Here is a 57,236-nt window from a genome sequence, read left to right as displayed (position 1 = left end):
AATAAAGTAAAAAGACCAATACACTTTATTTAATCTGTGTATTTGAAGGTTACATCTAGTATAAACTTATCATTGTCAACAAACAAAATTAAAAAAAACAGAAGGAGAATTATATATAAATATGCACATTCAACAAGTTCGAAATGCAACAATCATTGTTCACTATGCAGGTAAAAAGTTCCTAGTCGATCCATTACTTGCGTACAAAGGTCTGTATGGTCCATTCCCGGCGGGGATCAGAGAGGATTTGAGAAATCCTATAATTGATTTGCCAATGTCCGTTAACGACATCATTAAGGATGTCGATGCTGTTATTCTGACTCATTTGCATCTAGATCACTACGATGATATAGCAAAAGCAGTGCTTCCAAAAGGCACTAAAGTTTTTGTACAAAACGAAGAAGATGCTAAACAAGTTGAAAGTGACGGTTTTCAACAAGTAGAAGTACTTGCTGAAGATACGCTTTTTGAAGGTATTCAGTTAATTAAAACAAAAGGCGAGCACGGCAGAGGGAAAGATTTATTAAAAATGATGGGTCAGGTATGTGGTGTTGTCTTCAAACATGCCAACGAGAAGACGTTATACCTAGCCGGAGATACAGTATGGTATGAAGGTGTCGAAAAAGAAATCATTTCCCACACTCCTGAGATTATCGTGTTGAACGCTGGAAATAATAGTTGGCATGATTTGGGCTCACTTATAATGGGCAAAGAAGATGTTTACGAGGTGCATAAGGCGGCTCCTAACGCCAAAATTATCTCAGTCCATATGGAAGCAGTTAATCATTGGACATTATCTAGAAAAGAACTAAAAAGCTTTGGAGAAGAAAAGGGATTTACCTCTAATTTATTAGTTCCCGAAGACGGCGAATCGTACACTTTTTAATGTGCACTGCAAAAGGTTGGAATATGAGTCGCATTGGAGATTGTGTTGTTCAAATAATATGAGACCTTCATATGGGTCTCATTTTATTATGAATTTTTATAACAAATTATTTATTCCTTTAATGCAAAATATTAGCTCACTTGCATATCAAGTATTTACCAAAATCTACAGACAGGAGAATATGCTGTGAACCAAACGAATCCTAAATTGTGGACGAAAAACTTTATTATTCTTTCGTCTGTCAATTTCATTATGACATTAATTTTCTTTTTATTAAACGCGACAATCACTCTTTATGCAATTAATGAATTTGATGCATCAACCGGCCAAGCTGGTATCGTCGCAGGTATTTTTATTATCGGTTCATTATTAGGGCGTTTGTTTACAGGACGTCTTATACATTCCAAGAAAATCTTGATGACCAGCTTGTTTTTATTAATTTTAACAACATTACTTTATTTCGTTCATCTTAATGTTAACTTTCTCATATTAAATCGGCTTTTAAACGGTATCACAGTGGGTATTATATCTACAATTGTGAGTACGGTTGTTGTATTTAGCCTTCCTGCACCACGAAAAGGTGAAGGGATAAGTTATTTTGCAATTAGTACGGCCTTGGCCACAGGAATCGGTCCATTTATTGGTTTAGTTTTGAGTCAAAACTCAAACTTTGAAATGATTTTTTCTTTAAGTCTATTGCTTGGAATTTTTAGCTTAGTAATCGCATTTTTTCTGAAGTTTCCCGCAACGTACAAGACTGAGAAGAACAATAAAAAGGGAATAAAAATCTCTGACTTTGTTGAGCCAAAAGTAATGCCGATAGCAATTATTATTTTTTTCATGACTTTTTGTTTTTCCGGCATAGTTTCATATTTAAATATTTATGCTTTGGAGTTAGGGTTAATAGACACAGCAAGTTTCTTCTTTATGGTATATACTGTTTTTGTCTTAATATCACGACCTTTTACAGGACGAATAATGGACAAAAAAGGTGCTAACATTATCATATATCCGGCTCTTATTATATATGGAGTAGGGATGCTTCTTTTAAGCTCAGTTAACAGTAGCTTTACATTGTTATTGGTAGGAGCATTAGTTGCTCTGGGATTTGGTAATATTTCTTCCATAACTCAAGCCATAGCCATCAATTTAGCCGAACCTCACCGAGTTGGCTTAGCAACTGCGACGTTCTTTATATTCTATGATCTAGGGAACGGATTTGGCCCATCGATTATCGGTTTGATAATTCCAGCTACAGGATATAGTGGTTTGTATGTAATACTCGGATTAATTGTATTAGCTACACTTTTTCTATATTACATGTTGTATGGAAAGAAAGAAGGTAAAATTCAAAATCAAGTGGTAAACTAAAGAGCACTTAAAGAGAGGATCCTGAGAATTTGAACTGTGACCTGTAAGATATATATATAATTTTTTTCATATAAAAGCGATTGGCATAAGTACGAAATCTTCTTAAAAAATAGAGCGAGGAGAAATTTATGACTGTAGTATTAAAAAGAGTTAATAACGAGAATATTGATGAGATAAAAAAAATCTATGATGATTCGTTTCCTAAAGAAGAGATGGTCCCATATAATAAATTGGTAGAGATAAGCAATGATACCGACCATTTGTTTTATGGAATATATGATGATTACACGCTGGTAGGAATGAATTATCTAATCGTAAAAAACGATATGCTTTACATATTGTATTTGGCAATTAGTAAAGCATATCAAAATAAAGGGTACGGGAAAGCAGTTGTTAATGAGATAATAAATAAATACTCTAACTATCGGATTTGCCTGAATATTGAAGAAGTTAACCCTAAATTTCTTAATAATAATCAAAGAATTAAAAGGAAAAGTTTTTATCAACTCTTAGGTTTTGAGTCTCAGGATTACTTGTTTTCAAATTATGAAGGCGTAACTTTCGAAACGATGTCAATAAATGGGGATGTATCCTATAAAGAAATTCATGCGTTATTCGATTATTTTAAAAAGCTAAGATAGACTGAGAATAACACGGACGGGTAGCAAGAAAATAATCAAAAGAACGGTATCTAACTGTAATATGTTGATGGCGTGTGCATATTGGGGTAAAAGCTAATATGCACACTTTACATTTTCTTGATGTCATGATGAAGAAATAAGTCAGATCATTAAACTAACGGGAAACGATAGTTCAATCTCCAACTAAGACTAGGCTGCCGATCAATTGTCGGCAGCCTAGCTCTGTCTTTGCCCATAGTGACAGCGACGCTGGTACTACCCCGTTTGACATGTGAAGCATTACATAAATTACAGTGTTATATCAATGAGGGCTTCAATATGAAATAAGGTCTGAAAGCGGTAACTATTGGTGGGAGTTCAATTACAAATACATGAATAATATTTATAATTTTTCACTTTGTACGTTAGTTGTATACTTGACGTTAGTAAAATTATATAATAAAATTCAATTGATCGATTGATTAATTGATATATTAAACGAGCGATACATAATTTAATTGGAGGTTTGATTTCTATGGCAAAGGCATAGCTTCAAATTACATTGAAAATTAATGCACCAGAACGCGAGGCGGCTGTAAAGGTTTTATACAACTTATAAAAGAGCTGTTCCTTAGTGAGAAATTTGTCAAATCTCATAGAGTAATAAATCTTAACCTTAACGAAGTTTTGGACTTACAATACCTAAAAGGGGATGTTAATATGGCAGAAAAAACAATTAACATGAATACGGTTTGGTACAAAGATGCAAAGGGTGATGGACGCATTAAAAGTGACAATCTACAAACTCAAATTGCAATTCCAGTCCCCAAAGGGGGAAGTGGTAAAGGGGCTAACCCACAACAACTTCTTATCTCTTCTGCAGTAGCTTGTTACACGATGACCTTAGCATATATGTTAGATAAAAATAAACTTCCTGTGACAGGATTCTTTATGGATACAGAAGGTAATATAACTCATGGTGATCAATTAAGTATTACCCATCGCCCGCATGTTGTTCTGAATCCAGGAGCGACCAATGAAGACATAAGCATGACAGAAGCTTTGATGCAAAAAGCAGAAGAAAATTGCCATATTGGTCAATTACTGATAAAGGCCGGCATTCCCGTAGGAACTCAAGGAAAAGTAACTATCGATTCTGGAGAGGATCTTACAAGTAGCTATATTGCAGCACACGGATTGGAATAGTAAAGCTAAATGTCAATGAGTATTATTCGCTCTAATCAAGTCGTATAATGTCCAGGTTTGCATTATTCACAAAAAGACTTCAAAGTCACAAATATGTGGGCTTCGAAGTCTTTTTTAGATGAGGCTTAGATTGGTTAATGTATATGAAAATGTTCCTGCCACTCATTCACTCCGTCTTCCATACGATACGCCTTGAATCCCTCAACTTGCAATTTTTGCGTAGCAAGTGCCGAATAAACGCATAATGGCCCTCTACAATAAGCGACCACTTCAGCTTCCTCTGGTAACTCTCCCATTAATACGTCTAGATCTTCCATCGGCATTGAAATTGCTCCTTGAATATGTCCTGTTTCAAACTCTTCTTTGGGGCGTAAGTCAACTAAGATAATGGAGTTTTCATCTAGTTTTTTCTTTACTTCATCCATGGATAGGGTATGGATGTCATTCAAGTTGTTTAAAAAGTCATCTTTCATTCTCTTGATATCAGGAATTTGCTTCTCACTAATCTTCCATAGTGAAGAGAGAAAGTCAGTGATCTCAGGATCTGCTAGTGAGTATATGGCGTAAGTTCCTTTCTTTGTGAACTTAACAAGCTTAGCGTCCAGTAAGACCTGTAGATGACGAGAAACATTAGCTATATTCATTTCTGTACATGCGGCTAATTTCTCCACTGTTCTGGGACTTTGTGATAGTACATTCAAGATTTCAAGACGTTTATCACTTGATAGACATTTACCTATTCTAGCCAGTTGCTTATATAGATCTTCCTTGAAAAGCTTTGCACACTTTAGCATCTCTTCCATTCATTTATAACCTCACTTCAACTTGGTGATATATGTTAAGGATCCTACCCTATATGTTTTGACCAATATGGCAAATCAAAAATGCTTCTCCATACACTGAAAAAAACTATGAAACCAACAATCTCTTCATAATAAGTACTATATCAATTGATGAATAGAATTTTAACATGTGTAGAGACGAAGTCAAGTTTAGTCCATTATTCTGATAAAAATAATAAGATAAAATTGCAATACTGTTTGCGAGCGATACTCTGATTTAATGAGGAGGGGAGAAGTTGGAGGAGATAACGTTATTAGTAGTATTTGCAGCAGGCGTACTCTCGTTTTTGTCGCCTTACGTATTCCCTCTCCGGCCGGCGTATGTTTCACATATATCCGATACGATGATTGCAGGGGTCGCTTTGTCGTGAATCGTAAAATTCTGGTCGTACGTTCATTGGGCTTCATCCTTGTGATTTAGTGTTATCTTTGTGATCGTGGGGCTACTGCCTCCGCTATAGGTAATTTTGTCTCCTTACGCAGGGATCTGATTGAGAAGGTTGACGGACTATTGATTGTGGTGTTGGGCCTACAAATGATGGGGATACTCAAACTCAAGTTTTTAATGAGTTCTAAGCAGTTGGGAAACGGAAAAAAATACGGTGGCTGGCTTGGTTCATTTATCCTTGGATTGGCAATTGGGGCGGGCAGGACGCCATGTGTGGGGCTCGCCCTTTCCTCGATACTTGTTTTGGCAGGGTCGTCCGAATCATTGTACCAAGGGATAGGGCAGTTAGCGGTATATTCGTTGGGTCTTGGAATTCCATTCTTGCTCATTTCGCTGCTTGTTACTTTCTCTCTATCGATGGTTAAACAAGTCAATAGATTTTTTCCCGTCCTGAGCATGGCGAATGGAGTTATTATGGTCATCTAAATTGAATGTATTACGTCTCGGAATAATAGGAACTCGAATAATTACAATAAATGAGCTTGCGCATATATCTTAATATCTGCTGAGCTTAGGATGGAGGAAGTATAGTATGATGACAGTGATTCGTCATTTCAATTGGACTGTTTAGTTTATGGTTAATAATACAATCGTGGCCTCTACGATCCCTTACTAATGTGAGTTTTGAAGATTGGGACCTATCTCATCACCGCTTGCAAATGTGAAGATTCTAGATGTCAGGGATGTCAGTAAATATTCGACTGGACATATTCCGAGTTCATTAAATATTTCCTTTGGCAGACTCCCGTTAGTATGGAGCAAGAATCTTGCACCGAATGATAAAGTGATCATATTTTCCAGCAGCTTGGTTCAAAGGAAAAGCTGCTCGAATTTTGGCGTGTGGCGGGTTTCGTCACCGTATGCCGTTAAAGGGTATTATCTTTCAATGACTAGTAGGGTGAGCTGGAATTATCACCATAAAGAAGGTTATTGTAAATAAAGGGTGATGGGAGTCAAGTTAACGAAAGAACGAAACTGGTAGTTGGAGAAACTTATATAGGGTGAGGATTGTCAAGGCGGCTGACCGAAGCACGCACGCTCCATGCCGATCCGACTTACGGACGGCAATGAGGCGTCCATTATGTGAGGTGGCGAAAATGCCAGGTGCCTGTCAGTTTGCAGACTTCGGCGATCAACGTGCCGATCCCATACGTTCTGCAAATCGTAGGCAAAGGGAAAGGACAAACGATACTCGAGAATAGCGGTCTTTTATGCGTTGTTAACCTTTCTAGTCGGTTTCATTACTCACGAATTCGTAGCTGAGGCTAAAAGCATATAAAAAAATTTAATACCTGCTCTTGCATCCCATAAACAACTACTGGGAGAAATTGGTCGTCTACTGGTTTAGGTTATGATCTTAAATTGCGGTTTATATAGTAACCATCTTAATAGAGTATGTAGCCTTTCTTGTAATAGTTTACTTGTGGTATTATATAATATATTTGCTCTTATCATAAACAATTGGAATTTTGAAAGATATTCTTTAAAATGCTATTTTATTTGAACATCCAAATAGAAAGGTATTTGATTATGATATTCATTAACAAAAAAACTATTAATAAGCTAACTGAATCGCATAGAGAACCTAACATGCTTATCTGCTATTCAACTCCTCAAAGCCTTTCGGCTTGGACAAGTCGAGCTATATTACTCCTAAATAATGATAAAATTATTATCCTTTTCCTGAATCTATTTTCCACTAAAGTAGTACAAAAAGTTGAATTTGAAGTAGCTGATATACAAGAACAAAAATATCATTCCATATATCTGTCTTCTGCAATATGGTCATTTAACAGTAAAGGACAGCATTGGAGGTTCAAGATAATCAAAAAAATTATACCTCTTGGCTCTATGCAAAGGGATTTTCTAAATTTCTTGCAACAAAATATTTTAATTAGCGACTGAGTAGATCACCGATCTCCGAAAACATGTGCCCTTCCAGACGAAGGCGAACAGCCAGGTATCTTTTGCAAAGTCGTTTATCTGAGGTCTCTTTCATGGTTCTTTTCATTACCCAATAGGCGATTGAAGTAATGTTGTTGGTTTGTTAATTGCGTGTTATTTATCAAAATGAATTTGACAGGTTCCCAAATCTTTGTTAGAGTTTCAATCAAATACGTATAACCTTTTCATGGGATGTTACCGATAGGGCATAACCTGAATTGGCTTGTTTACACAGTAAGTGTATACAGGCTGGTTTGGGTTTTTTTATTGTCTATCACCCTTCGCTACCCCTTTTATCACACATTTGGAAGGAGAATGTTTATGTCCAGTTATATTTTTCCTAAAGACTTTTTATGGGGAGGTGCTCTTGCTGCCAATCAGGCCGAGGGCGCTTATTTGGAAGACGGTAAAGGATTGAGTCTGGTGGATCTGCTGCCTACCGGAGAGAAGAGAAGAAGCATAATGAAAGGAAATGTTCCCTCGCTGACTCCACTTGAAAGCGAATTCTATCCTTCCCACGAAGCCATTGATTTCTATCATCACTATCGCGAGGATATTGCGCTATTTGCAGAAATGGGCTTCAAGGCGCTGCGTGTTTCCATTGCCTGGGCTCGTATTTTTCCAACGGGAGAAGACGCTACTCCCAATGAAGCAGGTTTGCAATTCTACGATGATTTGTTCGACGAGTTGCATAAACATGGCATTCAGCCAGTCGTTACCCTCGCTCATTTTGACGTGCCGGTAGATCTGGTCGAGAAATATGGAAGCTGGCGGAGCCGGAAGCTGGTAGGCCTGTTTGAAACCTATGCCAAAACAGTATTCACCCGCTATAAGGATAAAGTGAAATACTGGATGACATTCAACGAGATTAACATGCTTCTCCATTTGCCGTTTCTCGGTGCCGGGCTTGTTTTTAAAGAAGGTGAAAACGTTAAACAAATTCAGTACCAGGCTGCACATCATCAGCTTGTCGCAAGTGCGCTGGCTGTTAAAGCGTGTCACGAGATTATCCCGGATGCCCAGATTGGCTGTATGCTTGCTGCCGGCAGCTTCTATCCGTATACATGTAATCCCGAAGATGTATATCAGGGCATGGAAAAAGACCGCGAGTCCTACTTCTTTATTGATGTACAGTCACGCGGCGAATATCCTGGTTATGCGAAGCGCTTCTTCAAGGACCATGGATTAAACATTGAGATGGAATCAGGCGACGCAGCCATTCTGAAAGATCATACCGTTGACTATATCGGATTCAGCTATTATTCGAGCCGGACGACCAGCACAGACCCGGAAATCGTCAAGAACATGACCAGTGGTAATGTATTTGGTTCCGTAGCCAATCCATATCTGGACAAGTCCGAATGGGGCTGGACGATCGATCCCAAAGGTTTCCGCATCACAGCCAACCAATTGCATGACCGTTACCAAAAGCCACTGTTCGTAGTGGAAAACGGTTTTGGTGCCAATGATGTGGTTTCGCCTGAAGGAGAAGTTAACGACGATTACCGGATCGACTATCTCAAGCGGCATATTGCCGAAATGGGTGAGGCTCTTCAAGACGGAGTCGAAATTATCGGTTACACAAGTTGGGGACCTATTGACATTGTCAGCGCTTCCTCAGGAGAGATGAAAAAGCGCTATGGTTATATTTATGTGGACCGTGACAACGAAGGCAACGGTTCGTTGAAACGTATTAAAAAGAAAAGCTTCCACTGGTACAAAAATGTAATTCATTCCGACGGCGAAAATCTGGGCGAATAATCGTACCACAAGTAAATAGGATCGGACGTCCCGGGCCCACGGGGATTTCCGATCTCCGTTTCTTCATTGAAAGCGTTGACAATCGTTCCTCTTCGGGCTATACTTGACGCAATTCCATCATTTTTAGGATTGTTACTGCGTAGCAGGCAAAACCTAAGCCACGAATAAGCGGATGTTACAGTCTTGTTTATTTGGCGTGCTTCGGTTTTTTTCTGTTTACAATAAAGAGGATGGAGCATGTGTGGCTCTTGCTGGCATATGGAACGGGGGATCGAGATGAACATAGCAAAGGTCATTAACAACAATGTAATCAGCGTCTACCAGACGGACGGCACCGAACTCGTGGTGATGGGTCGGGGGATTGCTTTTAAGAAAAAGCCTGGAGACAAAGTAGACGAAACCAGAATTCAGAAGGTATTTGCTCTGAAAAACAAGCAGACGTCCGATAACTTTAAAATGCTGTTGCGTGAGGTACCGCTTGATTTGATTGTGATTGTGGAGGAAGTCATTAATGACGCCAAGCATAATCTGAATAGAAAGCTGAACGAAAATATTTATGTTTCGCTGACTGATCATATCAATTTCGCTGTTGAAAGATACCGGGAAGGATTGGAAATCAAAAACGCGTTATTGTGGGAAGTCAAGCAGTTGTACAAAGAAGAATTCGCGATGGGTCTGAAAACGTTGGAACAAATCAAACAAAGGCTCGGTATTGAACTGCCTGTGGACGAAGCGGCTTATATTGCGATTCACATCGTGAATGCTGAAATGAACGAGGAAGTCATTACGACCATGAGTATCACGAAGTTTATCCAGCAAATTATCAATATCGCAAAATATCATTTTAAGGTGGAGTTCGACGAGGACTCTCTGAGCTATTTCCGTTTTATTACGCATCTGAAATTTTTCGCCCAGCGCGTATTTAAGGGAAATCACTACGAAAATAACTATGATCATTTGTATGACATGATTAAGGAAAAGCATAAGGAAGCGGCTGCTTGTACAGAGAAAATCGGAGCTTTTGTGCAAAAAGAATACAACCACGAATTGACGAACGAAGAAAAATTGTATCTGACCGTGCATATTGAACGGGTGGTGAACAGATAAGTCGAACGTTTTCAACGAAAAAGGACCAAGAACAGACGATTAAAAGTTTTTGTTGACAAATATGGTAGAATGATTATATTATGAGAGTAACAGGAATTTAATAAGTTTTAACTGGGATTGTTACTGGTTATGCAGGCAAAACCTAAGTCATGAAAAATCGCGGGACTAAAGTGCCCACCATTTTTCAAGGCTTAGGTTTTTTGTGTGCCTAAATATGTAAAAAGCCCCTTAGAACATGGAGGTGTCCATCATGAGTTATGAAAAACTGGCTAAGGAAATTGTACACCTGGTAGGTGGCGAAAAAAATGTAGTATCGCTCGTTCACTGCGCCACACGCCTACGTTTTGTGCTAAAAGATGAGGCAAAAGCAGACAAGGGAAAGTTGGAAAAAACCGACGGAATTATTACTGTCAAGCAGAGCGGTGGTCAGTTCCAGGTTGTAGTCGGCAACAAAGTACCAGAGGTATATAATGCAATCGGCAATGTATCCAATATCTTGAATGAAACTGGAAAAGAAGATCATTCAGCTAAAGGCAACAAAGGATTTGGTGCCGTAATTGACGTAATTTCCAGCATTTTTGCACCTTTGCTCGGAGTTATGGCGGGGTCCGGTATTTTGAAAGGTCTGCTGCTGATTGCGAGTAACCTTGGCTGGTTGCTACCGAAAGACACTACCTATATGATTTTGTATGCTGCGGCCGACAGCTTGTTTTATTTCCTCCCTCTCTTGTTAGCGGTTACAACGGCACGGAAATTCGGTGGTAATATCTTCGTTGCCCTGACCATTGCCGGAGGGTTGCTTTACCCGACCATTGTCACGCTAAAAACGGAAGGCACACCAACGGACTTTTTCGGTATTCCTATTGTTATGATGAGTTATTCATCTACCGTTATTCCGATCATTTTAGCCGTCATCGTCATGAGTAAGCTGGAAAAATGGTGCAATCGAGTGATCCATGAAAGCGTCAAAAACTTTATTACACCTTTGATTCTACTTGTAATTATGCTTCCTCTAACCCTGATCGTGTTTGGTCCAGTCGGGGTGTATGTGGGCAACGCGATCGCTACTGCACTCGTTGCTGCATTTAGCTTTAGTCCATTGCTGGCTGGAGCAATCCTTGGTGCTTGCTGGCAGTTGCTCGTTATTTTCGGTGTTCACTGGGGTCTTGTACCTGTATTCATTAATAATATTGCTGTTAATGGCAGAGACGGAATCAAGCCTTCCGCTGCGGCTTCCATCTTTGCTCAAACCGGTGCTGCGTTCGGTGTTATGCTGAAAACCAAAAATAAGAAGCTGAAAACGCTGGCGGGTTCCGCTACACTTACCGCTTTATTCGGCATCACGGAGCCAGCCGTCTATGGGGTTACGCTGCCGCTGAAACGTCCGTTTATTGCAGGTATTATCGGCGGCGCCGTTGGTGGTGCTATTATCGGTCAAGCGGGAACGCAAGCATTTGCCTCCGGCGCACCTGGATTACTGACCTTGCCAATCTTTTACGGCCCTGGTGGACAAGGATTCCCGGGATTGATTTTAGGGATTACCGTTTCATTCCTGGTGTCGGCTATCTTGACTTATATTTTAGGTTTTGAAGATCCAGTTGAAGAAGAGGAAACTACTAATAATTCGGCTAAAGAATCGACCTCTACAGTTGTTGTTTCTAATGAAGAGATACTCAGCCCAATTGAAGGAACTGTGGTCGCTTTGTCGGAGGTTCCCGATCCTGCATTTGCTTCGGAAGCTATGGGCAAAGGGATCGCCATCCAACCGACAACGGGCAGAGTCGTGGCCCCGTTCGATGGAACCATCACCGTGGCGTTCAAGAAAAAACATGCGCTTGCAGTTGTTTCGCATCATGGTGCAGAAGTTCTAATTCACGTCGGAGTAGATACGGTCAAGCTGGACGGTAAACATTTTACGTCCCATATCAAAGAAGGCGATCAGGTGAAAGCTGGGGACCTACTGCTTGAGTTTGATGTTGAGCAAATCAGGGCAGAGGGTTATCCTACGATTACGCCAGTTATCATTACGAATTCTTCCGAATATACTGAAGTCCTTCCAATCGCTCAAGGAGAGGTAACGGAGCAGGCCCCACTGTTGAAACTGTCTAGTGCTTTGAATGAGAAAGAAAGCATTGCCTAAATGTCTTAAGGACAAGGCTCTGATGATCCATATTCTCGGATCATCAGAGCTTTTTTGTCGTTATTTTATGTAGCTGGTAAGCCCACTTGTAATTGACAATATGTCAATTAAATTAACTTGTATGGGGGTAAAAACTAATCTATAATTTTTTGTAATTATGCAAATTTTCTGAAAACATAGACTAGAAAATCAATGGATTGATCAGGGGGAAATACAAGGAATGTTAGAGCAGTGGGCAGAGGCAGTAAACGGCGTCATTTGGAGCAATCCTGTGGTATATGTCTGTTTGGGTGTGGGACTATTATTTTCGATCATGACTCGATTCCTGCAAATCAGGCATTTCAAAGAGATGATCCGCCTAGTATTTAAAGGGAAAAGTTCCGAGGCAGGTGTATCCTCCTTTCAGGCCTTTACGATGGCACTATCGGGGCGTGTAGGGACGGGGAATATTGCTGGGATTGCTTTGGCGGTTGGTATGGGTGGACCTGGGGCGATATTTTGGATGTGGGTCATGGCCTTTATCGGGTCGGCTACAGCTTTTGTAGAATCCACACTGGCTCAGGTGTATAAGGTAAAGCGCGATGGTCAGTACCGGGGCGGTCCAGCCTTTTATATTGAAAAAGGGACAGGCTTAAAATGGTTTGCCGTCATTTTTGCGGTTGCTGCGTTGGTCGCGATGTGTTTACTGATGCCGGGAACTCAATCGAACTCCATTGCTGTAGCTTTTCACAGTTCGTTTGGCATGGATATGAAGGTTTCGGGGATTTTAGTAGTCGTGTTGCTGGCGCTTATCATTTTTGGTGGTGTAAAAAGGATTGCCAATGTGGCTCAGGTTGTCATTCCGTTCATGGCACTCGGTTACATCCTCGTCTCTTTCTACATTATGATGACGAACATTACTGCACTTCCCGATGTATTTTCGCTGATCTTTCGTAGTGCCTTTGGCGTGGATTCTGTGTTCGGCGGTATAGCAGGGACGGCGATTGCTTGGGGTGTAAAGCGGGGGATTTATTCCAACGAAGCCGGACAAGGCTCTGGTGCGCACCCGGCAGCCGCTGCGGAAGTATCTCATCCGGCGAAGCAAGGGCTGGTCCAGGCATTTTCCGTGTATGTAGATACCTTTTTGGTCTGTACGTCCACGGCTTTTATGGTTCTGTTCACAGGTATGTATAACGTGAAGGGACCCGGTGGCGATTTTATTGTGCACAATCTTCCCGGTGTTGAAGAGGGGACCCAGTATACACAGGCTGCTATTGAGTCGGTATTTCCGGGCTTCGGCTCCAGTCTGCTGGCAATTATCTTGTTCTTTTTCGCGTTTACAACCATTATCTCTTATTATTACATCGCAGAAACAAATATGGCCTACCTGGTTGCCGACCGTAAAGCCAAATGGCCTATGTTCGTCCTAAAGCTGGTTATTCTGGGTTCGACGTTTTATGGAACGGTCGTCAAGGAATCAGCTCTGGCGTGGACACTGGGGGATATGGGTGTCGGCATTATGCTTTGGGTGAATCTGATTGCTATGATTCTGCTGGCCAAACCTGCTTTCCGCGTGCTCAAGGATTACGAACAGCAGCTGAGGCAAGGGCTAGACCCGGTGTTTGACCCGAAGAAGGCAGGTATTTCAAATGCCGAGTACTGGTCAAAGGAATATCAGCCTCCTTCAGATGAGTTGACGATCACCGCCAAACCGAGCAAGCTTCAAGCCTAAATAATAAGATAGATAAGTAAGATCAAAGGTGGCTCCGCGGGGAGTCATCTTTTTTTCGTTATCTTGCCTTTACATCCCAAGAAGGGTACATATGTTCACTATTTAGTCTATAATTTAGACAGAAGGATTTTGAATAATCCTGCCATGGATATGTGGGGAGGCCACATTTGCATTAGAGAGGTGATTTGAATGAGTACATCCGATTTATCCATAACTGACGACGAGTGGAGCGCTATTGTAGAAAACGACAAGTCATATGATGGGGTATTTTTGTACGCTGTGAAGACAACGGGAATATTTTGTCGTCCCTCCTGCAAATCCCGACCTCCCAAAAGAGAGAACATCCGTATATTTAAAACAGTAGAGCAGGCATTGGTCGAGCATTTCCGTCCATGCAAAAGATGTAAACCGACAGGACAACGATTGCCTGATCATGAATGGATCGCACTGGTTACAGAATACGTGAATTCTAACTATATGAAGGGCTTAACATTGCACATCCTAGCTGAAATAAGCCATGGAAGTCCGTATCATTTACATCGTACCTTCAAGCGGATCATGCATATAACTCCAATGGAATATATACAGCAGACCAGGTTGAAACAAGCGAAGAAGCTACTCATTTGCTCAGATATATCTGTTGCGGAAGTAGGGGAGAACGTAGGTCTGTGCAATGCACCTTACTTTATTACGTTATTTAAAAAGAATACAGGCTACACCCCATTGCAATATCGCCAACTCAAATTGAAAGCAACACAAAATGGAGGTACACAGCATGGCACAGCAAATAAATAAAACGATCTATTGGTCATTGTTGACACATGAGGATTGGAATTTATATATTGCAGCTACATCGGAAGGACTATGTTATGTAGGTTCGCCCAATCAACCTGTAGAGGAATTGTTTTCATGGGCGGGAAGACGATTTCCCGGCAGTCCTTTAGTTGAAGAGGATGCTGCTTTACAGCCCTATGCCAAGGAGTTGATTGAATATCTCCAAGGGAAGCGCACCCAATTTACATTGCCCTTTGATTTTCATGGGACTGCGTTCCAGATGGCGGTTTGGAATGCGTTGTGTGATATTCCATATGGGGAAACACTATCTTATTCAGACATTGCCAACGCTATTCAAAAGCCAGCCTCTGTTCGTGCGGTGGGGGCTGCCATCGGTGCTAATCCGATTTTGGTCACAGTCCCTTGTCATCGGGTCATCGGTAAAAATGGAGCTATGACCGGATATCGTGGTGGTTTGGACATGAAGGTGAAGCTTTTGCAGCTCGAAAAGGAAAGTGTGGCATCGGTTCAGTATGAAAAATGAGTATTACAAATCCCCCAAGACTCTTTTGAATAAAGGGACCGGCTTCTTGTCAGGATATACACATTCGTTGAACCCGTATACAGGTTGTACCTTTGGTTGCTCGTATTGCTATGTACGCCAATTGCCAGTCTCCACATTTCGGAAGGAGGCGTGGGGGACATGGGTTGATATTAAAAATCAGGCTGCAGATATTCTTCGCAAGGAGCTTCGTAGAGCCAAATCCAAAGGTAAAGTCACGATTTTCATGTCGTCAAGCACAGATCCTTATCAGCCTGCCGAGTACAAGGAAGAGGTGACCCGGTCTCTGCTGGAGGTGATGGTGGAGGATCCCCCGGATTTTCTCTTTTTACAGACGCGCAGTCCACTGGTACGGCGGGATACTGATTTACTGCTCCGATTGGGGGATCGTGTTCGTGTGAGTATGACTGTAGAAACAGACCGAGAAGATATACGCAAACATTTTACCCCGGAGGCTCCTCCCATCCAGGCTCGTCTCCAAACGCTACATCTCTTAAAGGAGGCAGGTGTACCTACGCAAGCTACGATTGCTCCGATGCTTCCAAGCAGTGAACATTTTGCAGACAAGCTTTTGCCTCTGGTCAACCGTGTCTGTATTGATGATTATTTTATGGGAGATGGCAGTGGGGGGAGACGAACGCGTAGCTTGAAAATGGGTGTGCTGTACGAGTCATTGGGGCTGGAAGAATGGTATCATCCTGCTGCCTATAAGGCGGTTTATGAGCGTTTTCTTCATGTTTTTCCGAAGGAACAGCTCTACGTGAGCAAAGAAGGTTTCGAACCTTGATGTAAAAGCAGTCCATGCCATTGAATCAAGAGTGAACCATATAAGGGGGCAGCGGGAGAACGAATGCAAACCGTAATGACCAAAAACTTTGACTATGGGGAAAAGGAAATCAATTATCTAAAAAACGTAGACACCGTACTTGGTGCAGCGATGATGCAAATGGGCAAGGTAGAACGTGTGATCATTCCCGACCTGTTTGCGGCGCTCGTTCATGCGATTGTGGGACAGCTTATATCGGCCAAGGCGGTTCAGACCATATGGGCAAGGATGCAGGAGAAGTTAGGCGTGATCACTCCACAAAATATAGCTGTTCAGTCGGCTTTAGATATTCAAAGCTGTGGCATCACCATGAAAAAGGCCACATGTATTCTTAATATAGCCCAAACGATCGAGCAGGGCCTGTTGGATTTACAGGAATTATATGAGCTTTCCGATGCACAGGTGATTCAGAAATTGTCCTCGCTGCAAGGAATAGGACCTTGGACAGCTGAAATGATGCTGATTAATTGTATGGAGCGTCCAGATGTGGTCAGTTGGGGCGATATGGCTATTCGACGGGGAATGATGAAGTTGTACCATCTAGATACCTTGACCAAGCAGCAATTCGAGGAGTACCGCCGAGTCTATTCGCCTTATGGTTCGGTGGCCTCCATTTATTTGTGGAGTATTTCATTTCGTTAAGAATCAGGGAGTGGAAATGATGGAGAAAACAATTAGAGAACAGATACTGTCATATGTGGATGCAGATTTTCAGAAATTTACGGCTGCATTGCTTCCGACGATTAATAATGTGCTGGGTGTACGTCTGCCAGTGCTGCGTAAGCTTGCTCAAGATATTGCCAAAGGGGATTGGCGCCTCTACCTGGAGACCGCTGAAAGTGAACACTTCGAAGAAGTAATGCTGCAAGGTATGGTGATTGGTTCTGTAAAAACGGATATAGAGGAAGTTTTGAGTTATACCGCCAAGTTTGTTCCTAAAATTGATAATTGGTCCGTATGTGATAGTTTCTGTGCCGGATTGAAAATCACGAAACATCATAAAGAACGGGTGTGGGAGTTTATTCAGCCCTATCTATTCTCCAAGAAAGAATATGAAATTCGGTTTGGTGTGGTTATGCTTCTTAATTTTTATATTGAGGAACAGTATATGAAGCGGGTGTTTACTTTACTGGATCAGACCCATCGCGAGGATTATTATGTACAAATGGCGGTAGCATGGGCGATATCGATCTGTTATATCAAGCTACCTGAGGTAACCATGGCGTATTTAAGTCATAATACATTAGATGATTTTACCTTCAACAAAGCACTGCAAAAAATCACGGAATCATATCGGGTGGATCAGGCCACAAAAACGACCATCCGCAGTATGAAGCGAAAAAGAAAATAGGATCGGGCTCAGCAGCCAGGTACGCACTTTGCTTTTTTTGGAATCTAATAATAAAATGGAAGTAACTTTCGAAAAGGAGATGACGTGAATTGGCAGAGCAAGTGCGTCTTGGTAAAACAGATTTATATGTAAAACCAATCGGTTTGGGTGCAAATAAAGTGGGAGGACATAATCTCTTTTCCGATTTGAATGATGAAACGGGCAAAGAAGTCGTTCGCACAGCTTTGGATAACGGCATCAATTTTCTGGATACGGCTTTTATTTATGGACCTGAGCACTCGGAACGGTTGATTGGTGAGGTATTGAAAGAGCGTGGTCAGCGTGATAAAGCTGTTATTGCCACGAAGGGTGCACACAAATTCGTAAACGGAGAGGTCGTTTTTGATAACTCGCCTGCTTTTTTGCGTGAATCCGTCGAATCCAGTCTGAAAAGATTGCAGACCGATTATATTGATCTGTTTTATATCCATTTCCCGGACGAAACTACACCGAAGGCAGAAGCAGTCGGAGAACTGAAGAAGCTCAAGGACGAAGGCAAAATCAAGGCCATTGGTGTATCTAACTTCTCCATTGAACAACTTAAGGATGCGAATAGTGACGGTTATGTAGATGTGCTTCAATCCCAATATAATTTGTTTCAACGGGAAGCTGAGAAGGATCTGCTGCCTTATACCAAGGAAAATGGTATTTCGTTTGTGCCTTATTTCCCGCTAGCTTCGGGATTGCTGGGGGGTAAGTATACGAAAGACATGACCTTCTCGGACATCAGAGCGAAAAATCCATTGTTTCAGGGCGATGCATTTGCTCGTAATTTGGACAAAGTGGAGCAGGTACGGGAGATTGCCAATGCGTTGAATGCTGAGGTTGCTCATGTTGTACTCGCATGGTATTTGACCCGTGATTCGATTGATGCCCTCATTCCAGGGGCGAAGGGGCCGGAGCAGGTGCTGGCGAATCTGAAGACGCTAAATGTCCAATTGAGTCAGGCTGATATCGAAAAGATTGACCATATTTTCAAATAATGAGTGCATCTTATATTTGCAATTATATATTTGTTCCATCTAGAGAAGCTGCCGGACGGGCGGCTTCTTTTTCGTGTACAACTCGCATATCCTTGTAGGGTAAGTTCAACGCTGCGGGGGGTTCGGATGATGAGAAGACCGCAATGGCACAGCGCACCCAACAGAAGGCGACGCGGCAGACGTAGGTTTTTTTTTATTGTGGCACTGGCGCTGCTGGTAGGGATCATACAGATGGCTGCTTATGTGGAGCAGCATTTGAAGCCGCCCATGATGCACCTGGCAAAAGTGCGGGTTAAACAAATGGCGACGGAGGCTATTAATTCAGCAATTACAGCACAGGTAGAGCAGGGGAAGACGGCTGATAATCTGATCGAATGGAGAACGGATGCACAAGGGAGAACCTCCGGTTTTGTTCTGAATTATGCGGAGCATATGAGAATTACGTCAGACACGCTCAAAGCAGTCAAAGCAACGATGGACAGCATGAGCCATTTTGATGAGAGTGTTCCGATTGGTCAGGCATTGGGCAGTCCACTGTTGGCAGCTTATGGACCAACGGTCCCCCTAAAGGTGGAGCCGCATGGAGCAATCAAGGTGGATTTAAATACCCGTCAACAGGATGCGGGCATAAACATGATCTTGGTGGAAGTGTACATTCGGATTACGACGGAAGTGTCCGTGGTTATACCGTTTGAGATGCAACCTCAGATTGTGGAGACGGAAATTCCGGTTTCTTATTTATTAGTGGTAGGCAACGTTCCGATGTACTACTATGACAATCAGGGTAAACCAGTGGGTAAAAATGGTGCAGCCGCTCCGCAGTTGGCGTTGCCTCCCCATTCCATAGAGAGTAGCGGCGCTATAGATCCCAGCACAGTAAGTGTTCCAGAGGCACAGGAAAACCAAAACACCTCTAGCCATTCCCCAACGCCATAGAGCAGTGGGGAATGACGTGAACTGCCTAGGAAAAACAAAAGGGCCCCTATGAGGAGGTCCCTTTTGTTTTTCCTGTTTTGAGCGCTTTGCGTTCGGACTGCTCCCACTGTCTTAATAACGGATACGGGTCAAAGGACCAATCTGCCCAACCATTGTCCCGATATATACCATAGTGCAGATGCGGTGGAAACTTGCCTTGGGTACCGGGTTTTCCATAGCCCGAGCTTCCGACCCAGCCAACCGTCTGGCCGGGTGTAACGATGTCTCCGTTGTGAACGGTTTTGTCAAAGCCGGAAAGATGCGCATAGTAGTGATAGCGGTTGTTGAGATCTCGGATTCCGATTCGCCATCCGCCGAAGGGATTCCAGCCCTTCATTTCAACTACACCGTAGCAGGTACTGCGAACTGGAACTCCATAGCCAGCAAACAGATCAGTTCCTTCATGTATCCGGAAGCCGCCCCAGCTGCGACGGCTACCCCATGTGCTGCGGTAGCTATAAATGCTGCCTAAAGGAAGGGGGAAAGCTTGACTGACCAGATCCAGCTTGCCATACGTTCGATACAGCTTAGCAAACTGCTGAACTCTTTGAACTGCGCGGCTGTTATGGTAATATTCCCAAACGGCAATACCAAATTCATCCTCGTTGTTTCCATACTTTCCGAGATAAGATGCGATGCTGAACAGCAGATCCTTGTCATTATTACGGTCAGCGATTCCATCACCCGAACCGTCTTGTCCCAGCCCGGAAAATAGTTCAATGGAACGCGGATTTTGATCCTCCGAATCAGGGTTCATCATGCCGGACCAGACTGGTCCCGTGATGAAAATACCTATGATTCGTTCCGCATGCTTCCGATCCTTGGGATGGGCCACCGTAAGTGTGCGTTCATACTGGTCGATAGCGGCCAGTCTGTACCAAGGAACTCCAGTCAGGGCTTCGATGGAATGATATAAAGCCAGCCTGGACGTATACGACGAAGACTGAGCATGTGAAGCATCTACATTTGCGGTCAGGCTGCTTCTGGCGGACGAGGACTGTAAGTGATTGGCAAAGGCATGGGCAGGAAGCGGACAGGCCGTTGTCAGTGTAGTAGCACATAACAGCAGCGATAACAAACGAACAGCTCGGGCTGTCCGCGTAGGGTAAGGCACGTGAACCGACCTCCTATAGAAGGGCTTAAACGCCCGGTAAATTCTAGGCCCGTATACAATAGCGTGAATAGGGCGCTTTTGTTTAGATTGAGCCATATCCGCCGCTTTTATCCATGTAAAGAGTTTACTTTTTCCGGCATCAATGTCATATCAAAAAGGGAACAATGAATGGAGGTTTTTCCATGGCTTTCATGTTATAATGTATGGCAATGACAGCTTAAGCTTATCAGAAAGAAGGTCTATGCCATTGTCTAGAAAAGTAAAGGAAGCTAAGCCCGACTGGATTCGTATTAAACTTACGACAGGCGATAACTATCAGGAAATCAAGAGCATGATGCGTTCCAAGACATTACATACCGTATGTGAGGAGGCACGATGCCCTAATATATATGAATGCTGGGCCAATAGGACAGCTACATTTATGATTTTGGGTGATATTTGTACGCGTGCGTGTCGTTTTTGCGCAGTAACTACGGGAATGCCTACGGAACTGGACTTGCAGGAGCCTGAACGCGTCGCGGAAGCGGCTGAAAACATGAATTTGAAGCACTGTGTCGTTACCAGTGTGGCTCGCGACGATTTGAAAGATGGGGGCGCTACTATATTTGCAGAAACGGTTCGTGCGATTCGCCGCCGATTACCTCTTTGCAGTGTAGAAGTATTGATTCCCGATTTTATGGGCGATATTGAATCGCTGCGAATCGTCATGGATGCCAAACCAGATATTCTGAATCATAATATTGAAACGGTGGAGCGTATGTCCGACAAGGTTCGGGCTAAAGCGAAATACCGTCGCTCTCTGGAGCTGCTTCAACATGCGAAGCAATTAAATCCGGCTATTCCAACGAAATCAAGCATCATGCTAGGTGTCGGAGAAGAGTGGGACGAGATCTTACAAGCCATGGATGATCTGCGTAAAGTCGATTGTGACATTCTGACAATTGGTCAATATTTGCAGCCGTCCGAGAAACATTTATATGTGCAAAAATATTATCCACCGGAAGATTTTGCGAAGTTAAAGGAAGAGGGATTACAGCGGGGATTCAGCCACGTTGAATCTGGACCGTTGGTCCGCAGCTCCTACCAAGCGCATGAGCAGGTGAAGTCAGCCGCTCAGCATAAGGAAGAAGGCGCCCTTTCGCAGGCTTGATCCGGGAAAGGCGGTCAGAATAGCTTGTTTCAAATCGGTGGTAAAAACTATGAATTGTTGCAGGATCACAAGAACGGGTGGAATCCCGAAGCGTTTCGTGATCGGTATAGTGAAGTGCTGGATCGCTATGATTACATTATTGGTGATTGGGGTTACAATCAGCTACGTCTGAAGGGCTTTTATCGAGACGGTCATCCCAAAGCAAATAAGGATACATCTATAGTGGTACTGGACGATTACATTAATGAATACTGCAATTTTGGCTGTGCCTATTTTGTGTTGCAAAAAAGCCGTGAAGTGGTTAATAAAAACGGCGTCAATGATGAAATCATTGCTCCAGATATTCAGCAGTTGGTAGATGCTCAAAGGGAACAAGCGGGAACGTTAGAACCCGAAGAGCAGCAAGAAGTATTGCAACATACAGCTGGAGAACAGGAGTGGCCGCAACCACAGCAGGATTCCACAGCTACAGAGGAATCGCGAATGGAGCAGCCTCGAGAATCCCGAGAACCACGTGAGTTGCAACGTCGGGAACCGAAGGATGCCCAGGAAGTACGTGAACGACAGCCGCGTGAAGCTCGCGAAAGCCGTCCATCTAGAGAAAGACGTGAAGCAAAGGATGGACGGAATCCGGGTGAAGGGCAGCAAACCCGTGAACCACGCAGACAGCGCAATCAGCAGGGAAGTTTCGATAAAAAAGAATCGCGTGGATCACGCTATGAGCGTCAATCAAAGGAAAATCGGGAGGGACGGCAAGTTCGTGTCTCTCGTGAACCTGAGGGCCAGCGTCAGACCCAGCCAGCTGCTAAAGCCGAAAGAGCTGAGGGTAGTAAAAAGAATAAACCATTTACAGCTCCACAACAAAACGGTTCCTGAATTTTCAGGAACCGTTTTGTTTGTAAAAAAAGAGCCAGAGTCGGCTCTTTTATAGGTTCTAATTAAGAAAAGCGTTGCGTACTCGATCCCAAAATGGGAAAGGACGGTAACGAGCGAAGCTGATCTTCTGACTTGCGACCTGACATCGAACAGAGATTAAGTCATCGACAGGAAAGTTCAGGTGATCTACTGTCAATAAAAGACGCTGATCTTTCCGTGAAAAAATATCACAATGATGGTGTTTGGGCAGTAGCAATGGCGATCCCAGTGTCCGATACACGCGGTTATTAATGGAAGCGATCTCAGTCAATTGCAATGCTTCAATGGTGGGGTGAACCATAGCTCCGCCAAGTGCTTTATTATAGGCGGTCGTTCCTGAGGGGGTAGAAACACATATACCGTCACCGCGAAACATTTCAAAGGTGATATCGTTAATATCTACTTGGGCAACGACAGTGCCATCTACCCCTTTTAACGTAAACTCATTCAAGGCAATAAAAGAAGCATTGCCTGACTTCTTGTGAATTTCCAACTCAATCAGTGGATACTTAACGATTCTCGGGTTAAGCGGTCCTTCAGATCCGCTTTGGCTCATCAGGTGGATTAGCTCCTCCAGCTCGTCCGCACGCCAATCAGCATAAAAGCCCAGATGACCGGTATGTACACCAACAAAGGCAATATCCGGAATGCGGTCGATGAAGGTATGAAACGCATGAAGCATCGTACCATCGCCTCCAATAGACACGACGATTTCCGGCGATTCGGCATCCAGCTTGAAATTCTTTTCTTGGGCAAGACGGTGAAATTGCTGACTCAAGTCCATGGAGTGCTGATCCCCGCGATCCAGAACATAATATCTCAAGATGAAAAGCTCCTTTGTCATGGGTATATATCGATCATAATCAATTATGAGCAAGAACACAATCGTTCATTGCCTGTGTGTTCTTCTCAAACGTACGTATAAGCGACTTGTACCCACACTCAACCATGAGAGACTAAGCATTCCAGCCAGTATAAAGGCAAGAACTAGCAGACTTTGCAACAGCATGGCGGACGAGAAGCCAGGAGACCACGCGATGTCGTATATTGGAGAAAAGACTGGAGAGCTTCCCTGTCCCATCAGAGGCCGCCATAACACGAGAGCTAGCAGTGCTGAGATGATGCCATGTGCAGCCCGGGCCAACAAAAATGGCATATAGCGGAGATTTGTCATATTTAAAATACTTGCAACCTGCGCATGAACCGACAGCCCGCCCCAGGAGAGAACAAAAGCGGCTGCGGCTACCTTGAATGGTAACGCTGCTGCCGTGGCTTCACCTGCGGCTTGCGCTCCTAAAGTGACTTCGAAAATACCACCCACGATGGACTCCGTTAACGTAGGAGGAAGACCACATGCAGTCAATAGGCTTGCCGTAAGCAGATGAAGCCCGCTCATTAAACCGGAGTTCGTCAAAGCTTCTAAAATGACGCAGAAGAATACAACTAGCCCTCCTACGACAATAATAAGGCGTAGGGAGGAAGTAATCGCCTGACGAAGTAACTCACCCAATGGGCGACCATCTTCCAAACGAGCTGTATGCATGGCATATAATGCTTGGCGTAGGGGGCCAGGCTGCCTATTGCGACCTGCTGCTTTTGTATTCGTGGACTTCGACCAGGCTTTTTGAGTAGGTTGAGGCCGGTCGCTGCGAGTATCTGTTTCTCCTGAACGGGAACCGTGGAAGCGCATAAGCAGCCCGATGATGAGCACGCCACCATAATGGGCCGCGCCCAGTACGAGTGCAATTTCTGGTTGATGGAAGAAGCCAACGGAAACCGCACCGATCAAAAATATCGGATCAGAGGAAGTGGTAAACGCGACCAAACGCTCTCCTTCAATGCGTGTGATCCATTTTTGCTCCCACAGCTTGGCTGTTAGTTTAGCTCCAATCGGGTAACCGGATGCACAGCTGACCGCAGCGACAAAACCCCCACAGCCAGGTACACGGAATAGAGGCTGCATCAGCGGATCTAACAGCGCACCTATGAAATGAACAATTCCGAAACCGAGGAGAAGCTCGGAAATAACGAAAAACGGGAATAAAGACGGAAACAGCACGTCCCACCAGATGGCAAGCCCCCGAAGCCCGGCATTCAGAGAAGACTGCGGGTATACAGCCATAAGCATAAATAGGAATAGCAGTGTAAGGATGAGCAGAGGAAGCGAGTAACGACGGTATAGCGACATAGAGGCCCCTCCTTTGGAGTTGTACTAATATACCTATGTCGGGGATGGACAAAGAGTACAAAAAAATCAAAGAAAACGATTACATCTAATGCTGTATTTTTGTAAATAGTATGTTAAAATAGGAAAACAACGATCCCATAACCTTAAGGATGGAGTGATCAGGATGAGTATCGTTGCCGGTCTGTTCGTATGTGCTTTTGTGTATGTTATTCGTGTCTCTCTCGTCCATCCCGGTGAAGAGGATTGGCGGAGTTATTAGTTGTGTTTATAGAATGACGAAGCTGTGTGCAACAAAGCACACCCTCTTCATATGTTAAATTGATAAAATGACGCTTATTTTTAGCGTCATTTTTTGTTTTTTGTTATAATACGGGTGTATATTTATTACCATAGCACAGAAAGTTGGAGAAAAGTGAATCCTAGCCTAAGCATTTATGACAACCTTGGGGGTGCGGAAGGTGTTCGTGCTATTATTGAGGCCTTCTACCCGAGAGTTTATAAAGATCCGTTGTTAAGTCCCCTGTTTCCTAAAGACATGGAACCGGTTAAGGAAAAGCAGTATATGTTCCTGAGCCAGTTTTTTGGAGGACCGTCTCTTTTTTCTGATGCATATGGTCATCCGATGTTACGTGCCAGACATATGAAGTTTCCCGTAACGGAGGAGCGAGCAGAGGCATGGTTGTCTTGTATGGCAGGTGCGTTAACGGATACGGGCATTGAGGAGCCGCTTCGTTCAATCATACTTAACCGTTTGTCTGGTCCTGCGCATCATTTTGTAAATACCCCGTAAGCTTTCGGGGATTGCCGAATTTTGGAGAGGGTTGTAAAAACATTGGAACTTGAACCGTTATATCAGATCAAAATCGCTTGCCCACATTGCGAAGAAGAATTTCAGACATCCCGTGTCAGACCAAGCCTAAAGAAGGCCATTCGTACGGATTCAGATTTTTGTGCTTATTATAAGAATGAAAATCCGGATTTTTATGTCGTAAGGGTCTGTCCTCATTGTGGATTTACCTCGACAGAGCACTCTACCGTTCAGTTAAGCGATCAGCAAACCAAGATATTTAAGGATAAAATCGGTAACCGCTGGCAGTCTCGCGAATATGGCGGGCATCGTAGCTGGGAAGAGGCATTAGAAACGTATAAACTGGGTTTACTCTGTGCCCAGGTCATCGGAGAAAAGGAACGCGTAGTAGCCAGTCTATTACAGCATATCGCATGGATGTACAGATACCAGGGAAATGAGGAGCAGGAGCTTCGCTTTCTCAAATTTAGTCTGGATTCGTATGTTCGGGTCTATGAGCTGGAGGGTGTCGGGGCGAATAATGCCAAACTGCTTTATCTGATTGGTGAACTGCATCGACGTACAGGCAACTTTCACGAAGCGGTACGCTGGTTTTCGCGTGTCATTAATGACAAAAAGATTATGGATGCAGCCATGATCCGGGCTTCCCGTGAACAGTGGTCTGTACTGCGAGAACAAATGTTGGCTAAAAATTTCCAACTGCCGGAGGAAATGCAAGACGCAAGCTCCTCTTGAAGAAATAAAGGTGTGCACTATGGCCGATTTAGGCTCATGGTTCACACCTTGTTTGTAAAACGGGTTATCTTATCTTACAACTGCCTCATGAATTAATGATGACGCAATGTGGTATCTGACAGCAAATAATCGTCATCACAATCCACCAAAGTAACCTTGTTATGGCAGCATGGAAACACAAGCAACTTTTTCATACCTTCGTGTATGAGCTTAAGTTCTTTTGGCTTCAGGGGCAGCAAAACATTATCATGGTCGCAAAACGGACAAGACTGTACATAAACGTCTCCCATGACGATGTCATAAGGCCAGGTTTTATGAAAAGGGATCATGATTTGTTCGATTCTCCGCCGTTCGGATCAGCGGTTTCTTCTTTAGCCAGTTCGGCCAGCTTTTGCATCAAAATGTGCTGGGGTGTATGCATAAGGTGTTCCAGCGGAATGCCGAGCTTTTCGGATAATTTCACAGCCGTTTCCGGCGAAATTTGTAAGGGTCTCATCCTGTTTTCCTCCCAATTGTAGTGATTTACTATCACGATGTAGCTTTATTGTATATGAAACCACATGAATTCGCCAAAAAAGAAAGGTGGAACTATTATGAAAACGCCGTTAAAGCAAACATGGGATCTGGAATCTATTTTTAGCGGAGGATCTTCCTCTGCCTCATTTCATGCATTTTTGGAAGAAATGGAGAGCAAGGTTCAACAGTTGCAATCCCAGCTTAAAGCAGCCAAAGTACCACAAACGGTATTGGATACCGAGCGTCTGGATAGTGTACTGAATAGCATACAGGAGCTGTTTAATGGTGCGTCGCAGGCGGGTTCCTTTGTCTCTTGTCTAACTGCTCAAAACCAGCACGACAAGCTGGCTGTTCAATTGGGGGCGCGTGTCAACACGCTGTATGCCCAAGGGAAAAGTGCTTTAGTCTCTTTCCAGAACTTGCTGGCACAAACCAGTGAAGACATTTGGCAGAAATGGATGGAGCGCGAAGCTATCCAGCCGATTTCTTTTGTCCTGACTGAATATCGGAACGAAGCACGTGAAAAAATGGCTCCTGAGCTGGAAAGCCTTGCATTGGATCTCGCAGTGGATGGCTACCATGGCTGGGGCGACTTTTATGATACCATTGTCAAAAATATGACGATCCCCGTGCCGGAAAATGGCGAGATCGTAAACCTGTCTGTAGGTCAGGCTGCTAATAAGCTGGATGAAGCAGATCGCAGCGTACGTAAAGACGTGTTTGCACGCTGGGAAGAGGCATGGACTCAGGTAGAGGACTATTGCGCGGATACATTGAATCATTTGGCAGGCTTTCGTCTGAAGCTATATGAAAAACGAGGCTGGACAGATGTGCTTAAGGAACCGTTGGAAATCAGCCGTATGTCTGCACAAACGCTAGATACGATGTGGCAGGTTATTAATGAAACAAAGCCTATTGTAGTCCAATACTTGGAGCGGAAAGCAAAACTGCTGGGCTTAGAGAAGCTTTCCTGGCATGACGTTGAAGCTCCGCTGGGGACGTCAACTACTAAAATCCCTTACGACGATGCTGCTGTAACGATTGTTGAGCAATTTGGTAAATTTAGCTCAAGAATGGCTGACTTTGCCCAAATGGCTTTTGAGAAAAGCTGGATCGAAGCAGAGGATCGTCCAGGCAAACGTCCGGGCGGTTTCTGTACATCTCTGCGTCTGAGCAAAGAGACCCGTATTTTTATGACCTATGCCGGATCACCATCCAACGTTTCGACACTGGCCCATGAGCTCGGACACGGTTATCATCAGCATGTGATGAATGAATTGCACCCATTGAATCAAAACTATGCCATGAACGTAGCTGAGACGGCATCAACGCTGGCAGAACTAATTGTATCAGATGCTTTGCTGGAAGCTGCCGAAGGTCAGGAGAAGGTAGCTTTGCTGGAGGATAAAATTCAGCGTGGTGTAGCCTTCTTTATGAACATTCATGCTCGTTTCCTGTTTGAAACCCGTTTTTACGAGCTGCGGAAAAAGGGAGTTGTAGGAGCGCAACAATTAAGCGAGTTGATGGAACAAGCGCAGCGTGAAGCGTTTAGTGGTATCCTGGATGAGGCTCATCCTCATTTTTGGGCATCCAAGCTACATTTCTATATTACGAACACTCCTTTCTACAACTTCCCGTACACATTCGGGTATATGTTCAGTGCAGGAATTTACGCTTTTGCGAAGGAAAATCCTGACGGCTTCGCCGACCAATATGATGCCTTGCTGCGTGATACGGGGCGCATGACAGTCGAAGAATTGGCTTCCAAGCACTTAGGTACCGATTTAACACAGGCTGACTTCTGGCGTAATGCTGCGCAAGTTACTGTTCAGGATATTGAGCAATTTTTACAAATGACAAAATAACAGATTTACACTTTTGAAAGGTCTCCCATAAGGGAGGCCTTTTTTGTGATTTTTGCAGAAGATGATGAACAAAGTCGCAAAATGTCGAAGTGTAATTAACATTACCTGTTGGCGAAATTTAAAATGATGGATATACTTAGAAAATAGTTATAAATACCCAATTATGTTGGTTTTGATTGTAAGGTTAAAAATCTTCGCATATAATTGAGCCGTAAGACCTATTAAATATTTCTTGATAAGGTATATAGGAGGGTTTTTGTGATGGACGAAGTAGGTCAATTGTCGTTAGCAAGGCAGATGGATATCGTTTTAAAAGAACTGGATAATGAACTGGCGGGTTTGTCGTCAGGTATCGTATTTGTACAAATACGTAACAATGTAGTTGGGAAATTTGGGATTCGTCATAACCCACTTGCAGGTAAAGGGGGCACATTTGCAGCAGTAGAACCGGGGTTATCAGCAAAGCATCGGGAGGATTTTCGGCGTATGGCTCTAGAAACGCTAAATCATAAGCGTAGCTGGACTCATGGTGAGATTGCTTTCGATTTTGCCATTAGACAAGGAACGATTTTGGTAGATGCAACACTGGAGTCCAACTACAACATGGCGAATCTCATGATCCGCTATAACAAGCCTACATACCGAGCGGCTAATTCCGAATAATTCAATTAAAAAAAGTAAAGAAAAGGCGGCCTTCCTAGGGAAGACCGCCTTTGTTATATACCCGTTATAACACATTTTGGTAAATTACGATGAACGGAATGCTCATGTGGAATAATGACGCTTATTGACCTGAACGACCTGATAATTGCTGTTCGGCCAGCTGTACCAAGCGTTTAGTGATATAGCCTCCCAGAGAACCAGCTTCACGGGATGGCATGTCACCGTAGTAACCATCTGCCGGAATGGTGATGCCCAGCTCTTGTGCAGCTTCATATTTCAATTGTTGCAATGCGTTGTTGGCTTGAGGAACAACTAGGTTGTTACTGCGACGGCTTCTGCCTTGATTAGCTTCATTCATGTGTAGTCACCTCCTTCGGCTGTGATGAGGTTAGTATGCGACAGAGTTATGAAAATATGCGCCGAAGGAAGAAAAGTGACTAGAGGAAAATTACGGATATATGATATGAATCTGAGTTTTGAGATCGATGGATTGCTGAGGCTCCAAACGGATCAGTCCGGCTTCCCCGACAGGATCAGGTGAATTGGGCGCATCAGGCAGACATGTATAAGGCTCAATGCAAAGATACTGGTCGCATTCACCTTTGGTATATAAAACCCAATACTTATAATATTGCTCATCTGCTGTGTAGCGGATTTGATAACCGTCGTCACGAGTCAAAAGAGCTTCAGCAGGGCCTTCCGTTGCCCGCAGCAGAGTGTCTAGATTTGTTCCTTTCAGAGAAAGTCCCGAAGAGAGCTGTTCCAAGTCATCTAACGAAGTAATGATACCTGTAGGTAGTTGTTCAGCATCCTGCTCATATACGCCGTTCACAGGTAGCTTTAGACGCCAGCGCTCAGGTTCTCCGTCCACCATAAACCAAGTGTGATATCCTAAGCCAAATGGGGCTGCTTTTTCGCCCAAATTCGTTACGCGCAGCGTTTGACTTAATACAGCACCCTGCAAGCGATACGTCATCTCCAGACGTAAGGGAATGGGGAATTGTTCCATCCAGTGCGGATCACTTTCTGTTAAAAGCTCGGTAGTAACACTGCAACCTTCTTCATCCTCTTCAATATCACTGCAGCGCCAGGACTGATTACGATGCAGACCGTGTATATGATTGTCATTGGCTGTATTTCGGTCGAACTGATAAGGAACACCGTCAAACTCAAATTGTCCCTTGCGAATTCGGCCTGGAGGAATCAAAATGGGCAAGCCAAAATGATAAGGCTTTTGTAAATAGAAAGCCAATTCTTCCTCACCGGGCCGACGTACGATATCCCGGTCGAGCTTCAGATCACGCACTGAAATAATATTATTCCCGAGGCGAGGGATCATCGTAACTTCCAGTTCACTACTATGTAAAACATACGTGTCGTAACCGTTCCAGTGTTCTTTGGTCACTTGTTTCATATCCATGCTCCTTTGTCCACTATAATCGGTTGAAGCTTCGTGTCATTATGATAACAGATTTTTGGTCGTAGGGCACAATCGTCATTTGACAATAACATTATGCGGAATTATCATTAATGTAGTTTAGAAAGTAATGACATGGATAACGCGATGATGAGGACAAGTAAGCTTTCGCATAAGCTCTTCAGAAAGCCGGTGGTGGATGGGAACCGGTGAGCCTGCACTGCTGAATGGACCTTGGAGTGCCGCACAGAACAGGAATTTACTGTCCTCAGTATGACGGCCGATTGCTCCCCGTTAACGGAGCTTTAAGATTGCAGGCAGCCACGGAGCATAGCTCCGACAAGTAATAGGCTGACGGCAATGAATAAGGGTGGTACCACGGTCTCGCGTCCCTTGAGGATGCGGGGCCTTTTTGCGTTCTAATTTTGAAATACTGAGGAGGAAGAATATGAAAACTGTACTTTCAGGTATTCAGCCTAGCGGACAACTTACTTTGGGCAATTACATTGGTGCCATGAAAAACTTTGTCAAATTGCAAGAGGATCATCAATGTTACTTTATGGTCGTAGACCTTCATGCAATTACCGTACCGCAGGAACCGGCTCAATTACGTGAGCAGTCGGAGGCGGTAGCAGCATTATTTATCGCAGCAGGTATTAACCCGGAAAAATCCAATGTCTTTTTACAATCCCATGTTCCTCAGCACGCTGAGTTGGGATGGTTGATGACAACACTGACGAATATGGGCGAGTTGGAACGTATGACTCAGTTTAAGGACAAAGCAGCAGGCAAGGACTCTGTAGGAGCAGGGCTGTTCGTATATCCATCGTTGATGGCAGCTGACATTTTGCTCTACAACGCGGATCTCGTCCCGGTAGGCGACGATCAGAAACAGCATCTGGAGCTGACACGCGATTTGGCGGGTCGCTTTAATCACCGTTATGGAGATTATTTTACTGTTCCTGAACCGTATATCCCTGAAGTAGGGGCGAGAATTATGTCCCTGGATGATGTGTCCAAAAAAATGAGCAAGAGCAATCCGAATGCAGGCAGCTTTATTGCGCTACTAGACGAACCGAAAGTCATACGCAAGAAAATCAGCCGCGCTACTACTGATTCCGGCAGTGAGGTTAGATATGATCCGGCCAATAAACCGGAAATTAGTAATCTGATGGGCATCTACAGCCAGTGTTCCGGTTTGTCACTCCAAGAAGTGCAGGATCGCTATGAAGGTCAAATGTACGGAACATTTAAAAAAGAACTGGCAGAGACCGTTGTAGCTATGCTTGAACCGATTCAGCAACGCTATCGTGACATCCGGGAATCCGGTGAGATTGGACGTATTTTGGCCCAATCCGCAGAGCGCGCACAAGAAGCGGCTGAAGTCACGTTGTCTGCGGTCAAAGAGCGCATGGGCTTTCTGCCACGTGTACGCTAAAGCATATTGAGACGAAACGGATTAGGCCTTTTAAAGGATTGGATTAGGAGCGGCGTTGTCGGGCTTTGACCACGAAACCCCAGCCGATATTGCCGACAGATAATAGTCCCAGTAGAATGGCAAGCCATGCGGAATAACTGATGGATATAGCGGCTGCGGTCAGCAGGACAATGGATGAAACGGCGAACCATAGGGATAAACCTTTGCTCATTGGTAAAAACCTCCAGTGTTCGAATGTTGAATTTCAGGAATAAGTAGTTGTAAGCGAGCCATAATAATCTTGCAAGCTTGCAATGAACCTCACTCACAAAGAACTGAAAGGAGATTCAAATATGAGCAGACGTCGTTCAAACAACCTGCAAGTACCGCAGGCCAACGCCGCTTTACAACAATTAAAATATGAGGCAGCTCAAGAACTTGGCATCACGATCCCTCAGGACGGTTACTTCGGTAATGTTGTTTCCCGCGAAACAGGTTCTCTTGGGGGATATATCACGAAAAAGCTGGTCCAACAAGCAGAACAATCCTTGTCGGGCAGCAGCCGTTTGCAGTAATACACATAAACACTCCATCTTGGAAGCTGTATTATGAGCAACTGTGATGAAGAAAATCCGGAGCGATCATGCTCCGGATTTTTTTACGCATGGCTTATCACCATTGTGAATCACGCAAGTCCGCTTCGTCAAGAGGGCGCTTTCATGAGATGTGATTTATTACACGAATGGCCAAAAAAACAGCAAGCTCCAGATGAAGGGAGACTTGCTGTCTGTTGTTCATACGGCTTGTTGTTAGCTTGTAGGCAGGTTTTAATTCGTATGCAGGGAAAGGCGTTTTTGCATCTTTTCGTCACTGAGCCATCCAATATAGCTGTTGATCAGTCCGAACTGCTTATCCATCGCGACCACAGCCACGAATGGATATTGTCTCCGGTGTCGATACCTGACGTCTCCCCATCGCACAATGTAGCCCCATTCCAGTTCTTCCACCTCGGCAACGGCAAAAGAGGAAAAATAGCGAAATGCTTGCACATCGCGATAGGATTTGGATGCTTCTACGGCAGGATGTGTGGATGGAATTGCATGTTTCGTCCAAAATAAGTGTTTGCCATTTAAACCGCCAATGTCATAACTTCCATTCTGATGAGCTTTTACCACGTGCCACCGGTTCCATGATACGGTGGGAATGATATAATAGATGTCGCCCTCCTGACGCTCATTGTCCATATCACGTACCGCTTTTCTGGTTATAAAATGACTCCAGGTTCGCCAAATGTAATATAGGCCAATAATAACGTACAGCGTAATAAACAAGGGAGCGGGTGGAATCAATCCGGTGACCCACAGCATAATCGCAGCAACATGGGTGCCAAAAATAAAGGGATCGAAAATATGGATGATATTCCAAGATATCCACTTGTTTGTAAACGGCCGGAATGCCTGTGTTCCGTACGTATTAAATAAATCAGTGAATACATGCAGGCAGACAGCAATCGTTACCCATAATGCTACATGACCTGGGGGCACATCTCTGAAGATCAGGCAAATCAGTCCTGTTATGGACAAGATCCATATCAACCAGAAGGGAATTGAATGCGACAGTCCACGGTGATTGCGAATGTAGGCTGCATTATTTTTCAACCGAAGCAAAGTGTCAAAATCCGGAGCTTGTGACCCTACGACTGTAGCGAGCAGTACGACTGCGGCCAACTTTGGATCTCCGGCGACGACAGGATCAGTGTAGGCCAGCCCGGCCAATCCGATTCCCATGACAAAGTGTGTGGCTGTATCCATATCTGTCGCTCCTTTTGTATTGTTTCCTGTACTTATTACTACCCAAATTTACTGTAAACGATCAGCAGGGGCGATTTGCCATCGGAATTGTGAACGTTTTGTGCGTTTTCTGTCAAACTTTTTCGGGTAGGTATATGATAAAATTTATATCGGAGTTCAACTTACTCCCGAATTCATACATCTCTAAGGGGGAGTTACTCACAATGGATAATATAAGTTATAAGACTTCTTCGGATGCGGCTACCTATTCTGTAAAATCTAAACCACCCGGCAAAGCGGGCACTTGGAAAGATTTTATTACAGTTACCAAGCCAGGCATCCTTCGTACCAATCTGGTTGCAGCCTTTGGTGGTTTTTGGTTAGCATCGCAATGGGACGTTGATTATATAAAGCTAATTCTTACACTTTTAGGTACAATGCTGGTTATGGCGTCTTCTTGTGTTTTTAACAACTATTTTGACCGTGAGCTGGATTTGAAAATGGAACGTACACGTAATCGCTCACTGCCAACAGGGCGTCTGACCCCTACAACGGTGTTGTCATACGCTATTATTTTGGGTGTTGTCGGGTTAGCTGTTCTATTCTTCTTCTCTGGTGTAAAGGCAGGATTACTGGGATTACTTGGTATGTTCGTCTACGTCGGTATTTATACACTTTGGTTAAAACGTTCATCTACATGGAGTACATCCATCGGCGGTATTTCTGGTGCAATGCCTCCTGTGATTGGTTATGTGGCCGCTTCAGGTCGTATTGATATGGGCGCTTGGCTCTTATTCGCTCTCCTGTTCTTATGGCAGCCGCCTCACTTTTGGGCACTTGCTATTCGCAGAGTTGAGGAATATCGCGCAGCAGGATTTCCGTTGTTGCCAGTCGTAAAAGGTATCCATCGGACCAAGATTCAGATGATTCCTTATATTGTATTGCTGATTCCGGTACCCATCCTTATGTATGCTTATGGATATGCCGGTATGATTTTTATGATCGTGTCCGTGTTACTGTCCGTGCTGTGGGCATTCTACGCCTTTAAAGGTTTTACGATTAAGGAAGAAGAAACGGATTCCTGGGCAAAAAAAGTATTTTTCTTTTCCATTAACCATCTGACACTCAGCTTCTTGCTGATGATCGTCGATACGGTTCATAAGTTCTAATGTCATTTTAGAGGCATTTTATAGTGCACCATATAGCTGTCCAACAGGCATGCAAGCGGCCTGAGGACAGCTTTTTTGTTATTTTCAAGAATAAAGAACAGGTGGCGGGTATATAATGTATTCTTCCAACCCTGCTTTTTCCAATTGAGCGATCACATATTCGTCTGGAGTGCCTTCTACGCCAGCGTAGCCTTTGCGGGTATACATATGGCAGGCATCCGGAAAAGAGTCTGCAAGCACACCTCTTATTTTCTTCCCTGAGCTGTCATTGTCCATAAATAAATATATTTCGTCGTGCTTGGCCCGCTTGTGGAGGGATTCCAGTTTTATAGAGTTGAGTGTACCGAAGGTGCATAAAATGTGAACCTCCGGGTCAAGTAATCGGCGAAGTTTGCTGCGGTCATTTTTCCCTTCAACAATCACGGTTATCGCCATTTAAGCTCACCCCTTGTCTGATACATATGCTCGAAATTCCCCGGGAAATGAAGAATATGTGTATAGTGTAGCTCCAAATAGGGTTCTCATGCAAAAAATAACAAAACAGCCTGCCAGAAGTGGCAGGCATGGGTACAAGGGGCAACATGTTAGGGCAATTCAGACATTAAAACCAGCAAGTACGGAGAATGATGACGAGCAGAATATAAAGAACAAGAATGATGCCAGTTGAAGTTCCAAAAACAGAACAAGGGTTTACAGGATGACAGTGGCTCACAGGCTGCACCTCCCTTTGTTAGTGAATGTTCAGTCAAAATAGTCTATGTGGATAGGGGGATAGTGTACTGTGCATTTGCCCTCTGAAACGACATTTTGGGCTTTAAAGGTAGCATATTAGCATACCACTGCCCTCAGACTAGCTAGGAATGATAAGGTCCTGAGGCAGACAGTGGCGGCGTCGGAGATAATCGCTTAATAGGAACGAATAGCAGGCCAGCCATCAGAATCAGAAATGCGATAAAAAAAGGAGAAATGTGATCGGGTAGCTGACCTGCCAGTACAGGTCCGGCAAAGGAGCCGATAGATGTTGCAATAGACTGTAGTGCAAAGGTTTTGCCCAGTCGCGCACCTCCAATTCGTATGAAAAGGGAGGCCAGCGCTGGGAAAATGATGCCTTTGGCTGTTCCCAAAATAAAAAGTATGATACCAATCGCCGCTTCGGGCGTGGTGGCGAGTGCGTAAAAACTTAGAGACATCAAAATAATGCCACAAAGTAGTCGCACCATTGGTGAATATTTGTTCAGAAACAGCAGACTGAGCGTGCAAAGTGCTCCCAAACTGATGATGGAAAAGAGCAATCCGGTGGACATCATAGACGCAGAACCGTTATTCCGTAATGGAATTTCGTAAAATAAAATGCCTTGTGCACACGCCAAAACAAAAGGCAGGAGCAGGTAACGCCAATTGAATGGTAAACGCGTCTTCTGTACCCCGGATAGTGGAGCAGATGTCGCATGACCATCTGATAATTGGGCCTGTGGAGCGGGTGCTGTTTTGGGCAAGGTGAAATAAGCCATAAGTCCCGTGACTACGAGAATGATGCCAAGGGAACTAAACGTCTCACTAAAGCCGAAACTGGCTACGATAAATGCGCCGGCGGCTGGAGACAGGACAGAGGCGAGCGTGTGAACGACACCATGTCCCGACATATATTTGCCCTGCGTAACTGGATGATCGGATAGCTGTGCCAACATGGCTAGACAGGCCGGAGATAAAAAGGCTAACACAAAACCGCTAATCGCCCGAAGAAAAAGTAATTCCCACGGTGTGTGGATGTATGATTGAATGACAAGAATGATGCCTGCGGCTGTTAGGCTGAACATAATATATCGGCGGCTGCCGTGTTTGTCGACCTTGGGGCCGGCCATCAAATTACCAGGCAGATGAGTTAGAGAGTAAATCCCCATCATCCAGCCAATAAAAGTAGGTGCTGCACCCAGGGAGATAGCGAATGGTGTCAAAATAGGATATTGTGCATGCAGATCGAAAAAAGCAATGAATAAAAAGAGATACAGCCAGAGGGCTGTTTTCATGGGATGACCCCCTTCCCTAATGTAAACTTTCATGTTGCACGACGTATTGGCCCTTCCTAAGTTGTACGCTGGAGTGGACGAACATAGACCACTTTGTATGGACAAGAATTGAATAACAAGGTATGTACAAGAGCTAAGCTGACAGGGCATCACGTAATCATGTATAATTACAGAGACAATTTTGTGATTTGAATGATGTAGTTGAAAACGGGAGTGTAGCGAAATGGATAAGGGCATCTGGACAGAGTTTTTGGAACATAATTGGCAGATCGTTCAGGATAACTGGCTGTATATATTAATTGGGCTTGTCCTACTGTTAGTCATATTAAAGATTGTAAGAACTCTCGTAAAATGGCTGATTGTCATTGTCGTCATTGCAGGCTTGCTTATCTACAGTGGCATTTCCTTTGAACAGGTCGGCAAGGTCGTTACTCAGGCAAAGGATGATGCGATTAACAAGGTTCAGAGCGAGGCTTTGAACATGATGATCAAAGAGGGAAGGGATGCCCAATACACATCCAACGCGGATGGTACGTTTTCGGTAACCAGCTCCAACCTGGAAGTGAAAGGTCCATTTGATGGTGACAAGGTCAAGGTATGGTTTCAGGGGATGTCGCTGGGCGAGTGGAGTATGGGCGATACCGTCAAGAAATATATCGAAGGTGCGAAAGGCTCGGCTGTAACACAGTCGCCACAGTCGCCGTAGAGACAGGAGGAACACAATGAAACCATCCTGGCTGGAGCCTATTCTTCATTGGAATGGCGTGACGGTGTTTTTGATTGTCATTGTACTGCTGTCGTTGATTCAGGGCTGGAGACGAGGAGCTTCCAGATCTGTAGGGGCGCTGTTCAGTCTTATTGTGGATGGCATACTGACTGTGGCGGGTATTTTGTGCTCGCTCGGATTAGCCATGTGGCTTTCACCGAAGGTACAACAATGGCTGGCGGCTTACATGGAACATTTGCCTCAGCGAGAACTAAGTGGGATTGAGCAATTTTATTATACGTTGGTGGCAGGGTTAGAGGGGTTTCCGCTGCTACGGTTTGCCGTATTGTTCATGCTTAGTTATGCGATCGCCCAATTTGTACTACGTGCAATTTATGTGTTGATGGTAGGTGGCAAGTCAGATTCTTCTTTCCATGAGCATGAAAAAAAATCAGGCTTTTTCAGCAGGGTGGCAGGGGCTGGAATAGGTACTCTTATTGGTGGAGCACGCGCTATCATGGTTATAGCCCTGCTATTCATCGGCGTAAGTCTGTATCCAGACAGCGGGTTTAGCAGCTACGTCCAAGCTTCACCGATTTATAAGCAGGGAGCGCAATCGGTCATTGAGCCGTTATCCGGTACACTGATTAAGGATAAATTGCCCGTATTTACGCAGGCCGTTACCAAGGAATTAAACGGTATCCTGCAGCGTAAATACGAAATGATTGACCGGGAAATTCCGAACGATATCGTTCAGGCAGCGGCCAAGATTACAGAAGGGGCTAGCGGTGACGAGCAAAAAGCTAGAGCGTTGTATGAATGGGTAGGCACCCGTATTAGCTATGATTACAGTAAGGTGGAAGCCTATGAGCAACGTGGTGACTGGCATGAACAGACTCCTAGAGATACGTTTGATACACGTAAAGGAGTGTGCATTGATTATGCCCGCCTGTATGCGATGATGGCTCGTTCGCAGGGGCTACAGGTCAAGGTTGTAACAGGCCTTGGATACAACGGACAGGGAGGATACGGGTCCCATGCCTGGAATGAGGTATATTTGAGCGGACAGAATCAGTGGGTACCGCTAGACCCGACCTGGGCGCAAAGTGGGGACTGGTTTAATCCGCCTGGTTTTGCCCAAACACATATCAAGGATAAAGTGATTTAATAAGGAGTGGAAAAGGGCACATGAGAAAGATAGACAACGAGCAGGGAAAAGACAACGAGACGTCTGATCGGAAAAGATTTAGCTTTCGGATCAATCTGTTCTTTTTCAGCTCGTTCATTATATTTACGGTCATTATTGTAAGACTGGCGATACTTCAATTTGTAGATGGACCTCAGCTTAAGCAGCAGGAGGCCAGTAATGTTACCAAAAATGTACCGCTTACGCCGATTCGCGGAACGATTTACGATTCCACCGGGCAGAACAGACTGGCGTATTCTACACCTGTACAATCGCTGTATATTACGCTCTCCAAGAATTATAGTGACAGCCTGGAAGAAAAGCGTAATCCAGATAAAAAGCTGTTGCCTGAGTTGGAAAAGATGACACAAAAGCTGGCAAATCGGTTTGCTCAATATGGTAATAAAGATGAGCCGAAAATGACGGCAGAACAAATTATGGATGCTATGGACCGAAACTATCAGCGATTTAGCGGTTTTACGCCGCGTTTGATTAAAACGAATCTTAACAAAGATGAAGTTGCCTATTTTATGCAGCATAAAAGTGAGTTTCCAGGCGTAGATGTCGTTGAAGAAACGGTACGTCATTACGATCCTGATACAGTAGCTGTTCAAACGGTTGGCTACATTAAAAGCTATAAAAGTGCGCGTGAAACGTTGACTAAATATAAGAATATCCAAAAATCCATGTCAGCTGAAAATGATCCGGGTCTCATTTATATGGATAACGAATCTGTTGGCTTTGATGGACTGGAATTTCAATATCAGGAACAGTTACGAGGGAAAAACGGATATAAAACAGTTCCAATTGATCCACGGAATATGCCGGAAGGCGTAGATTCTGTTACACCTCCGCAAAAAGGGGATAATGTCTATTCCACGATTAACAAAGAAATTCAGGTGAAGACTGAAAATGCTATTATGGATCAATTGAGATGGCTTCATACACACGCTGTATCTGGCAGGACTCATCCTTATGCTAAAACAGGCTTTGCTGTGGCTATGGAAGTGGATACAGGAAATGTGGTGGCGATGGCTAGTATGCCGGATTATGATGCGAATTATTGGCAAACGGGTACGATTTCAAAAGACAAATATGAAGAAATAAAACATGTGTATCAAAACGCTACAATTAAGAATGTTGGCTCAGGCCAATCTGGACAGCACCCAGATTCTACCGTGCTTCTCGGATCAACTATTAAACCGCTGTCTGTTCTTATTGGATTGGAAGAAGGACTGTTTACAACAAATACGTATTATCAAGACACAGGAGCAGCCTATTTCGGACGTAACAACTCTGCACGGGTGCGGAACTCATCTGGTCATGTGTACGGTTCAATGGACCCGGCTACCGCTATACGTCATTCCTCTAATGCTTTCATGGTCGATATGGTTGGCAAGCGCTTATATAATAAATACAGAAATAATGCTACAGAAGACCAGGGCGTTAACGTATGGGATCGTTATATGAAGGAGTTTGGATTAGGTGTTTCTACTGGAGTAGACTTGCCCGGTGAGTTCAAGGGGCTTTTAGAATATACGAAAAAAGACGAATCAGCCCTCTCCAAACTGGCATATGCTTCCTTTGGTCAACAAGGTAAATATACACCTATGCAACTTGCCCAGTACACAACGATGATTGCTACCAAGGGCAAACGGATGGAGCCACATTTGGTCAGCCAAATTAAAGATACCAACGGTAATGTAGTTCAAACGTTTAAGCCGAAGGTGCTAAATGAAGTGAAATTCCCGGATGCATACTGGAATGAGGTCATACGCGGGATGGCAACAGATGTCAGCGCATTTAAAGGCTTCCCTTATGACTTTGCTCGCAAAACGGGGACATCGCAGCAAAGTGTGGGCAGAGAACTAAAAGATAACGGGGTATTTATCGCCTTTGCACCACGCCAGAATCCCAAGCTGGCTGTAGCCGTTGTCATTCCTGAAGGAGGCTTCGGAGCTTGGAGTGCTGGGCCTGTGGCACGCAAAATCTTTGATGCTTACGATGAAGTGTACGGTCTGGACGGGGTACCTAAGAAAAAGGTTGAAACAGCAACTGATTCTAACGCAATCAAACAGCCATAATCCTTTTATACGATGACATTTCATGAAAGCTTCCCTTAGCCTTTGGGCTGAGGGAAGCTTTTTTATGTTTTTTCTACGTTTTCTTACAAAATTGTCATCTGGGAATTCATCGTTTATTGCTTTCGATATGGTAGGATCAGGAATATGAAACCCTTTGGAAGGAGTAATGACCAGCTAATATGGACAGAAGAAGTTTGGATAAAAAGTTTTCATTCAAAAAGAAAAATCATGAAGAGGATAAAGAGTCACGAAAAAAACAGACGGTTTTACGAACCAACCTACTGTTTTTTAGTGCTTTTGTGCTGTTTGCCCTGATCATTACCAAACTAGCTGTATTGCAGTTTGTACAATCGGAGGAGCTGAAGGGCCAGCAGCAATCTGTAAATACGAAAAATGTCCCGTTAGCCCCGAGTCGCGGCACGATTTATGACTCCACAGGTACGGTTAAGCTGGCGTATTCGACTTCAGTACAGTCCTTGTATGTAACTTTATCTAAGGATTATAGCAAACGTACGGAGAAAGATCGCAAGCCGGGGGAAAAGCTGCTCCCTGAGCTCAATGCATTTGCTGCCAAGCTTACTGCCAAATTAAACGAACTGGGTCGTACCGAAGGAGAGCAGCTTAATGCAGAGGAAATAAAAAAGAGACTGGACCCGGACTATAATCAATATAGGGGATTTACCCCACGTTTGGTCAAATCCGACCTGAGTCGGGAGGAAATCGCTTATTTTCTGGAGCATCGGACAGAGTTTCCTGGTGTAGAGGTTGTAGAAGAAAGTGTACGCCATTATGACCCGGATCGGGTGGCGGTACAAACGATTGGATATATGTACAAGTTCAAAGGAGCCCGTGCGAACCGAACCAAATATAAAGAGCTGTACCAAGCTAATTCGGAGGTTCTAAGACCAGAACAGGTTTACCTGGAAAGTGAAACGGTTGGATATGATGGCCTGGAGCTGCAATACCAGGACGAGTTGAGAGGAAAAAACGGATATAAAACGGTAGAGGTCAATCCTCGCAGCATGCCGGAGGGCATTGAATCCATTACTCCTCCTGAAAAAGGACATCATTTATATTCCACCCTCAACAAGGAAATTCAGCAGAAAACCGAACAGGCCATTATGGATCAGCTTCGCTGGCTTCATACTCATGCCGTATCGGGGAAGCTTCATCAAGACGCTACCACTGGCTTCGCTGTAGCGATGGAGGTAGAGACCGGAAATATCGTGGCAATGGCCAGTATGCCGGATTATGACTCTAATGTATGGAAAAGTGGAAGTACCTCGCCTTCGGTATATGACGAAATTCAGCATAAAATGGGAAATGGAACAATTAAATCCGTGCCTAGCGGAAAAGAGGGTCCACATCCAGAATCCTCGGTGCTTTTGGGTTCAACCATTAAACCGCTAACCGTGCTGATCGGGTTGAAGGAAAACCTGTTTTCTCCCGGACAGACTTATCAGGATACGGGAAGTGCGTACTACGGCAAAAATCGCTCCAGCCGGGTTGGGAATTCTAGCGGACATGTGTATGGTTCTTTGACACCTAGCAGGGCAATTGAGGTCTCGTCGAATACGTTTATGGTAGATATGATCGGCAAGCCAATGTATGACAAATACGGAAGTAATGCAGGGGTGCATCAGGGAATTGACGTATGGGACAAGTATATGAAGGCATTTGGATTAGGCGTACCGACAGAAGTAGATCTGCCGGGCGAGTGGGCGGGGAGACTTGAGTATACGAGCAAGCATGAAAGTGCGCTGACACGATTGGTACAGGCATCCTTTGGTCAGCAGGGAAAGTATACGGCCATGCAACTGGCCCAGTATACGACTGTGCTGGCAACAAAGGGCAAGCGCATGCAGCCTCATTTGGTCAGCAAAATTGTAGATGATCAGGGGAATCTCGTACGTGAGTTTAAGCCGCAGGTGCTGAATGAGGTCGCCTTTTCAGATACGTACTGGAATACAGTGATTCGGGGTATGGCTACGGATGTTAAAGCCTTTAACGGATTTCCTTATGATTATGCCCGCAAAACGGGAACTTCTCAGCAGGTGGTGGGGCGTACGGTTAAAGATAATGGGGTGTTCATCGCTTTTGCTCCACGTCAAAATCCGAAGCTGGCGGTAGCGGTCATCATTCCTGAAGGGGGCTTTGGTGCGACGAGCGCTGGACCGGTTGCGCGTAAAATATTTGATGCGTATGACGAAGTATATGGGCTAGATGGTACTCCTAAAAAGCCTCTGGCAGCAAAGTGAGGACTTGAATTTTTTTGTGGGCTTCTCTTTTTCATGGTAAAATGTCGTTGGACATAAGGGACATACAGGAGGAAGAGAGACTATGGGAGAAAACCAATATAAATACAAACTGCTTGCGCTCGACATGGATGGAACCTTACTGAATGATAATCATGAAATTTCCTTGGAAACGATTAACTGGATTAACAAGGCGATTCAGGAAGGGATTCATGTATGCTTGTCCACCGGACGTGCAGCCATGCATGCTCTGCCCTACGGTCAGCAACTCGGCCTGGAGACGCCAATGGTAACCGTAAACGGCAGTGAGGTGTGGAAATCACCCCACGAGTTGTGGCGACGTTATTTACTTGATAAGGAGCTCGTTCGCAAGATGCACCAGATTGCTGTAGAAACAGACTCCTGGTTCTGGGCGTACTCAACAGAGGAATTATATAACAGGGATCGTTGGCCGGATACATTGGACACACAGGAGTGGCTCAAATTCGGTTATAATACGGAAAATGACGAAATTCGCCATCAAATTTTGCTTAAGCTTCAGGACATGGGTGGACTTGAAATTTCCAATTCTTCGATGACAAATTTGGAAATTAACCCGGCTGGTATATCCAAAGCCAGTGGAATCGCTGAAGTGTGCGACCTGCTTGGCATTACCTTGGAGCAGGTGGTTGCCGTTGGCGACAGTCTGAATGACCTGGCTGTGATTCAAGCGGTTGGACTGGGCGTAGCAATGGGGAATGCTCAGGATACGGTTAAAGAAGCCGCTGATGTGGTCGTGGCTTCGAACAATGACGACGGCATTGTAGAAGTGATCCGTGATTATGTGCTTGTGTAATGAAACGAATGATGCAGCAAGCAGGATGAATGAACGAGAAGGAGGAGGCCCATGGACGTTGTAGGCTGGATTGTTGTCATTGTGCTGTTCATTGTGGGCATGGCTGGGGCGGTATATCCCGTATTGCCGGGGGCGCTCGCCATCTATTTTGCATTTTTTGTTTACGGCTGGTTTTTCTCGTTTGCTCCATACAATGCATTGTTTTGGATTATACAAACACTAATCGTTGTTGCCCTTTTTGTTGCAGATTATGCTGTGAATGCCTGGGGAGTCAAGCGATTTGGCGGCTCGCGTCTGTCGGCGATCCTCAGCACTGTCGGGATTATTATTGGTCCCTTCGTTATTCCGGCATTTGGTCTGATTTTGGGGCCATTTATCGGCGCTGTGCTGGGTGAGCTAATTGGCAAAGCCCCGCTGGACCGAGCTATTAAAGTGGGCTTTGGCTCTGTATTAGGCCTTTTTACCAGCACCGTGATGAAAGTGATTTTGCAGCTTGCCATGATTATTGTATTCTTGATTTGGGTGTTATGACCCGAGATTCGTTTTCGTTTATTATGATTTGCAGAGACAGAATCGACATGCGGCTCCGCACCGGTGATGGCTCAGGCCATGATTGTTTGTGCGGGGCTTTTGCATGCGTGTGAACAGCAAGAAAGAAGGGAACGCATTTTGTCCAATAAAGAAACATTCCTTAAAGGTACGCTTATTTTAGCCGCTGCCGCCTTGGTGGCCAGAGTGCTTGGTCTGGTACAGCGTGTTCCATTGGAGCATCTGCTTGGTTCCGTCGGGAACGCCTCGTTTACCATTGCGAACAACGCTTATTTGATGCTGCTTACGGTGGCTACGGCCGGTATTCCAAGCACATTGAGCAAAATGGTTTCAGAACGTTATGCACTGGATCGGCCTTCGGAAGCACGACGTGTGTATCGAGCGGCTTTGATATTCGCGGCCGCGGCAGGCATTATCATTACAGCGCTACTGTATTTTGGAGCACCTTACTTTGCCGAGCATGTAGCAGGGGTTCCGCAATCCGCTTTGGCCATTCAGGCTTTGGCACCAGCATTACTGCTGTTCCCTGCCATTGCCATGATGCGTGGATACTTCCAAGGGCGCGGTAATATGACCGCAGGCGGTATTTCACAAATTGTGGAGCAGGTTGCACGGGTAGCGACTGCTATTGTACTCGCTTTTGTTATTTTGAAGCTGGGTTATGGAGATCGCGAGGTTGCGGCCGGGGCCTCCTTTGGAGGTGTCATGGGAAGCCTTGGCGCTCTAGCGGTCATGTTGTACTACACGGTGAAATTGCGTCGCCAGGATCGACAGGATCGTCAAGATCAATTCCAAGAGGAAAGCTCCGCGCTACCGATGATGCGCATTTACAAAGATATTTTCAAGCTTTCCATTCCCATTGTATTATCGTCTCTGACGGTACCGGCGGTCAACTTTATTGATACGTCGATTGTGGTGAGACTGCTATCTGGTCAAGTGGGATTGGATCAGGCGACTACTCAGTTGGGTTATCTAGGCTCTCGGGCACAGAGTGTGGCGGGAATTCCGCCGATTTTGGCCATTGCGCTCAGCCAATCGCTCATTCCGATCATTTCAGCGGCATTTGCTCGTAAGGATGAGCAGCATTTACAAAATCAGATGACGCTGGCCTTGCGTATCTCTATTTTGACTGGAATGCCAATTGTGCTAGCTTTATGTGTAACCGCCTATTCTATTAATGGTTTACTGTTTAGCTCGCTTGGAGGCAGTGGTATCATCGCTGTTCTGACACTCGGAACGATATTTCAGATTACGATGATGACTTCTAATTCAATACTGATCGGTATGGGCAAGCCGCGTATTTCAATGGTTAATGTCATGGTCGGTATCGTCGTCAAGTTTGCAGCGAGCTGGCTGCTGGCTGGTTGGCTTGGAATTTACGGGATCATTGCCGCAACCGGATTATGTTTCCTCGTGATCACGTTGCTGAATTTGCGTGTGCTTAAAGGGATCGTCTCCTTTTCCATCATGGGCCGTCGCTGGGCAGGGTTCTTAACCGCAGTCGTCGTCTCGGGAGCTATTGGATACGGTGTAAATGAAGCCTGTATTCTACTGGTGCATCTGATGCCTGCGCGTGTGGCCTTCTTGATCGCGTGCTGCATTGCAGGGGCAGCTGTACTGGTATGCTACTTGCTGTTGCTGGTTGTACTGCGCGTATTGCGCAGGGACGAGCTGGGCAACTACCCACGTATGTTGCAAAAGGTACTGCGTCCGTTAATGCGTCTACAGCGTGAGTCCACAGGACAACAAGGCTAAAGAGTCCTCCAGTCTATCAGTGGAAAGGTTGCAAGCTGTTATGGGCAACGTGGGCCATTGCTGTTTTTTGGATGCCGTGGCGATGCTCATGGCGCATGGCAAATAACAGCGGTCGCCTTGGTTCGCTGAGATGCCCAAGTGTGGAGCCGTCCTGAAACCAGTCATAACGGGGGATTGGATCATAAGCTGTATCGGACCAGACGGCGTTCAGCTCCGGGCTGTACAGACGTTGTCCTGGCGGTAGCCATTCATGTGCTAAAAGCGTTGCACTTTCATCTGGAGAGTGCAGCGCTTTTTGTTCATTCGGGGTGAACAATCCGGGCCAATAGTCGCTGCGTGAACCCGTATGGGGCACACTGTTAGCGAATGCTGATACCTGGTCCAGCACCTGCTGATGGCCGAAGAGCATAGCATAGAGACTTTTGCCAAAGCCGATCCGCTCGTCCAAATGGCCGAAACGCTCCATCACTAGTCCAGCAAGTCCACCGTTCAGCCCAAGTGGAAATATAACCTGATTAAGCTGGAGCCAGTCATGCAAATAAAAGCCCGGCTTGTGTGTCACAAATTTTTGAAAATACGGATCTTTTACCACACGTCCTTCAATATAGTTTTGTTCATTAATGATGAGCGCCACAGTCAACAGAGAGCTATCCCGCCAAGCCCAAAAACGTTCCCAAAAGGGCTTCATGAATGGCGAAACGTGAAAATAAGGCAACAAATGAAAGCAACTCCGACCCAAATGACGGCTGTGCATGTAAAGTTGTAACTGCGGGTAAGCATCTTGAAAAATAAGGGCATTACAGCGCTCCAGTAGCCGATACAGCCATTCCTTTTCCTGTTCGCCAAACAGGTTGCCAATCAGTCCCCCTTTCAGATCGGTCATATTATAGCCGCCATTACGAGAAACCAGGTGGGCCAGTAATGCCCAGTGTAACTCCGGGTAGCCACGATAGCATTCAAGGTAAGCGGCCGTGCGGGTGACGTTGCTGCGATTCTCCTGTGCTGTATCATTTTTGATCCGCTCCAGCAGCTCACAGTCTGTTTCGCATAAGGGCATATTCAGAGAAGAGGGACGCGTAGCGGGTCCGTTCACCAGCATTAACGCTTCAGCTTCATTCATAGCGGCCTGTGCTGTATGATAATCCCACGCTAGTTGACGCAAGGGGTAGCGTAATTTGCGGGATTCGGTCCAAGCCGCCCGTTTGCCCTCCCAAGCTTCCTCTGCAACACGGGGAACGGAACCCAGTAGCTTTAGCCCTCCTTGAAGCTGTCGAGATGCTGTATGGAGCCATTCGGTAAGAGACATGACTAAATAACCTCCTTTCCAATTGCAAGCATCCCCGTATCCTGCCAAGTATGTTGGGTATGCTGTTAGGATGTCGTCGCTTATGTGGATTCTTAAGTATATCTTTAGTATGCCTCAATGAGAGGGCTTCCAATCGGCATGTGAGCAGAATGGGGGAGTGTGCAAAAGCTTCACTTGGCGTTACAATAGAAAGTGCAATCTTTTCAGCATAAAAAGAATTTAAGGAGGAATCATCCATGCAAAAAATCGTCTCTCATGAAGACTTTAATAAGGCAATATCTACTCCCGGCGTAACGGTGGCTGTATTTAAGGCGGACTGGTGTGGGGATTGTCATTTCATTGATCCGTTCATGCCTGATGTGGAACAACAATATGCAGATAAGCTTACATTAATTGAGATTGATGTAGAACAGGCCGAAAGCGTCAGTCAAGAGCAGAATGTATTGGGTATTCCTAGCTTTATCGCTTACAGTGAAGGCAGAGAACTGGTACGTCTGGTGAACAGACTGCGCAAATCCCGCGAGGAGATTGAGCAATTTTTGGATCGGGCTGTTGAAGTCCATGCGAGCTTGGCAAAATAATGAATGCTGTACATGCATGAAGGTTACAAAGTGAATTTTAAACATCAAGACATTCAGAAAGCCGCTTCCTTCTAAGGGGGCGGCTTTCTCACGGACACGTTCACATTTTGTCAACAAAGCTCGTATGTCAAGGAACGATATATCAGTTATAATTACTTTAAGTGATCATTTCACAACATATAAAGTGAATAAATATTATATTTGGAAGGATACGGGTGAATTTGAATAACAAAATTAGAATATTAAAATGGCTGGCACTCGTAACATGTATTGTCATGTTTTTGGCTACCTTCGGTGGAGGTGTCGTGACACGGACGGATTCAGGTCTTGGCTGTGGCCGGGAATTCCCGCTTTGCAATGGCAAGCTGGTTCCGGCACATACGATCGCATCCCTTATTGAGTTCTCTCATCGTTCCGTTAGTGCCATGGCCGGGATTCTTTCTATCGCCTCATTTGTTGGCTTTTTGCTGTTTATGAAGCATCGGAAGGATTTACAGCTATTCTCGCTGCTCACGCTCTTGTTTGTCATCATACAAGGTGCCATGGGGGCGTTGGCTGTCATTTTCTCCCAATCGGCTGCTGTCATGGGACTGCATTTTGGCTTTGCGCTTATCGCCTTTGCCAGTGCAACTATGATGACGCTGGGGGCCTGGCAGGAGCACGCGGACTCACGCCACACTCCGCGTCTGATTCCTGGGCGTGTCAGTCGGGGCTATCGCAACTTTATATGGCTATCGACGATCTATACCTATATTGCTGTCTATTCAGGGGCGTTGCTTAGTCACTCGGTCATCCAGAAGGTTGTAAATATTGGGGGCTTCATATCTCCACTGCTGCTTCATCAGATTTCAGCCGGTCTGCTGTTCGTCATTATCTTGGCTGTGGGTCACTACTCATACCGTTATCACCCGAATCACCGAGATATCCGTATATTGGGTGTCGTGTCGGTCTTGTTAATTTTGCTTCAAGTGGTGATTGGAATTATCTTGTTGTACGTCAACAGACCTGAAATCTACATGTTTATCGTGCTGGGACATATGCTGGTGATTGCATCGTTGTTCTCCGTTTTGGCTTATCTGAGCTATCGTGTATGGCAATTGTCACCGGACCGCAAGCTTGTTCCGACCCAAGCACAACGTACCTAAGCATTTCATAGATCATAGTGAAGCGGATTTTTGCCCAAGAGGCGTTTAAACACGTATAATAGCATATAAGAAACAAACCAGGCCCACGAGTTTCTCGAGGGCTTGATTTGCTTAGGAGGAGTCGTCCAGTTGATCTACCAGAATTTGCGCCAATTTATTGAAGCGCTGCGTAAAGAAAATCATCTTAAAATTATAGAGGCACCTGTCGATCCTTACTTGGAGCTGGCTGAGATTCATCGAAGAGTCATTGAGGAAGAAGGGCCGGCACTGCTGTTCACGAATGTAAAAGGAACCCCGTTTCCTGTAGCCAGTAATCTGTTTGGCACAAATCGCCGTGTGGATATGGCTTTTGGCCCGCGACCTGAGCAACTGATGGATGCGATTGTCGGAGCCACCAAAACATTGTTTCCACCTACACCCAAAGCATTGTGGAATGAACGTGGCCTGATTAAGGACATGCTAAAAGTAGGGCTAAAAACAGTATCTCACAGCGAGGCCCCTGTATTGGGAGTTCGCCGTACAGAGGCTCCGTTAGCGCCACTGCCTAAAGTGACCAGTTGGCACGAGGACGGGGGGCCGTTTATTACGCTTCCACTTGTGTATACCGAGAAGCCAGGTCAGTCTAAGGATCATAATCTGGGGATGTACCGCATTCAGATTTATGATGATCAGACGACGGGCATTCACTGGCAAATTCATAAAGGCGGCGGTTTCCATTATCATGAAGCGGAGCTGCGTAATGAGCCATTGCCTACGACGATTATCATTGGTGGCCCGCCTGCCCTGATTGCGTCTGCCATTGCTCCAGCACCGGAAAACTTGCCTGAGCTGCTGCTGGCTTCGCTTATTATGGGAGGCAAGCTGCCCATGACAGAAGATCCGCTTGGAGGTCACCGGATTCCAGCAGAAGCAGAATTTGCAATCAGCGGTTATGTGCCGCCTCATGAACGCCGTCCGGAAGGCCCGTTTGGTGATCATTTTGGATATTATTCATTACAGCATGATTTCCCTGTATTTCATGTCAAACATATGCATCACCGCAAGGATGCCATTTATCCGGCAACCATTGTAGGTAAGCCTCGGCAAGAAGACTACTATCTCGGTGAGTTTTTGCAACGTCTGCTGTCGCCTGCATATCCGCTTGTGATGCCTTCCGTCAAGTCCCTGTGGGCATATGCGGAAACGGGCGTACATGCGCTGGCAGCGGCAGTCGTACGTGAAAGCTACTCCCGTGAAGCGCTTGTATCCGGTTTTACTATTTTGGGTCAAGGTCAATTATCCTTGACCAAGTTCCTGATGCTGACGGATCGAGTAATTGATTTATCTGACTTTAACCTGCTGCTGGAAACCATTCTGGAGCGATTTAATCCAGCAACGGATTTATTTATTTTCAATCACACGTCACACGATACACTCGATTACACAGGCCGCAAGCTGAATCATGGTAGTAAGGCGATCCTGATGGGGATAGGTGAGCCTGTACGTGAATTGCCTCGTGCTTATGAGGGAGGCGATCTGCCGGGAATTCGTGAAATTAAGCCCTATTGCGGAGGATGCCTCGTCGTATCGGGTGCGTCCTTTGAGCAGGAGCCTGAGCTGGCGGCACGTGTTTTGGAGCGACTAGCAGCGAGTGAGCAAGAGTGGCCGCTCGTCTTCATTGTGGACGATGCCAAAGAAGTTGTTCGCTCTCAAGCCTCGTTCCTGTGGACAGTGTTCACACGCTTTAACCCGGCTACGGATATGTACGCGGACAGCGAAGTGCGTTTGCATCATCTGAACTATAAGCTGCCGATTGTAGTGGATGCGCGTATGAAGCCGGGGTATCCGGATGAGGTGTTACCGCGTGAGGATATTGTTAAGCTTGTAGATCAACGATGGACGAGTTATTTCGCTTGACGCCCTAATGAAACCTACAGCCGGATTTTACATTTATAAGGAGGCGTAAGCATGATACGCAAGCTACTGGGTGAGCCGCCACGTGTGAACAAGGGAATCTTGCTGGATGCCATGAATAGCATGTCAGATATGTTGAACCTGCTGGAGCGGCAAATTCAGGCTGGTGGAGATCCGACCCACGATTTTCGGAAGGCGGATATTTTGACACGCGGTCTAATGTCATCTCTGGATGAACTGGAGCAGAGCCATCATGCTGCCGCCTTTTTCCGTATGAAAGTGAAAGCCGGATATGCTGATGATATGAGCGAGGATGAAAAATCCGACTATGCATTATATGTTTTCTTTTATAAAGATGGGTTTGTGAGGGTATTCTCCATTTTAGATAAGCTGGGCAACTGGCTAAATGATCTGTGTGATTTAAAAACAGGGCAGTATAAGGCTCATTATTCGTATTTTACCGTGTTGCGGCAGCTCAAGTATCTCAAAATGCATCCTGTATTGACCGATAATTTAATTGATATCAAGGACACATACAACGATGCCATCAATCGGCTGCGTAAGCGTCGGAATACGGAGATACACTATATGAATACGGAAATGCAGGATGATCTCTGGCAACGACACCGTGCTTTGTATGGAAAAATCCAACTGGAGGACCTCGATCACCATTTGGAAGATTTGCAGCAGGGCTTGGAAATGGTGTGTCGGTCGCTGTCAAACGCCTTTACTTATACTGCGAAACAATGGGAGAACCGGGCAGTACGCCCAAAAATATGATAGAAAATATCCTTTGACAAAGCTATGTAAACTATCTATACTGAAACCTAGTTTCAGAAAAATGCTTGAATTATATTTTTTTATATAAACTTAACGGACAGCTAAAGCTGGAGTTTAACATATTTTTCTTATCCAGAGAGGTGGAGGGACTGGCCCGATGAAGCCCGGCAACCCGTTCTTTCCCGGTGTAATACACTGGGAGGGAACATGATGGTGCTAATTCCTACAAAACCGCTAGAGTTATAGCGATTTTGGCAGATGAGAAAAGGTTCGCAAGGTGGGGCCCTTTTCATTCTGTGAAAGGGGCTCTTTTTTGTATAAATAGCGATTTTATACAATCCTGAGAGATGACAACTGGTTAAAAGGGTAAGGAAGAAGTGAAGGGGGTCGCAGCACGTTGATAGAGCTTAAGCAGTTAACCAAGCATTATGGCAAAGGCAACCGACGCGTTAATGCGCTGTCTGGGTTGAATCTTTCTATAAAGCGTGGAGAAATATTCGGAGTGATTGGTCACTCCGGGGCGGGGAAAAGTACATTGATCCGCTGTATTAATTTATTGGAACGCCCTACTTCAGGTGAAGTATGGGTAGACGGGGTAAACCTCACCACTGTGAGTCAATCCCAATTACAAATGCAGCGCCGAAAAATCGGAATGATTTTTCAGCATTTTAATTTGTTGTCCTCGGCGACGGTGTATGACAATATTGCATTTCCATTGCGGCTGGTAAACACGCCCAAGCAGAAGCTGGACAAGAAGGTTCGTGAACTGCTGGAATTGGTGGGTCTCGAAGAACACAGTGGAAAATATCCGTCACAGCTCTCAGGTGGACAGAAGCAACGGGTAGGAATTGCACGGGCGCTGGCTAGTGATCCTCATGTATTGCTGTGTGACGAAGCGACTTCAGCGCTTGATCCGCAGACGACGGGGTCTATCCTGAAATTGCTGCTGGATATTAATCAGCGCTTTAATTTAACCATCGTACTGATTACACATGAAATGCATGTCATTCAAAGCATCTGTGATAAAGTTGGCGTCATTCATCAGGGCGACATCGTGGAGCAAGGTCCGGTGGCGGAAGTGTTTTTGAAGCCGCAGCACCAGGTAACCAAGGACTTTATCCAACGGGAGTCAGAACATCCCGAAGAGTTACAAGCAGCGATTGCGGCAGCAGGTGGCGGCGAGTCAGCGCAGGTGGTGCGTATCTCCTTCTTGGGCAGTAAAACATATGATGCGATTCTGTCGCGTACGGCTCGAAGTACTGGTGTTGATTTTGCGATCTTGCAGGGAACCATATCTACGATTAAAAATGTACCCTATGGACAGCTAATCGTTCGTTTTGAAGGAAATCATGAGGATATAGAGCATACGCTGCGCGAAGTGTCTGGGCAAGGACTTGATGTGGAGGTGATTGGACAATGAGCGAACTTGATTTTTCACAAGTGAGTTGGGAAGAGCTAGGGAATTCTACGCTGGAAACCCTTCAGATGCTTGGGGCATCGGCATTGTTCACCCTCGTTATTGGTTTGCCGCTCGGCATATTATTGTTTCTGGCGAGTCGCTCCTCGTTAACTTTGATGAAGGTGATATACATTGTATTATCATTCATCGTTAACATTTTACGTTCCGTACCCTTTATCATTTTGATCGTTGCACTTATTCCTTTTACACGATCGCTGGTAGGTACCTCGACCGGGGTGTTGGGAACCATCCCACCTTTGGTTATCGGGGCTGCTCCATTCTTCGCACGTCTTGTCGAAACGTCTCTGCGTGAAGTGGACAAGGGCGTCATAGAAGCCGCACAAGCGATGGGTGCCTCGACAGGACAAATTATCCGGCGGGTGCTGTTACGTGAGGCACTTCCGGGTCTGCTCGCTGCATTAACCATTACCGTCGTTACACTCGTATCCTACACGGCAATGTCCGGGATGATCGGGGGCGGTGGACTAGGTACACTGGCTATCAACTACGGCTATTATCGTTATGAAACGGCTGTCATGATCGTTGCGGTCGTGCTGATGGTTGTATTGGTACAATTGCTGCAAATGGCGGGAGATCGCCTCGTGCGGCATTATACTCGAAAATAGGGAAAACATATAGATATCCTTATTGATCAGGACGTCTGCTCCTGAATATTACAAATTATTGGAGGGGTAATAACATGAAGAAATGGGTATTGGCTGTATTAAGCTTGACATTAATTGCGGTGCTGGCTGCTTGCGGTACAAAGAGCACAACATCGGATACAAACAATGCGAACGAAAATACAGGCGGATCACCACGTGAAGTGGAGCTGAAAGTTGGAGCTTCTCCTGTGCCACATGCGGAAATTTTGGAAGCAATCAAGCCTCAGTTGGAAAAAGAAGGGGTTCGTCTCCAAGTCGTTCAGTTTAACGACTATGTACAGCCGAACGTTCAATTGTTTGACAAGCAGCTGGATGCTAACTTCTTTCAACATGTACCTTACTTGGATGTGATGAACAAAGAGCGCAAAATGGATTTGGTTTCTGTTGGCGCGGTTCACCTGGAACCTTTCGGCATCTACTCCCAAAAATATAAAAAGCTTGATGAACTTCCAGATGGCGCAACTGTAGCCATTCCGAACGATGCGACAAACGGAGGCCGTGCTTTGCTGTTGTTGGAGAAACAAGGTCTGATCAAGCTGAAAGACGCAAGCAACATTGAAGCTACGGTAAAAGATATTACAGAGAATCCGAAAAATCTGGAATTCAAGACTTTAGAGGCGGCTATGCTGCCACGTCAGTTGCCTGAAGTGGATATTGCGTTGATTAACACGAACTACGCTTTGGAAGCGAAGCTGAACCCTACGAAGGATGCACTGGCACTGGAAGACAAGGATTCTCCATATGCTAACGTTCTGGTAGCACGTCCTGATAATAAAGATTCCGAAGCGATTCAGAAGCTGCTTAAAGCTTTGCAATCTCCAGAAACTAAAAAATTCATTGAAGATAAATACCAAGGCGCAATTATCCCGGCATTTTAAGTAGGGAACGAGAACGCATTGCACGCAACCCCCAGATTCTCTTGAACAAGAGGACTGGGGGTTTCTTTTTGAATGGAGTTGTAGGGGAAGCTTAAATATTTTATACTTGGGGGTGACCGATCTCTGTGAACAGGAGGAAAATTGTTGAGAGATAAAGTCGCATTCATAACGGGCAGTGCCAAAGGTTTAGGTAAAACGACCGCTCTGCGTCTGGCGGATGAAGGCTGTAATATTGCGCTGAATTATGTGCATAGCCAAGCAGAAGCTGAAGCGCTTAAGCGGGGGATTGAGTCTAAGGGAGTACGCTGCTTGTCTTTACAAGGGGATATTTCTGTTCAGGAAGATATTAGGAGGCTGATTGGTGAAGTACAGGATCGGCTAGGCGGAGTCGATATTATGGTGAATAATGCCGGACCGTTCATCCGGGAACGCCGTCTGTTTGCGGATTACAGTGTAGCTGAGATTCATGCCATGATACAAGGGAATCTGGTCGGTACCATGTTGCTGGATCATTTGGTATTGCCTTACATGCGGAGCCAGCAATGGGGACGTATTATTCATTTTGGCTTTGGTCATGCTGGAGAAGCAAGGGCTTGGCCGCATCGCGCCGTCTACGCAGCCGCTAAGGTGGGGCTGGTGTCTTTTACGAAATCACTGGCTGTGGAGGAAGCTCCTAATGGCATTACGGTCAATATGATCTGTCCAGGGGATATTCGAGGAGCAAATAAGGAAATGTCAATCGCCGATGTCATCGGCATGCAGGATAAAGAGACACCGCGTGGACGTCCGGGGAGTGGAGAGGACATTGCGCGAGTGATCGCCTATTTGTGTGAGGAGCATTCGGATTTTATAACTGGTAATATTATGGATGTATCGGGAGGATTGGACCCCATTCGGCCAACCATATAAGCTTGAGTGATCCCTCAGACGCTGTAACACAAAAAAGAGTCTTGAGCTTCGTTACCGAAGTCAAGACTCTCATGATCATTATGCATCAAGCATTAGAATACTTGTACCACTTCTTGGACGCCGTCGACTTCTTCGAGAAGAGCACGTTCAATCCCTGCTTTCAGCGTGATTGTGGAACTTGGGCAACTGCCGCAAGCGCCTACCAGCTTCAGCTTAACGATGCCGTCTTCAACGTCAACCAGCTCAACGTCGCCACCATCGCGTTGCAGGAACGGACGGAGCTTATCCAGTACATCAGCTACTTCATCATACATTTGAACGCTTTGTGTTTCGCTCATTAGAATTCAACTCCTTTCCTATACCTTTATTATTATATTACAAAGCGGGCCAAATTAAAATGCCCGTCATCCAAAGCAGGTGAAAAAATGTTAAGACCTATTATTGAGTTTTGCACCAGTAATATGCATTGGGGTACCGATGAGATCATGTCCAAGCTGGAACAGAATCCAGATTATGATGTGATTGAATACGGCTGCCTAAGCAATTGCGGTCAGTGCAACGCCGAACCCTATGCGATGGTCAACGGCGAGATTGTATCCGCAGATTCAGCAGAGCTTCTGTATGAAGCGATTATGAACAAAATTAAGGAAGCTGAAGCATGGGATAACCTAGATTTGGAGTGAAAGGATCTGTTAGCCAGCTCCTTTTTGTAGAGAATATACATGATGCAAACACTCAAGAAACAAAGAAGACCTGCTCTGAGAGCGGGTCTTCTTTGTTTGTTTAGCATACGTTTATCCAAAATGGCGTTTGGACTTCCAGAGCACACCGCTTTTAAGCAGGCGTGGTACTCGTCCACGCAATGAGGTACTGCCCATAAAACCATAGCCGAACCCGGCCTTCTTGCCAAGTGCGCCTAATGTACCGCGC

Annotated in this window: 59 protein-coding genes and 1 riboswitch (1 of these 60 running past the window's edge); of the genes, 43 read left to right on the top strand and 16 right to left on the bottom strand. The window is 45.0% G+C overall.

Translation table 11 applies throughout. From position 1 onward, the window contains the following. Positions 1–121 precede the first annotated feature (121 nt). From ACYCSE_RS04460 to ACYCSE_RS04445, 4 genes are all read left to right on the top strand, one after another. Positions 122–886 carry an MBL fold metallo-hydrolase gene (locus tag ACYCSE_RS04460; protein ID WP_061829888.1) on the top strand — a complete coding sequence of 255 codons (765 nt, stop codon included), beginning with the start codon at positions 122–124 and terminating at the stop codon, positions 884–886. 186 nt (positions 887–1,072) lie between these two features. After that, the gene (locus ACYCSE_RS04455; protein WP_058830615.1) at positions 1,073–2,257 is read left to right on the top strand and encodes an MFS transporter; all 1,185 of its coding nucleotides are present in this window, start codon (positions 1,073–1,075) and stop codon (positions 2,255–2,257) included. Between the two features lie 128 nt (positions 2,258–2,385). After that, positions 2,386–2,898: a GNAT family N-acetyltransferase gene (locus ACYCSE_RS04450; RefSeq protein ID WP_103048882.1), complete on the top strand. Its 513-nt coding sequence runs from the start codon at positions 2,386–2,388 to the stop codon at positions 2,896–2,898. Positions 2,899–3,597: 699 nt separating this feature from the next. Further along, positions 3,598–4,083 carry an OsmC family protein gene (locus ACYCSE_RS04445; RefSeq protein ID WP_322173218.1) on the top strand — a complete coding sequence of 162 codons (486 nt, stop codon included), beginning with the start codon at positions 3,598–3,600 and terminating at the stop codon, positions 4,081–4,083. Between the two features lie 134 nt (positions 4,084–4,217). On the opposite strand, the gene ACYCSE_RS04440 is transcribed toward ACYCSE_RS04445, so the two are convergent. Then, positions 4,218–4,886 carry an ArsR/SmtB family transcription factor gene (locus ACYCSE_RS04440; RefSeq protein ID WP_250266647.1) on the bottom strand — a complete coding sequence of 223 codons (669 nt, stop codon included), beginning with the start codon at positions 4,884–4,886 and terminating at the stop codon, positions 4,218–4,220. Between the two features lie 275 nt (positions 4,887–5,161). Between ACYCSE_RS04440 and ACYCSE_RS04435 the strand changes: the two genes are divergently transcribed. From ACYCSE_RS04435 to yunB, 14 genes are all read left to right on the top strand, one after another. Further along, positions 5,162–5,296: a cytochrome c biogenesis protein CcdA gene (locus ACYCSE_RS04435; protein WP_155729708.1), complete on the top strand. Its 135-nt coding sequence runs from the start codon at positions 5,162–5,164 to the stop codon at positions 5,294–5,296. Between the two features lie 146 nt (positions 5,297–5,442). Next, entirely contained in the window at positions 5,443–5,799 is a 357-nt protein-coding gene (locus ACYCSE_RS04430) for a cytochrome c biogenesis CcdA family protein (protein ID WP_459702477.1), read from the top strand. Between the two features lie 235 nt (positions 5,800–6,034). Further along, positions 6,035–6,313 (top strand): rhodanese-like domain-containing protein, encoded by a 279-nt coding sequence (locus tag ACYCSE_RS04425; protein WP_446723251.1) that lies wholly within the window; start codon positions 6,035–6,037, stop codon positions 6,311–6,313. Positions 6,314–7,638: 1,325 nt separating this feature from the next. Continuing rightward, the gene (locus ACYCSE_RS04420; protein ID WP_459701618.1) at positions 7,639–9,078 is read left to right on the top strand and encodes a 6-phospho-beta-glucosidase; all 1,440 of its coding nucleotides are present in this window, start codon (positions 7,639–7,641) and stop codon (positions 9,076–9,078) included. A gap of 276 nt (positions 9,079–9,354) precedes the next feature. Continuing rightward, on the top strand, positions 9,355–10,185 hold the full coding sequence (licT, locus tag ACYCSE_RS04415) for a BglG family transcription antiterminator LicT (RefSeq protein ID WP_061829908.1): 831 nt from the start codon (positions 9,355–9,357) through the stop codon (positions 10,183–10,185). Positions 10,186–10,435: 250 nt separating this feature from the next. Next, positions 10,436–12,325, top strand: a complete 1,890-nt coding sequence (locus ACYCSE_RS04410) for a beta-glucoside-specific PTS transporter subunit IIABC (protein WP_459701615.1) — start codon at positions 10,436–10,438, stop codon at positions 12,323–12,325. Between the two features lie 220 nt (positions 12,326–12,545). After that, positions 12,546–14,036 (top strand): alanine/glycine:cation symporter family protein, encoded by a 1,491-nt coding sequence (locus ACYCSE_RS04405; protein WP_459701613.1) that lies wholly within the window; start codon positions 12,546–12,548, stop codon positions 14,034–14,036. Between the two features lie 189 nt (positions 14,037–14,225). After that, positions 14,226–14,831: a bifunctional transcriptional activator/DNA repair enzyme AdaA gene (locus ACYCSE_RS04400; RefSeq protein ID WP_322160438.1), complete on the top strand. Its 606-nt coding sequence runs from the start codon at positions 14,226–14,228 to the stop codon at positions 14,829–14,831. Then, positions 14,812–15,354: a methylated-DNA--[protein]-cysteine S-methyltransferase gene (locus ACYCSE_RS04395; protein ID WP_250260452.1), complete on the top strand. Its 543-nt coding sequence runs from the start codon at positions 14,812–14,814 to the stop codon at positions 15,352–15,354. The genes ACYCSE_RS04400 and ACYCSE_RS04395 overlap by 20 nt, the downstream gene beginning before the upstream one ends. Further along, entirely contained in the window at positions 15,344–16,159 is an 816-nt protein-coding gene (locus ACYCSE_RS04390) for an SPL family radical SAM protein (protein WP_250260453.1), read from the top strand. Before ACYCSE_RS04395 ends, ACYCSE_RS04390 begins: the two co-directional genes overlap by 11 nt. 63 nt (positions 16,160–16,222) lie before the next feature. Next, on the top strand, positions 16,223–16,840 hold the full coding sequence (locus ACYCSE_RS04385; RefSeq protein WP_459701609.1) for a DNA-3-methyladenine glycosylase family protein: 618 nt from the start codon (positions 16,223–16,225) through the stop codon (positions 16,838–16,840). Positions 16,841–16,859: 19 nt separating this feature from the next. After that, positions 16,860–17,549, top strand: coding sequence for a DNA alkylation repair protein (locus tag ACYCSE_RS04380; protein WP_061829875.1), 690 nt, complete (start codon positions 16,860–16,862; stop codon positions 17,547–17,549). A gap of 89 nt (positions 17,550–17,638) precedes the next feature. Next, positions 17,639–18,571 (top strand): aldo/keto reductase, encoded by a 933-nt coding sequence (locus tag ACYCSE_RS04375; protein WP_254326693.1) that lies wholly within the window; start codon positions 17,639–17,641, stop codon positions 18,569–18,571. Between the two features lie 129 nt (positions 18,572–18,700). Further along, complete coding sequence (gene yunB / locus ACYCSE_RS04370; RefSeq protein ID WP_459702476.1) at positions 18,701–19,507, top strand: sporulation protein YunB; 807 nt, start codon at positions 18,701–18,703, stop codon at positions 19,505–19,507. A gap of 46 nt (positions 19,508–19,553) precedes the next feature. Here the strand turns inward: yunB and ACYCSE_RS04365 are convergent, their stop codons facing one another. Beyond that, a complete protein-coding gene (locus ACYCSE_RS04365; RefSeq protein WP_452567493.1) occupies positions 19,554–20,660 on the bottom strand; it encodes a M23 family metallopeptidase in 1,107 nt (368 codons plus the stop codon). Between the two features lie 247 nt (positions 20,661–20,907). On the opposite strand from ACYCSE_RS04365, the gene lipA reads away from it, so the two are divergent. Together lipA and ACYCSE_RS04355 are read left to right on the top strand one after the other, a co-directional pair. After that, positions 20,908–21,810, top strand: coding sequence for a lipoyl synthase (gene lipA, locus ACYCSE_RS04360; protein ID WP_459701605.1), 903 nt, complete (start codon positions 20,908–20,910; stop codon positions 21,808–21,810). Positions 21,811–21,834: 24 nt separating this feature from the next. Next, a complete protein-coding gene (locus ACYCSE_RS04355) occupies positions 21,835–22,686 on the top strand; it encodes a YutD family protein (RefSeq protein ID WP_459701603.1) in 852 nt (283 codons plus the stop codon). Between the two features lie 58 nt (positions 22,687–22,744). Here ACYCSE_RS04355 and ACYCSE_RS04350 read toward each other — a convergent pair whose 3' ends face one another. After that, positions 22,745–23,548, bottom strand: a complete 804-nt coding sequence (locus ACYCSE_RS04350) for an NAD kinase (protein WP_013372943.1) — start codon at positions 23,546–23,548, stop codon at positions 22,745–22,747. Between the two features lie 66 nt (positions 23,549–23,614). Continuing rightward, positions 23,615–24,913 carry a sporulation integral membrane protein YlbJ gene (gene ylbJ, locus ACYCSE_RS04345; RefSeq protein WP_069290343.1) on the bottom strand — a complete coding sequence of 433 codons (1,299 nt, stop codon included), beginning with the start codon at positions 24,911–24,913 and terminating at the stop codon, positions 23,615–23,617. A gap of 412 nt (positions 24,914–25,325) precedes the next feature. Between ylbJ and ACYCSE_RS04340 the strand changes: the two genes are divergently transcribed. Then, complete coding sequence (locus ACYCSE_RS04340; protein ID WP_023990208.1) at positions 25,326–25,703, top strand: globin domain-containing protein; 378 nt, start codon at positions 25,326–25,328, stop codon at positions 25,701–25,703. A 42-nt stretch (positions 25,704–25,745) separates the two neighbouring features. Beyond that, entirely contained in the window at positions 25,746–26,456 is a 711-nt protein-coding gene (locus tag ACYCSE_RS04335; protein WP_172828271.1) for a DUF2225 domain-containing protein, read from the top strand. Positions 26,457–26,548: 92 nt separating this feature from the next. Here ACYCSE_RS04335 and ACYCSE_RS04330 read toward each other — a convergent pair whose 3' ends face one another. Together ACYCSE_RS04330 and ACYCSE_RS04325 are read right to left on the bottom strand one after the other, a co-directional pair. Continuing rightward, a complete protein-coding gene (locus ACYCSE_RS04330) occupies positions 26,549–26,785 on the bottom strand; it encodes a hypothetical protein (RefSeq protein ID WP_023990206.1) in 237 nt (78 codons plus the stop codon). Next, positions 26,782–26,952, bottom strand: a complete 171-nt coding sequence (locus ACYCSE_RS04325) for a YycC family protein (RefSeq protein ID WP_013311864.1) — start codon at positions 26,950–26,952, stop codon at positions 26,782–26,784. Before ACYCSE_RS04325 ends, ACYCSE_RS04330 begins: the two co-directional genes overlap by 4 nt. A gap of 97 nt (positions 26,953–27,049) precedes the next feature. Here ACYCSE_RS04325 and ACYCSE_RS04320 point away from each other — a divergent pair, with 97 nt between their 5' ends. Beyond that, the gene (locus ACYCSE_RS04320; protein WP_459701599.1) at positions 27,050–28,837 is read left to right on the top strand and encodes a M3 family oligoendopeptidase; all 1,788 of its coding nucleotides are present in this window, start codon (positions 27,050–27,052) and stop codon (positions 28,835–28,837) included. 261 nt (positions 28,838–29,098) lie between these two features. Continuing rightward, a complete protein-coding gene (locus ACYCSE_RS04315) occupies positions 29,099–29,500 on the top strand; it encodes a hypothetical protein (RefSeq protein ID WP_013311862.1) in 402 nt (133 codons plus the stop codon). Positions 29,501–29,621: 121 nt separating this feature from the next. Here the strand turns inward: ACYCSE_RS04315 and ACYCSE_RS04310 are convergent, their stop codons facing one another. Then, positions 29,622–29,858: an alpha/beta-type small acid-soluble spore protein gene (locus ACYCSE_RS04310; RefSeq protein ID WP_013311861.1), complete on the bottom strand. Its 237-nt coding sequence runs from the start codon at positions 29,856–29,858 to the stop codon at positions 29,622–29,624. Between the two features lie 90 nt (positions 29,859–29,948). Continuing rightward, a complete protein-coding gene (locus ACYCSE_RS04305; protein ID WP_069290341.1) occupies positions 29,949–30,914 on the bottom strand; it encodes an aldose 1-epimerase in 966 nt (321 codons plus the stop codon). Positions 30,915–31,365: 451 nt separating this feature from the next. Here ACYCSE_RS04305 and trpS point away from each other — a divergent pair, with 451 nt between their 5' ends. Beyond that, complete coding sequence (gene trpS / locus ACYCSE_RS04300; protein WP_061829859.1) at positions 31,366–32,355, top strand: tryptophan--tRNA ligase; 990 nt, start codon at positions 31,366–31,368, stop codon at positions 32,353–32,355. Positions 32,356–32,398: 43 nt separating this feature from the next. On the opposite strand, the gene ACYCSE_RS04295 is transcribed toward trpS, so the two are convergent. Beyond that, positions 32,399–32,566, bottom strand: a complete 168-nt coding sequence (locus tag ACYCSE_RS04295) for a hypothetical protein (RefSeq protein WP_007431986.1) — start codon at positions 32,564–32,566, stop codon at positions 32,399–32,401. Positions 32,567–32,687: 121 nt separating this feature from the next. Between ACYCSE_RS04295 and ACYCSE_RS04290 the strand changes: the two genes are divergently transcribed. Beyond that, complete coding sequence (locus ACYCSE_RS04290; protein WP_013311857.1) at positions 32,688–32,909, top strand: alpha/beta-type small acid-soluble spore protein; 222 nt, start codon at positions 32,688–32,690, stop codon at positions 32,907–32,909. A 252-nt stretch (positions 32,910–33,161) separates the two neighbouring features. On the opposite strand, the gene ACYCSE_RS04285 is transcribed toward ACYCSE_RS04290, so the two are convergent. Beyond that, a complete protein-coding gene (locus ACYCSE_RS04285) occupies positions 33,162–34,145 on the bottom strand; it encodes a metal-dependent hydrolase (protein ID WP_061829858.1) in 984 nt (327 codons plus the stop codon). A 203-nt stretch (positions 34,146–34,348) separates the two neighbouring features. Here ACYCSE_RS04285 and cyoE point away from each other — a divergent pair, with 203 nt between their 5' ends. After that, positions 34,349–35,293, top strand: a complete 945-nt coding sequence (gene cyoE / locus ACYCSE_RS04280; protein WP_013311855.1) for a heme o synthase — start codon at positions 34,349–34,351, stop codon at positions 35,291–35,293. Between the two features lie 84 nt (positions 35,294–35,377). On the opposite strand, the gene ACYCSE_RS04275 is transcribed toward cyoE, so the two are convergent. From ACYCSE_RS04275 to ACYCSE_RS04265, 3 genes are all read right to left on the bottom strand, one after another. Beyond that, a complete protein-coding gene (locus tag ACYCSE_RS04275; protein WP_459701594.1) occupies positions 35,378–35,728 on the bottom strand; it encodes a toprim domain-containing protein in 351 nt (116 codons plus the stop codon). A gap of 166 nt (positions 35,729–35,894) precedes the next feature. Next, positions 35,895–36,005, bottom strand: a complete 111-nt coding sequence (locus ACYCSE_RS04270; protein ID WP_250240291.1) for a YjcZ family sporulation protein — start codon at positions 36,003–36,005, stop codon at positions 35,895–35,897. Between the two features lie 142 nt (positions 36,006–36,147). Next, positions 36,148–37,320, bottom strand: coding sequence for an MFS transporter (locus ACYCSE_RS04265; protein ID WP_061829856.1), 1,173 nt, complete (start codon positions 37,318–37,320; stop codon positions 36,148–36,150). A gap of 223 nt (positions 37,321–37,543) precedes the next feature. Between ACYCSE_RS04265 and ACYCSE_RS04260 the strand changes: the two genes are divergently transcribed. The 7 genes from ACYCSE_RS04260 (at position 37,544) to ACYCSE_RS04230 (ending at position 46,690) form a co-directional block, all read left to right on the top strand. After that, positions 37,544–38,026: a hypothetical protein gene (locus ACYCSE_RS04260; protein WP_459701591.1), complete on the top strand. Its 483-nt coding sequence runs from the start codon at positions 37,544–37,546 to the stop codon at positions 38,024–38,026. 16 nt (positions 38,027–38,042) lie between these two features. Continuing rightward, positions 38,043–39,194: a transglutaminase domain-containing protein gene (locus tag ACYCSE_RS04255; RefSeq protein ID WP_446675991.1), complete on the top strand. Its 1,152-nt coding sequence runs from the start codon at positions 38,043–38,045 to the stop codon at positions 39,192–39,194. A gap of 20 nt (positions 39,195–39,214) precedes the next feature. Further along, positions 39,215–41,296 (top strand): peptidoglycan D,D-transpeptidase FtsI family protein, encoded by a 2,082-nt coding sequence (locus ACYCSE_RS04250; RefSeq protein WP_254350146.1) that lies wholly within the window; start codon positions 39,215–39,217, stop codon positions 41,294–41,296. A 179-nt stretch (positions 41,297–41,475) separates the two neighbouring features. Then, positions 41,476–43,554, top strand: a complete 2,079-nt coding sequence (locus ACYCSE_RS04245; protein WP_459701588.1) for a peptidoglycan D,D-transpeptidase FtsI family protein — start codon at positions 41,476–41,478, stop codon at positions 43,552–43,554. An 82-nt stretch (positions 43,555–43,636) separates the two neighbouring features. Then, the gene (locus ACYCSE_RS04240; RefSeq protein ID WP_235308417.1) at positions 43,637–44,386 is read left to right on the top strand and encodes a Cof-type HAD-IIB family hydrolase; all 750 of its coding nucleotides are present in this window, start codon (positions 43,637–43,639) and stop codon (positions 44,384–44,386) included. 51 nt (positions 44,387–44,437) lie between these two features. Continuing rightward, a complete protein-coding gene (locus tag ACYCSE_RS04235) occupies positions 44,438–44,917 on the top strand; it encodes a DUF456 domain-containing protein (RefSeq protein ID WP_061829850.1) in 480 nt (159 codons plus the stop codon). Between the two features lie 138 nt (positions 44,918–45,055). Next, positions 45,056–46,690 (top strand): putative polysaccharide biosynthesis protein, encoded by a 1,635-nt coding sequence (locus ACYCSE_RS04230; RefSeq protein ID WP_459701585.1) that lies wholly within the window; start codon positions 45,056–45,058, stop codon positions 46,688–46,690. A gap of 16 nt (positions 46,691–46,706) precedes the next feature. Here ACYCSE_RS04230 and ACYCSE_RS04225 read toward each other — a convergent pair whose 3' ends face one another. Continuing rightward, on the bottom strand, positions 46,707–47,996 hold the full coding sequence (locus ACYCSE_RS04225; protein WP_459701583.1) for a DUF2515 family protein: 1,290 nt from the start codon (positions 47,994–47,996) through the stop codon (positions 46,707–46,709). A gap of 236 nt (positions 47,997–48,232) precedes the next feature. Between ACYCSE_RS04225 and ACYCSE_RS04220 the strand changes: the two genes are divergently transcribed. The 8 genes from ACYCSE_RS04220 to ACYCSE_RS04185 all read left to right on the top strand — a co-directional run bounded on the left by ACYCSE_RS04220 (position 48,233) and on the right by ACYCSE_RS04185 (position 56,306). Continuing rightward, complete coding sequence (locus ACYCSE_RS04220; RefSeq protein ID WP_025723593.1) at positions 48,233–48,577, top strand: thioredoxin family protein; 345 nt, start codon at positions 48,233–48,235, stop codon at positions 48,575–48,577. 275 nt (positions 48,578–48,852) lie between these two features. Then, positions 48,853–49,722 (top strand): COX15/CtaA family protein, encoded by an 870-nt coding sequence (locus ACYCSE_RS04215; protein ID WP_237166381.1) that lies wholly within the window; start codon positions 48,853–48,855, stop codon positions 49,720–49,722. Between the two features lie 129 nt (positions 49,723–49,851). Next, on the top strand, positions 49,852–51,618 hold the full coding sequence (locus ACYCSE_RS04210; protein ID WP_459701581.1) for a UbiD family decarboxylase: 1,767 nt from the start codon (positions 49,852–49,854) through the stop codon (positions 51,616–51,618). 51 nt (positions 51,619–51,669) lie between these two features. Next, positions 51,670–52,395, top strand: coding sequence for a Cthe_2314 family HEPN domain-containing protein (locus ACYCSE_RS04205; RefSeq protein WP_459701579.1), 726 nt, complete (start codon positions 51,670–51,672; stop codon positions 52,393–52,395). Positions 52,396–52,520: 125 nt separating this feature from the next. Further along, positions 52,521–52,660, top strand: a riboswitch (SAM riboswitch). A gap of 132 nt (positions 52,661–52,792) precedes the next feature. Then, entirely contained in the window at positions 52,793–53,815 is a 1,023-nt protein-coding gene (locus ACYCSE_RS04200) for a methionine ABC transporter ATP-binding protein (protein ID WP_165148501.1), read from the top strand. Continuing rightward, positions 53,812–54,480 carry a methionine ABC transporter permease gene (locus tag ACYCSE_RS04195; RefSeq protein WP_013311839.1) on the top strand — a complete coding sequence of 223 codons (669 nt, stop codon included), beginning with the start codon at positions 53,812–53,814 and terminating at the stop codon, positions 54,478–54,480. The genes ACYCSE_RS04200 and ACYCSE_RS04195 overlap by 4 nt, the downstream gene beginning before the upstream one ends. A 74-nt stretch (positions 54,481–54,554) precedes the next feature. After that, positions 54,555–55,397, top strand: coding sequence for a MetQ/NlpA family ABC transporter substrate-binding protein (locus tag ACYCSE_RS04190; RefSeq protein WP_452567483.1), 843 nt, complete (start codon positions 54,555–54,557; stop codon positions 55,395–55,397). A gap of 144 nt (positions 55,398–55,541) precedes the next feature. Beyond that, positions 55,542–56,306 carry an SDR family oxidoreductase gene (locus ACYCSE_RS04185; RefSeq protein WP_459701575.1) on the top strand — a complete coding sequence of 255 codons (765 nt, stop codon included), beginning with the start codon at positions 55,542–55,544 and terminating at the stop codon, positions 56,304–56,306. 92 nt (positions 56,307–56,398) lie between these two features. On the opposite strand, the gene ACYCSE_RS04180 is transcribed toward ACYCSE_RS04185, so the two are convergent. Then, on the bottom strand, positions 56,399–56,644 hold the full coding sequence (locus ACYCSE_RS04180) for a NifU family protein (RefSeq protein ID WP_013311836.1): 246 nt from the start codon (positions 56,642–56,644) through the stop codon (positions 56,399–56,401). A gap of 87 nt (positions 56,645–56,731) precedes the next feature. Here ACYCSE_RS04180 and ACYCSE_RS04175 point away from each other — a divergent pair, with 87 nt between their 5' ends. Further along, positions 56,732–56,989, top strand: coding sequence for a YuzB family protein (locus ACYCSE_RS04175; protein WP_459701572.1), 258 nt, complete (start codon positions 56,732–56,734; stop codon positions 56,987–56,989). Positions 56,990–57,100: 111 nt separating this feature from the next. On the opposite strand, the gene ACYCSE_RS04170 is transcribed toward ACYCSE_RS04175, so the two are convergent. Next, positions 57,101–57,236: the final stretch of an NAD(P)/FAD-dependent oxidoreductase gene (locus tag ACYCSE_RS04170; protein WP_076294236.1), read on the bottom strand. Its footprint extends 932 nt past the window's final position; 136 of the gene's 1,068 nt are visible here — the last part of the coding sequence; the start codon falls outside the window, past its right edge; the stop codon is at positions 57,101–57,103.

Source organism: Paenibacillus sp. SEL1 (genome assembly GCF_054602535.1).
Note: the sequence above shows the minus strand (reverse complement) of the source record. Positions and strands in the feature narration are given on the sequence as shown.

Bases quoted from the DNA above. Each gene is read 5' to 3' on its own strand.
- ACYCSE_RS04460 (WP_061829888.1), top strand. From the start codon at position 122: ATGCACATTCAACAAGTTCGAAATGCAACAATCATTGTTCACTATGCA.
- ACYCSE_RS04450 (WP_103048882.1), top strand. From the start codon at position 2,386: ATGACTGTAGTATTAAAAAGAGTTAATAACGAGAATATTGATGAGATA.
- ACYCSE_RS04445 (WP_322173218.1), top strand. From the start codon at position 3,598: ATGGCAGAAAAAACAATTAACATGAATACGGTTTGGTACAAAGATGCA.
- ACYCSE_RS04440 (WP_250266647.1), bottom strand. From the start codon at position 4,886: ATGGAAGAGATGCTAAAGTGTGCAAAGCTTTTCAAGGAAGATCTATAT.
- ACYCSE_RS04420 (WP_459701618.1), top strand. From the start codon at position 7,639: ATGTCCAGTTATATTTTTCCTAAAGACTTTTTATGGGGAGGTGCTCTT.
- licT (WP_061829908.1), top strand. From the start codon at position 9,355: ATGAACATAGCAAAGGTCATTAACAACAATGTAATCAGCGTCTACCAG.
- ACYCSE_RS04410 (WP_459701615.1), top strand. From the start codon at position 10,436: ATGAGTTATGAAAAACTGGCTAAGGAAATTGTACACCTGGTAGGTGGC.
- ACYCSE_RS04405 (WP_459701613.1), top strand. From the start codon at position 12,546: ATGTTAGAGCAGTGGGCAGAGGCAGTAAACGGCGTCATTTGGAGCAAT.
- ACYCSE_RS04400 (WP_322160438.1), top strand. From the start codon at position 14,226: ATGAGTACATCCGATTTATCCATAACTGACGACGAGTGGAGCGCTATT.
- ACYCSE_RS04395 (WP_250260452.1), top strand. From the start codon at position 14,812: ATGGCACAGCAAATAAATAAAACGATCTATTGGTCATTGTTGACACAT.
- ACYCSE_RS04390 (WP_250260453.1), top strand. From the start codon at position 15,344: ATGAAAAATGAGTATTACAAATCCCCCAAGACTCTTTTGAATAAAGGG.
- ACYCSE_RS04385 (WP_459701609.1), top strand. From the start codon at position 16,223: ATGCAAACCGTAATGACCAAAAACTTTGACTATGGGGAAAAGGAAATC.
- ACYCSE_RS04380 (WP_061829875.1), top strand. From the start codon at position 16,860: ATGGAGAAAACAATTAGAGAACAGATACTGTCATATGTGGATGCAGAT.
- yunB (WP_459702476.1), top strand. From the start codon at position 18,701: ATGAGAAGACCGCAATGGCACAGCGCACCCAACAGAAGGCGACGCGGC.
- ylbJ (WP_069290343.1), bottom strand. From the start codon at position 24,913: ATGTCGCTATACCGTCGTTACTCGCTTCCTCTGCTCATCCTTACACTG.
- ACYCSE_RS04330 (WP_023990206.1), bottom strand. From the start codon at position 26,785: ATGATCCCTTTTCATAAAACCTGGCCTTATGACATCGTCATGGGAGAC.
- ACYCSE_RS04325 (WP_013311864.1), bottom strand. From the start codon at position 26,952: ATGAGACCCTTACAAATTTCGCCGGAAACGGCTGTGAAATTATCCGAA.
- ACYCSE_RS04320 (WP_459701599.1), top strand. From the start codon at position 27,050: ATGAAAACGCCGTTAAAGCAAACATGGGATCTGGAATCTATTTTTAGC.
- ACYCSE_RS04315 (WP_013311862.1), top strand. From the start codon at position 29,099: ATGGACGAAGTAGGTCAATTGTCGTTAGCAAGGCAGATGGATATCGTT.
- ACYCSE_RS04310 (WP_013311861.1), bottom strand. From the start codon at position 29,858: ATGAATGAAGCTAATCAAGGCAGAAGCCGTCGCAGTAACAACCTAGTT.
- ACYCSE_RS04305 (WP_069290341.1), bottom strand. From the start codon at position 30,914: ATGAAACAAGTGACCAAAGAACACTGGAACGGTTACGACACGTATGTT.
- trpS (WP_061829859.1), top strand. From the start codon at position 31,366: ATGAAAACTGTACTTTCAGGTATTCAGCCTAGCGGACAACTTACTTTG.
- ACYCSE_RS04295 (WP_007431986.1), bottom strand. From the start codon at position 32,566: ATGAGCAAAGGTTTATCCCTATGGTTCGCCGTTTCATCCATTGTCCTG.
- ACYCSE_RS04290 (WP_013311857.1), top strand. From the start codon at position 32,688: ATGAGCAGACGTCGTTCAAACAACCTGCAAGTACCGCAGGCCAACGCC.
- ACYCSE_RS04285 (WP_061829858.1), bottom strand. From the start codon at position 34,145: ATGGATACAGCCACACACTTTGTCATGGGAATCGGATTGGCCGGGCTG.
- cyoE (WP_013311855.1), top strand. From the start codon at position 34,349: ATGGATAATATAAGTTATAAGACTTCTTCGGATGCGGCTACCTATTCT.
- ACYCSE_RS04275 (WP_459701594.1), bottom strand. From the start codon at position 35,728: ATGGCGATAACCGTGATTGTTGAAGGGAAAAATGACCGCAGCAAACTT.
- ACYCSE_RS04265 (WP_061829856.1), bottom strand. From the start codon at position 37,320: ATGAAAACAGCCCTCTGGCTGTATCTCTTTTTATTCATTGCTTTTTTC.
- ACYCSE_RS04260 (WP_459701591.1), top strand. From the start codon at position 37,544: ATGGATAAGGGCATCTGGACAGAGTTTTTGGAACATAATTGGCAGATC.
- ACYCSE_RS04255 (WP_446675991.1), top strand. From the start codon at position 38,043: ATGAAACCATCCTGGCTGGAGCCTATTCTTCATTGGAATGGCGTGACG.
- ACYCSE_RS04250 (WP_254350146.1), top strand. From the start codon at position 39,215: ATGAGAAAGATAGACAACGAGCAGGGAAAAGACAACGAGACGTCTGAT.
- ACYCSE_RS04245 (WP_459701588.1), top strand. From the start codon at position 41,476: ATGGACAGAAGAAGTTTGGATAAAAAGTTTTCATTCAAAAAGAAAAAT.
- ACYCSE_RS04240 (WP_235308417.1), top strand. From the start codon at position 43,637: ATGGGAGAAAACCAATATAAATACAAACTGCTTGCGCTCGACATGGAT.
- ACYCSE_RS04235 (WP_061829850.1), top strand. From the start codon at position 44,438: ATGGACGTTGTAGGCTGGATTGTTGTCATTGTGCTGTTCATTGTGGGC.
- ACYCSE_RS04225 (WP_459701583.1), bottom strand. From the start codon at position 47,996: ATGTCTCTTACCGAATGGCTCCATACAGCATCTCGACAGCTTCAAGGA.
- ACYCSE_RS04220 (WP_025723593.1), top strand. From the start codon at position 48,233: ATGCAAAAAATCGTCTCTCATGAAGACTTTAATAAGGCAATATCTACT.
- ACYCSE_RS04215 (WP_237166381.1), top strand. From the start codon at position 48,853: ATGTTTTTGGCTACCTTCGGTGGAGGTGTCGTGACACGGACGGATTCA.
- ACYCSE_RS04205 (WP_459701579.1), top strand. From the start codon at position 51,670: ATGATACGCAAGCTACTGGGTGAGCCGCCACGTGTGAACAAGGGAATC.
- ACYCSE_RS04195 (WP_013311839.1), top strand. From the start codon at position 53,812: ATGAGCGAACTTGATTTTTCACAAGTGAGTTGGGAAGAGCTAGGGAAT.
- ACYCSE_RS04190 (WP_452567483.1), top strand. From the start codon at position 54,555: ATGAAGAAATGGGTATTGGCTGTATTAAGCTTGACATTAATTGCGGTG.
- ACYCSE_RS04180 (WP_013311836.1), bottom strand. From the start codon at position 56,644: ATGAGCGAAACACAAAGCGTTCAAATGTATGATGAAGTAGCTGATGTA.
- ACYCSE_RS04175 (WP_459701572.1), top strand. From the start codon at position 56,732: ATGTTAAGACCTATTATTGAGTTTTGCACCAGTAATATGCATTGGGGT.